Source organism: Pseudocitrobacter sp. 2023LY-00077, assembly GCF_055796175.1.
In genome coordinates, this window is the sequence record NZ_JBSPEI010000002.1 from 230,512 (window position 1) to 287,543 (window position 57,032).

Consider the following 57,032-nt stretch of genomic DNA (forward strand, 5'->3'; position numbering starts at 1 on the left):
ACTGGTACCGAATACAACTTCGGCCATTACATGCTAAACACCTTCAAGTATGTGATCCCGAAAGTAATTCTGACCATTATCTCTTCCACTATCGTGGCCTACGGCTTTGCCCGCTTCGAGATTCCGTGGAAGAAATTCTGGTTTGCCACGCTCATCACCACCATGCTGCTGCCGAGCACCGTACTGCTGATTCCTCAGTACCTGATGTTCCGTGAAATGGGCATGCTGAACAGCTACATGCCGCTGTATCTGCCGCTGGCATTCGCCACGCAGGGGTTCTTCGTCTTCATGCTGATTCAGTTCCTGCGCGGTGTACCGCGTGACATGGAAGAAGCGGCGCAGATTGATGGCTGTAACTCCTTCCAGGTGCTGTGGTACGTGGTGGTGCCGATTCTGAAACCGGCCATTATCTCCGTCGCACTGTTCCAGTTCATGTGGTCCATGAACGACTTTATCGGCCCGCTGATCTACGTCTACAGCGTCGATAAGTACCCGATTGCACTGGCACTGAAAATGTCCATCGACGTCACCGAAGGTGCGCCGTGGAACGAAATTCTGGCAATGGCGAGCATCTCCATTCTGCCATCCATCATTGTGTTCTTCCTGGCTCAACGCTACTTCGTACAGGGCGTGACCAGCAGCGGAATTAAAGGTTAAGAGGGATATATCATGGCTGAAGTGATTTTCAACAAACTGGAAAAAGTGTACTCCAACGGCTTCAAAGCGGTACATGGTATCGACCTTAAAATTGCTGAAGGCGAATTTATGGTGATCGTTGGCCCATCGGGCTGCGCCAAATCCACCACCCTGCGTATGCTGGCCGGGCTGGAAACCATCAGCGGTGGCGAAGTGCGCATCGGCGAGAAAGTGGTGAATAACCTCGCGCCGAAAGAGCGTGGCATTGCGATGGTGTTCCAGAACTACGCGCTTTATCCGCACATGACCGTGCGCGAGAACCTGGCGTTCGGCCTGAAGCTGAGCAAAATGCCGAAAGATCAAATCGACAGGCAGGTCGATGAAGCGGCGAAAATTCTTGAGCTGGATGAACTGCTGGACAGGCTGCCGCGCCAGCTCTCCGGCGGCCAGGCACAGCGTGTGGCCGTAGGCCGCGCGATTGTGAAAAAGCCAGACGTGTTCCTGTTCGATGAACCGCTCTCCAACCTTGACGCCAAACTGCGTGCATCGATGCGCATCCGTATTTCTGACCTGCATAAGCAGTTGAAGAAATCGGGCAAACCGGCGACCACCGTTTACGTCACCCACGATCAGACCGAAGCGATGACCATGGGCGACCGTATCTGCGTCATGAAGCTGGGTCACATCATGCAGGTCGATACGCCGGATAACCTCTACCACAAGCCGAAAAACATGTTCGTCGCGGGCTTTATCGGCGCACCGGAAATGAACATTCGCGCCAGCAAACTGGTGGATAAAGAGGGACACCTCTATCTGACCATCGGTGACGAGTTCCTGCCGCTGAGCAACGTGTTAGAGCAGAAACTGGCGGGCCATAAAAATGAAGATGTGTTCTACGGTATTCGCCCGGAATTCGTGTCGGTGGCGGACGAACCGTTTGCTGAAGGCGGCTGTACCGGCGAGATGGTTCGCGTTGAAAACATGGGCCATGAGTTCTTCGTTTACCTGAAAGTAGCCAACTACGAACTGACGGCACGCATTCCATCGGATGAAGCTAAGCCAATGATTGATAAAGGGCTTAACCGTAAAGTGTACTTTAAGTTTGATATGAATAAGTGTCATATCTTTGACGCAAAAACAGAACAGAACCTCTCTCTTTAATGGAGTATTAAAATGAAAAAAGTGCTTTTAAGCGCAGCAATCTCCACCATTTTGGGGCTGACTGCTTTACCCTCAATGGCAAAAGATGTGGATTTACGTATGTCCTGGTGGGGCGGTAATGGCCGTCACCAGGTCACTCTGAAGGCGCTGGAAGAGTTCCATAAACAGAACCCTGACATCAACGTTAAAGCGGAATATACCGGCTGGGATGGTCACCTCTCCCGTCTGACCACCCAGATTGCGGGCGGTACCGAACCGGATGTGATGCAAACCAACTGGAACTGGTTGCCGATTTTCTCCAAAACGGGCGATGGCTTCTACGACCTGAATAAAATGAAAGATGTCATCGACCTGAGCCAGTTCGATGCCAAAGAGCTGCAAACCACCACGGTGAACGGCAAGCTGAACGGCATTCCGATTTCCGTGACCGCGCGCGTGTTCTACTTCAACGATGAAACGTGGAAAAAAGCCGGCGTGGAGTACCCGAAAACCTGGGACGCGCTGATGGAAGCGGGAAAAACCTTCGAAAGCAAACTGGGTAAGCAGTACTACCCGGTGGTGCTTGAGCATCAGGATACGCTGGCGCTGCTGAACTCGTATATGGTGCAGAAGTACAACACGGCCGCCATTGACGAACAGACCAAAAAACTGGCCTGGAGCAAAGACCAATGGAACGAGTTTTTCCAGATGTACAAAAAGCTCATCGACAGCCACGTGATGCCGGATACCAAGTACTACGCCTCTTTCGGTAAGAGCAACATGTACGAAATGAAACCGTGGATCCAGGGCGAATGGGGTGGAACCTACATGTGGAACTCCACCATCAACAAATATTCCGACAACCTGAAGCCGCCAGCAAAACTGGAGCTGGGTAACTATCCGATGCTGGAAGGCGCAACCGACGCGGGCCTGTTCTTCAAACCGGCGCAGATGCTCTCTATCGGTAAGTCGACGAAAAACCCGGAAGCGGCAGCGAAGTTGATCAACTTCCTGCTGAACAACAAAGAAGCGGTCGATACGCTGGGCCTGGAGCGCGGCGTGCCCCTGAGCAAGGCAGCGGTGAAATTCCTGACCGAAGACGGCATCATCAAAGAGGATGATCCGGCGGTATCCGGCCTGCGTCTGGCGCAGTCTCTGCCGACCAAACTGAGCGTGTCGCCGTACTTTGATGACCCGCAGATCGTCGCCCAGTTCGGCACCACGCTGCAATACATCGATTATGGTCAGAAATCCGTGGAAGAGGCTGCCACAGACTTCCAGCGCCAGGCGGAACGTATTCTGCGTCGCGCCATGCGTTAATCCCCACCGTGTCTCTCAATACCCTGGCGCTTCGGCGGCGGGGTATTTTTTTATCAGGAGCTGATTGATGAAAGGTAAAATCATCCCGCTAAATTTCCGTTCACAGCCGGACCACGAAACGGGGCATGAGGTTATTCGCCTGACGCCGCCGCATATTATTTGTCACCGCAACTACTTCTATCAAAAGTGCTTTACCCGCGATGGCAACAAACTCATTTTTGGCGGTGCGTTTGAAGGGCACTGGAATTACTACCTGCTGGACCTTGAAGCGCAGCACGCTACGCAGTTAACGGACGGCGAAGGCGATAACACCTTCGGCGGCTTCCTTTCCGCAGACGACCAGGCGCTATGGTATGTCAAAAACAGCCGCCAGCTAAGGCGCGTTGATCTCGATTCGCTGGAAGAGCAGGTGATTTACGAAGTCGATGACGCCTGGGTGGCCTATGGAACATGGGTCGCCAACAGCGACTGTACCCAGCTTGTCGGCATCGAAATCAAAAAAAGCGACTGGCAGCCGCTGACCGACTGGGGCAAATTCCGCGATTTCTACTTTACGCAGCCGGAGTGCCGCCTGATCAACATCGACCTGAAAACGGGTGCACAGCGCACTATTTTGCAGGAGAAGCGCTGGCTGGGGCATCCGATTTACCGCCCGTTTGATGATAATACCGTGGCGTTCTGCCACGAAGGCCCACGCGATGCGATCGATGCGCGCATGTGGCTCATCAATGCCGACGGCACTAACCTGCGCAAGGTTCGCCAGCATCAGCCAGGGGAAAGTTTTACCCATGAATTCTGGGTGCCGAATGGCTCCGCGCTTTATTACGTGGCGCATCAGGAGAACGCACCGCAGCGCTATTTATATCGCGCCGATCCGGCAACGCTTGAGAATACGCTGCTGATGGCGATCCCACCCTGCTCTCACCTGATGAGTAATCATGACGGCTCGCTCGTTGTGGGCGACGGTGCGCCGCATAACGGTAGTAACGATCCGTTTATCTGGGTGTTTGATATTCACAGCGGGGAGCAGAAAGCGGTCTGTCAGCATAACAGTAGCTGGAAGGTGCTGGACGGAGACCGCCAGGTGACGCATCCGCACCCTTCGTTTTCACAGGACAATCAATGGGTGCTGTATACATCGGATGTAGAGGGAATGCCGGCGCTGTATTTGGCGAAGGTGTAAACCCTCACCCTAACCCTCTCCCTCAGGGAGAGGGAACCGACTGTGCACAATTGTTACTTCTCGGCCTCCCAGTGGGTATAGCTACTTCTCCCTCTCCCTGTGGGAGAGGGCCGGGGTGAGGGCATCAGCGCGCACTCACCCCAACTGTCCTTCACACCCCAATATCGCGCAGCTTCTCTCCTGCCATCAGTTTGCGTTCGATATGCTCCAGCGTGACATTTTTGGTTTCCGGTATCAGCCAGAACGTGATACCGATAAAGGCAATATTCAGCCCGGTATAGAGCCAGAACGTACCTGCCGCGCCGATGCTGTCGAGCAGTGTCAGGAAGGTCGCGCCGATAATCATATTGGAGACCCAGTTGGTTGTGGTGGAACAGGTAATACCAAAGTCGCGGCATTTCAGCGGCTGAATTTCAGAACACAGGATCCACACCACCGGCGCGGCACTCATCGCATAACCGGCAATGCACATCATGGTCATGCCAACCGACAACCATGAAAGCCCGCTTCCCGCCGTGCCGTTATCGAACTGCATCAGGCAGTAGCCCAGCACCAGCGTACCCAGCGCCATCACGCTAAAACCAATCTTCAGCGCCGGTTTACGCCCGGCTTTATCCACCATAAAGATGGCGATAAAGGTGGCAAACATAAAGGTCAACCCGACGACCAGCGTCGCCAGCATCTGCTGTTCCGTGGTGGTGAAACCCGCCATTTTGAAGATGCGCGGCGCGTAATACATGATGATGTTCATCCCGGTAAACTGCTGCATCGCCTGCAATAGCATACCGAGGAACACCGCGCGGCGTACGTTACGGTTAGCTTTAAACAGCTTCCAGCCGCCCTGCTTCAGCTTCAGGCTTTCGCGAATTTCATTCAGCTCTTCACGCGCTTTTTCAGAGGTATCGCGCAGCATACGCAACACTTCTTCTGCTTCGATATGCCGCCCTTTCTCCGCCAGCCAGCGCGGGCTGTTCGGCAGGAAGACCACCAGTACAATCAGGATCACCGCCGGCAACGCCAGCACGCCAAGCATCGCGCGCCAGTTACCGGTGTAGCTGAATGCGGTATCCGAGAGGAACGCCAGCACAATGCCCAGGGTGACCATCAACTGATACATGCTGATCATCTTACCGCGCACGTTTTCGCTCGCCATTTCAGAGAGATAAAGCGGTGCAGTGTAAGAGGCAATCCCCACCGCGACGCCCAACAGCACACGCGCCGCAATCAGAATTTCCACACTGCTGGCCAGCGCAGAGCCCAGCGACCCCAACACGAACAGTACCGCCGCCGCCATCAGGCTGTATTTACGCCCAAGCCGGAAAGAGAGCCAGCCGTTAAACAGCGCACCCAGCGCCGCGCCGAGCATCATGCTGCTGACCACCCACTCCTGCAAACGGCTGCTCAGGGCAAAGTGGTCAGTGATAAAGGGCAGCGCCCCGGCAATCACCCCAATATCTAAACCAAACAACAGACCGGCAACCGCCGCAGAAACGGAGACAAACAGATTCATTCGCCGCGTATCGCGCAGCGAGCGTGGAGACACAACTGAATCACTATTTAAGGTAACCATCTTTTCCTGCCTGCACTGTATAAAACATTCCCTGAACATACGGGATTTCTATAGAAATACGTCAGGCGGTTCATCGCGTAGATATGGATTAAATAGCTGCACATATCGGTTATGTGATGGACATTACAATTTTAAAATTGGCGCGTATTTCATCAATTATTTTTAATTGTCTGTTTTTAAATAAATTTATTATTAATGATTTCAATATGGAAATAATCACATGGATAAATCAATTTATGCGATATGGATTGATGTGATTAACAGGCAAAAAAAACCCTGCCGCGAAGCAGGGTTCTTACCGCTAACCCGAAATTAGCGAGCCAGCCAACCGCCATCCACCGCGACGGTGTAGCCATTGATGTAATCGGATGCGCTGGAAGCCAGGAAAACAATCGGCCCCATCAGATCGCTCGGCAGACCCCAACGACCTGCCGGGATACGGTCGAGGATCGCCGCACTACGCTCTTCATCCGCACGCAGTTGCTGGGTGTTGTTGGTCGCCATGTAGCCCGGCGCGATAGCGTTAACGTTGATGTTATGTTTCGCCCACTCGTTGGCCATCAGGCGAGTTACGCCCATCACGCCGCTTTTAGATGCGGTGTAAGACGGCACGCGGATCCCGCCCTGGAAGGAGAGCATGGAAGCGATATTGATAATTTTGCCGCCTTTGCCCTGCGCGATGAAGTGTTTCGCCGCCGCCTGAGACATAAAGAACACGCTCTTGATGTTCAGGTTCATCACGTCGTCCCAGTCTTTTTCGCTGAAGTCGATAGCATCTTCACGACGAATCAGACCAGCGTTGTTGACCAGGATATCGATATGGCCGAATTCCGCTACCGCACGATCAAGCAGCGCCGGAATGCCGTCGATGGAACGCAGATCGGCAGTCAGGCTCAGAAAGCGACGACCCAGCGCGGTGACGCGCTCGATGGTCTCAGCCGGCTCAACGATGTTGATACCCACGATGTCGCAGCCCGCTTCCGCGAGGCCAACCGCCATACCCTGGCCCAGGCCGGTATCACAACCGGTGACGACGGCAACTTTACCCTGTAACGAAAATGCATCTAAAATCATGTTAAATTCCTTATTGATTGCGCCTGTTCGCGACAGGCATTATTTCTTTTGCTGCCCGCGACTTAGCGCAGATCCTTAACCGCCACGTGATCCATGTCATCAAAGACCTGGTTCTCGCCAACCATTCCCCAGATGAAGGTATACGCTTTAGTACCCACACCAGAGTGAATAGACCAGCTCGGCGAAATCACTGCCTGTTCGTTATGCATCACGATGTGACGTGTTTCCTGCGGCTGCCCCATCATATGGAACACGCAGGCGTCCTCATCCATATTGAAGTAGAAGTACACTTCCATACGGCGCTCGTGGGTGTGGCACGGCATGGTATTCCACAGATTTCCCGGCGCGAGTTCAGTCAGCCCCATGCTAAGCTGGCAGGTTTCCAGCACATCAGGCACAAAGTATTTATTGATGGTGCGACGGTTGCTGGTGAGGTTATCGCCCAGCGTGACCGGAGAAACGTCATCCGGCGTGACTTTTTTGGTCGGATAAGTGGTGTGGGCCGGTGCGCAGTTATAGTAGAACTTCGCCGGTTTAGCCGTATCGACGCTGGCGAAGACCACTTCTTTTGCCCCTTTCCCGACATACAGCGCGTCGCGGTGGCCGATTTCATAACATTTACCGTCAACGGTAATGGTGCCTGCGCCGCCGATGTTGATAACGCCCAGCTCACGACGCTCCAGGAAGTAGCTCACGCCCAGTTGTTTGCCCACTTCACCGCCCACGGAAACGGTTTTCGCCACCGGCATAATGCCGCCGACAATGATGCGGTCGATATGGCTGTACACCATGGTGTACTCATCCGCGACAAAGACTTGCTCAACGAGAAATTCGTTGCGCAGGCCCTGCGTATCCAGCGTTTTTGCATGTTCACTATGAATGCTTTGTCTTACGTCCACCGAATGCCTCCAGAAAATCTGTTGTTCTTTATTAAGCGACCTGAAACAGGGTTCCGCTTTGTCAATGAGGTCATCTTATCGCTGATGAAATGGGTTTTCAATTACAATTAAAACGTTGTTTCACTTTTTCTGCTTAATATTACTGAAAATGCAAAAGGGATCACGAATATGCCTCCCCTTATCGCCCGTGAAAAAATAAAGTCTTTCTAATTCAGTAAAATAGAAACATTGAGAATTAACTGAAATGTGAGAAATATCCGTCAGAAAACAAAGTTCATTTATGGAGACATCGTGCTGGACAACGTCCTCTGGATTGAATTTACTGCCTTTTCGTACAAAATGCGCTCACCATCACAAACAATGAAACGACGTTTTGATAAATTATCACTACATTTTTAAAACGACATCCACATCGGCCGGTGAGCGTTACGCCACCATTGCTTGAGAAAAAGGAGTGCAACATGGCTAAAGGTATGCGGGTAAAACTGAACTATGAGGTCAGCCGCGATCCAGACACAGGCGCGGAAGTCACCCGCTTAACCCCACCAGAAGTCACCTGTCATCGTAACTACTTCTATCAGAAGTGCTTTTTCAATGATGGCAGCCATCTGCTGTTCGCGGGTGAGTTCGACGGCCACTGGAACTACTACCTGCTGGATGTCGCCAATGCAGAAGCGGTGCAATTAACGGAAGGTGAAGGCGATAACACTTTCGGCGGTTTTCTCTCGCCGGATGACAAATCGCTCTACTACGTGAAAAACGATCGCACCCTGCTGGAAGTGAACCTGAAAACGTTGGTGGAACGGGAAGTGTATCGCGTGCCGGACGAATGGGTCGGCTACGGTACCTGGGTTTCCAACAGCGACTGTACCAAACTGGTGGGCATTGAGATTGCCAAAAGTGACTGGACGCCGCTCAACAGCTGGCAGCTGTTCCACGACTTCTTCCATAAAGGCCCACACTGCCGCCTGCTGCGCGTTGACCTGCAAACCGGTGAAAGCTCAGTTATTCACGAAGAGAAAAACTGGCTCGGCCACCCCATTTACCGCCCGTTCGATGATAATACCGTCGCGTTCTGCCACGAAGGCCCGCACGATCTGGTCGATGCCCGTATGTGGCTGGTAAACGAAGACGGCAGCAACGTGCGCAAAGTCAAAGAGCATGCGGAAGGCGAAAGCTGCACCCATGAATTCTGGGTACCGAACGGTTCGGCGCTGGTGTATGTCTCTTATCTGAAGGGCAAGCAGGGTCGCACTATTTATCGTTACAACCCGGACACCGGCGTCAACGAAGCGCTGATGCAGATGCCGGCCTGTTCGCATCTGATGAGCAACTTCGACGGTACGCTGCTGGTCGGTGATGGATCTGGTACGCCGGTCGATGTGAAAGACACCAGCGGCTACACCATCGACAACGATCCCTATTTATACGGTTTCGACGTGGCGAAAAAAGCGTACTTCCGCATCGCGCGTCATGACACCTCCTGGGCGACGGTGCAAAACAGCCGCCAGGTCACGCATCCGCACCCTTCTTTCCTGCCACACGATGGCGCGGTGCTGTTCAGCTCCGACAAAGACGGGAAACCGGCGCTTTATATCGCCAAACTCCCGGCGCAGCGTGATTTTATTCAGGCCTGAATGGCTGAATATGAAGTATGAGTGAATGAGTATTTGATGTAGTGTTTCTGTAACTGGCCTTGCCCTCCTTTGTGGAGGGCCTTTTTTTTATCTGCCGTTTATATTAGAAATATGATTACAGGAAAAAAAGAAAACAGAAAAACCCGGCTAACTACGCCGGGTTAATAACGAGGTGGAAGAATTAATTAGAAGGTATACGCCACACCGACACGGAAACGCGTCTGGCGATCGTTACGGTCATTCACACCCACGTTACCCACTTCGCCATACGGCGCCCAGTTTTTATCCCAACGGTAAGCCAGCTTAACGTTATATTCCTGAGAATATGGTTTGTTATTATTACGCGCGGTACCTTCGGTGCTGCGCGCATAAACATAGTTCAGCTCGGTACGCCAGTCGCCGAACACATAACCCGCCCAGGCATCGCCACGGTTGACTTTGTCATCATCTTTACCGGCATTAGAAGGATAGCGCGTGTAATCATAACGATAACGCGCGGCGACATAAAAACCACTGTCGAAGCTGTATTGAACACGCAGGTTCGGTTTGTAAATAGAGCGGCTATCATTACTTTCAATATTGAATCCCGGCGTTACCGAGAAATTCTTATTGGCTTTCCACTGCCAGCTAATCGTCTCTTCGTGACCATTACCAATAAAATCCGCATACGGCTTATCGGTATTATCACCACCCGATTTCCATTTTGCTTCGACAGAGAAACCAAAGCCATTTGCAAATCGATGAGAAACAGAAACGCGGTCAGCGTTAGATTTATCTGTTTTACCACCATCAATGAATTCATGACGTAAATCGACAGTTACCGCTGATGCAGCAAAAGATGCTCCACACAATACAGCCAGGGCCAGAGTTTTTTTAAACATTTGCTATCCCTCAATTGAAATCATGTTTCGTTTTTATGGAATTGCATTTTATTTTTTTAACTTATGTGTTTTAGTGATCAGGATCGTAATTATTTGTTTCAAAAAATACGGCACGAAATGGCGTGATCGGCTTCAATAAAAAAATGTCAAAACACCATAAATATGAGATATAAGTCACATGCAATTCATTTTTCACACATAATCCGCTAAAACACATCTTTTAAATAACCGATAAAAATCAATAAGTTATAAATGCAGTAAAAAATAAAATAACCATGGTTATTTTATTTCATCAAATAATAAGGATTTTATTAATGTGCTTTTTATAGAATTAACGCAACGCAAAACATTACAAACGACGACAAAAGTGTAAGCAAAAAGCTTTTCGTTACGTCATTTGTATTAGCGTTAATAGTGAGGGGGATAAAGAGGGATTAACTCAGGGTAATCTTAACGCTACCGGGGATTTTAGTAGCGTTGTAAGAGATTATGCAGCAGGCAAATCACGTTCCACGGCCAGCGCCACGCCCTGACCGCCGCCAATGCACAGCGTCGCCAGGCCTTTTCGGGCATCGCGTTTCATCATTTCGTGAACCAGAGACACCAGAATACGGCAGCCGGAAGCGCCAATAGGGTGACCCAGGGCGATAGCGCCGCCGTTCACATTCACTTTCTGCTCATCCCACTCCAGCATCTTGCCGACAGAAATCGCCTGCGCGGCAAACGCTTCGTTGGCTTCGATAAGATCAACATCGTTCAGTTGCCAGCCCGCACGCTCCAGGCAACGGCGGGTGGCGTACACCGGAGCAATCCCCATCAGCGCGGGATCGACACCGACGCTCGCAAACGCGCGGATGCGCGCCAGGATCGGTAAATTCAGCTCCAGCGCTTTGCTTTCACTCATCATTAACACCGCCGCAGCGCCATCGTTGATCGACGACGCATTCCCGGCGGTGACGGAACCCAGCTGATCGAATGCGGGAGAAAGCCGCGCCAGGCCTTCCGCACTGGGATCGGTTTGCGGCTGTTCATCGGTTTCGACACGCAACGCTTCACCGTTCGGCTGCGCATTCACTACCGGGACGATTTCAGCACGAAAGCGTCCGGAATCAATCGCCTTGCGCGCCTTATGCTGGGAACTTAGCGCCCAGGCATCTTGTTGTTCACGGCTGATGCCATATTCGCGTGCCAGATTCTCCGCCGTCACGCCCATATGATAATCGTTAAACGCGTCCCACAATCCGTCGTGCACCAGGCTATCAATCAGCTGACTGTTACCCAACTGCGCGCCGGTGCGGCTGTCGGTCAGAACATGCGGCGCGCGGCTCATGTTCTCCTGGCCGCCCGCGATCACCACATCCGCTTCACCGCACTGAATAGCCTGCGTCGCCAGATGCAGCGCTTTCAGACCCGAGCCGCAGACGTCATTGATGGTGATGGCTGAAACGGTATTGGGCAGGCCGCCTTTAATCGCCGACTGCCGGGCAGGGTTTTGCCCGGTGCCCGCCGTCAGCACCTGACCAATAATCACTTCATCAATAACATGCGGCTCAATCCCGCTGCGTTCAACCAGCGCGTTGATCACCAGGCTGCCCAGCTCGACAGCCGAATGGCGGGAGAGCGCCCCCTGGAAGCAGCCGATGGGTGTACGGACTGCACCTACGATAACGACATCTTTCATCTCTACCTCAGCGCAAAATAACCCGGCTATAGTAGATGATTGTTATCAACTTTTATCGTAATTGTTTAAAAAAAGTGAGATTTATCACAAAGGTTTTCCGTCAGGCTGACACCTGTTGCAGATACGCTTTGACCCAGCTTCCGGCCGCGCCCGGCGGCGCGCTTTTGTTCCACAGCAAATCGATAGAGACAGCGATCGGCCAGCCGGGAAGCGTCAGCATCGTTAACGGTGCGGAGCAGGAAAACTCCTCCACCAGCGCACAGGGCAGCACGCACCAGCCGAATCCCTGTGCGGCCATACTCATCAACATCAGATAGTTAGGCGCAGACCACACCGGGCCGCGCGCAGGCGTGGGCCGATTTTCAAGATAGGTATTCAGCCGCAGCTCACGCCAGGTATGCAGTTGATCCCACTCGACGCTGGGCTGCGCGGTTAACGGATGATCGAGGGAAACGTAAATAGCCATATGCGTCTGCATCGGCAGGCGAGTATGGCCAATATCGGTAGGATAACTTTCCCGCGCCTCAATCAGCCCCACCTGCGCGCGGCCTTTTTGCAGCAAATCGATAACATCATCGTCCTCACCCACCAGACATTCGAATTCTGTGTGCGGAAAACGCCGATCGAACTGCACCATCAGCTCCTCCAGCACATCCGGGTGGAGCGTATCGGACAATACAAATGCCAGCCGCGCTTCCGTTTCGCTGCTCAGGGCCACCGCCAGTTCATCCAGCCGCTCGCTGGCGGCCAGAATCGCCTGCACGTAACTCAGCACGCGCTGACCTTCGGCCGTCAGTACCGGCTGGCGTGATGTGCGATCGAACAGCGTCACACCGAGATCGGCCTCAAGATTGGCAATGGCGGTACTGATGGTGGACTGGCTTTTTCGTAAGCGCCGCGCGGCAGCGGAAAACGAACCACTGTCGACGGTTTCAACAAATGCGGTAAGGGCTTCGGGAGAATAGCGCATGATCTATCTACTTTATCGATGGAATCTATCTTTTACTTATCATATTTATCCATAAAATGCCCAGCAATACAGAGAACAAATTGAGGTAATATCACCATGCAAAACGACAACCTTCACCGCAGAAAGCTGCCGGAACGCATTTTCCACGCCGTGTGCTTTGAGGGCATCGCCACGGCGATCCTCGCCCCGACCGCCGCGTACCTGATGCAACGTTCGGTGCTCGAAATGGGTGGGTTAACCATCATCCTCGCCACCACGGCGATGGTGTGGAATATCATTTATAACGCCATTTTTGACCGCCTGTGGCCGGTGACGCGCGTCACCCGTACGGCGAAAATCCGCGCCTTCCACGCGTTGGGATTTGAGTGTGGCTTTATTGTGATTGGGGTGAGCATTGTGTCGGCGGTGCTGGGCGTAACCCTGATGCAGGCACTCACGCTGGAGATTGGTTTCTTCCTGTTCTTCCTGCCATACACCATGCTCTATAACTGGGTGTACGACATGCTGCGCGAGCGCGTAATGAAGCGCCGTGTGCAACGGGCGTTGGATTGTGCGCGCTGATGCCCTCACCCCGGCCCTCTCCCACAGGGAGAGGGTGAGTTACGTATGTGCACAATCTGTCCCCTCTCCCTCTGGGAGAGGGTTAGGGTGAGGGATAAAAACACTCAATAGTATTCATAACCACCACGAATCATAATTATGGTAAATTACGCTCCATTTTGTATGTTCCATGGTTATTAAATTCGCATAATGTCTAAAATTTGGTCAAAAGAAGAGACGCTCTGGAGCTTTGCCCTGTACGGCACGGCTGTAGGCGCCGGTACCCTGTTTCTGCCGATCCAGTTGGGATCAGCAGGGGCCGTGGTACTGTTTGTTACCGCGCTGGTCGCGTGGCCGCTGACGTACTGGCCGCATCGCGCCCTGTGCCAGTTTATCCTCTCCTCCAACACCCCTGCGGGTGTCGGGATAACCGGCGCAGTCACCCACTACTATGGCAAAAAAATTGGCAACCTCATCACCGCGCTCTATTTCCTGGCGTTTTTTGTGGTGATTCTGATTTACGCCGTCGCCATCACTAACTCCATTACCGAACAGATAGCCAAGCATATGCCGGTCGATCTGACGGTACGCGTGCTGGTGAGCCTTGGCGTGGTATTGCTGCTGAACGTGATTTTCCTTGCCGGTCGCCAGGCCACCATCAAAGTGATGGGCTTCCTGGTGTTCCCGCTGATCGCCTACTTCCTGTTTTTGTCGATTTACCTGACAGGCAGCTGGCAGCCCGCGCTACTCACCGGGCAAATGGAAGTGACGCCGCACACGCTGCACCAGGTGTGGTTATCCATCCCCGTGATGGTTTTCGCTTTTAGCCATACGCCAATTATCTCTACCTTCGCCATCGACCGCAGAGAGAAATATGGCGAGCTCGCGATGGGTAAATGCAAAAAAATCATGAAGGTCGCGTATCTGATTATCTGCCTGAGCGTGCTGTTCTTTGTCTTCAGCTGCCTGCTCTCCATTCCGGTGGATTACATCAATACCGCCAAAGATCAGGGCGTGACGATTCTGTCAGCGCTGTCGATGATGCCCAACTCGCCAAACTGGCTGTCCGTATCCGGCATTATTGTGGCGATTGTGGCAATGTCGAAATCGTTCCTCGGCACCTACTTTGGCGTGATTGAAGGCGCGAGCGAGATGGTTAAAGCGTCGCTGAATCAGGTTGGCGTGCGCAAAAGCCGTTCGTTTAACCGCATGCTGTCGATTCTGCTGGTCTCCACGCTGACCTTCATCGTCTGCTGCATCAACCCGAACGCTATTTCGATGATCTACGCGATAAGCGGCCCGCTGATTGCCATGATTCTGTTTATCATGCCGACGCTTTCTACGTACCTCATCCCGTCGCTGAAGCCATACCGTTCTATCGGCAGCCTGATTACGCTGATTGTTGGTCTGCTCTGCGTCTCAGTGATGTTCCTCGGATAACACCGATAACGGGCAGCATGAGCTGCCCGCTTTTCCTTGTCTTTTCGACTTATTTATTCGATTCAGCATAAAACGCTAAGGATACTGGCCGTCCGGGTGTATGGTATGCGCTCCAAAAAACATAGGAAATATTTATGGCTCATACCCCTAAACGTACGAAAACAAGTTCATTCCTGGTCAAGATCCCTTGCCCGAAATGCAGTAAAACCGCCGAGCACAGCGCCTCACGCGTCTACAAAAGTAAAAACCTGATTTGCCCATTCTGCAGCACCCTCTTTATCCCTTCTGAAAGTAAAGTTCAGAGCGAATAATCTCTCTATCGGCTCTCTGTGACGTAATTCATCACGTTCCAGGAGAAAGCCCGTGCCTCCCGCACAGCACGCTCGTGTATCGACCTGATGCACATATCCACGCCCGTTGTGCGGGCGGATTAGCGAATACTTAGCGTAAACGTCTATTTCATTCCCGCTAATTAAGAAACATCCTGGCGTAAAAAATATTAAAAATACGTTATCGAAATGGGCCTCAGCCTGCGCTATTGCTGGCTTGGCATATATTTTCGCTTGCGCTACCACAACCCTGTACAATATTGCAGGCTTATCATCATAACTATTGATTCGCGGACGCGCGTTAATGAAATTAGCATTCAACATCATCGACTGGATCGCCCGAGCGCCTGGACTGGGCGAGGCTGACCAGTGGCTGTCATGGGCGCAATCGCCTTATGCCATTGACCCTGCCAGCCCGCAGGCGAAACTGGTTGAATTGCCGATGATGACCGCGCGCCGCCTGAGTTCGGGTAGCAAGCTGGCCGTAGAATGTGGACTTACCCTGCTGCGTCGCCATGCCATTGATGCCGTGCTGTATACCAGTCGCCACGGCGAGCTGGAGCGTAATTACCGTATCCTTAGCGCGCTGGCGAGCGACGAAGCTATTTCACCGACCGATTTCGCAATGTCAGTGCATAACGCGGCGGTTGGAAATCTCACCATCGCCGCAAAGCAGCCGATTGTCTCTTCATCGCTGAGCGCCGGGCGCGACACGTTCCTGCAAGGCTTATGCGAGGTAATGTGCCTGCTACAGGCGGGCCACCAGCGTATTTTAATGGTCGATTTTGACGGTACGCTGCCAGATTTTTACCGTGCCTCATTACCCGCGCAGATGCCTGCCTGGGCCTTTGCGACAGCGCTGGTGATTGAGGCGGGTGACCAGGTTCAGTGCATCACCGAGCCGGGCGGAACGAAAGAAGAGCCCGCGCTGCCGCAAAGCCTGCAATTTTTACAGAATTACCTGGGCCGCACAGCCCATTTCGCCCTTGAAGGCGAACGGTTACGCTGGAGCTGGAGCCGGACATGATCGCCAGGCGCATCAATCACCTTTGGCGATTACTGATGACCGTACTGTGTTTTGCGCTGTTTGGTCTGGGCGGCCTGCTGCTCTCGCTGTGCTGGTTTAACCTGCTGCTGTTGGTCATACGCGATGACGACAAACGCCGTCGCCTGGCGCGCCGCAGTATTTCGGCCAGCTTCCGCGCTTTTTTGGGGTTCGCCAGCGTGACGGGGGTGCTGCGCTATCGCGTGCAGGGTGCTGATATTTTACGTCAGGCGCGCGGTTGCCTGGTGGTGGCAAATCATCCGACGCTAATTGATTATGTGCTGCTGGCCTCGGTGATGCCGGAAACAGACTGTCTGGTAAAGAGCGCACTGTTGAAGAACCCGTTTGTCAGCGGCGTGATCCGCGCAGCAGATTACCTGGTAAACAGCGAGGCAGAACGACTGCTGGCCGAAAGCCAGGCCCGTTTGCAGCGCGGCGACACGCTGGTCATTTTCCCGGAAGGCACGCGTACTCGCCACGGCGAAACCATGACTCTCCAGCGCGGCGCCGCCAATATTGCGGTGCGCTGCGAACGCGACTTACGCCTGGTGAGCATACGCTGTAGCGAGCACCTGCTGGATAAGCAGCGCCCGTGGTATCACGTCCCGGAGACGACGCCGCAGTTTGAGGTTATCGTTCAGGAACGAATCTGTATTAACGACTTTATTACCGCGAATAAGCAAGAACCGGCGCTGGCCGCGCGTGCGCTAAACCGGCATCTTTTACAGAAATTACAATTATTTTGTTAAAACATCATTGTGCAGGAATTAACGATGCAAGAGCTCTATTCTGAGATTAAACATCTCATCATTAACACATTGAATCTGGACGAACTGAGCGTGGACGACATCGATAGCGATGCGGCCCTGTTCGGCGACGGTTTAGGCCTGGATTCTATTGATGCGCTGGAGCTGGGGCTGGCGGTAAAAAACCAGTATGGCATTGTGCTTTCTGCTGAAAATGAAGCGATGCGTCAGCATTTCTATTCGGTGGCGACGCTCGCTGCCTTTATTCAATCCCAACGCGCCTGAGGAGATGCCATCATGACCGACCAAACTGCTGTCTATCAGGAAGTCACTTCCCTGCTGGTAAAACTGTTCGAAGTCGACCCGGCGGCAATCACCCCCGAGGCGCGTCTGTATGAAGATCTTGAACTCGATAGCATTGATGCTGTGGATATGATCGTCCAGTTGCAGAAAAAGACCGGCAAGAAAATTAAGCCGGAAGAGTTCAAAGCCGTGCGCACCGTGCAGGATGTGGTTGACGCCGTCGAGCGCCTGCTGCGGGAAGCCTGATTTTTCGTGCGTTTACCGCTCCTCAAGATAATCACCGCGTGTGTGCTGCTGGCCTGGCCATTTTTGGTCTGGTTTGGCCTGGCGCATAACGGCCTGCAATGGCTGCTGCCCATGCTGGCGGTCGTTCTGCTGCTTCGCCTGCGTCAGGCGCAGGACAACGCCGGGCCGATGCGCCGGGTAATGCAAAGCGTCGCACTAGCCGGGCTGGCGCTCTGTCTTACCAGCGCGCTGCTGGGAACGCATCAGCTGTTGCTCTACTGGCCTGTGGCGGTCAATAGCATCATGCTCGCCTTGTTTGGCAGTTCACTGTTCAGCGCGATGCCGCTGGTTGAACGGCTGGCGCGCCTGCAATATCCGCAACTCTCTGAGCAAGGTGTGCGCTACACGCGGCGCGTGACGCAAATCTGGTGCGGTTTTTTTATTCTCAACGGCAGTGTGGCCCTGATTACCGCGCAGATTGGCGATATGGCACTGTGGAGCTCGTGGAACGGGATGATCGCCTACCTGCTGATGGGCGCGCTGATGGGCGGTGAATGGCTGGTGCGCCGCCGGGTGATGAAGCGAGAAACCGCATGAACGTGCCTCGCCCGTTATCCCGCTGGCTGAGTGCCGAACGCCCCGACAGCACGCCCATCGCCTGGTCAGGCGAGCGCCTCTGGACGCTGGGCCAACTGCGCAACGACGTGGCCGCGCACTGCGCGTGGCTGCAAACGCAGAAGGGCCAGCGCTGGGCGCTGTGTCTGGAAGAGAGCTATCTGTTTCTTGTTGCCCTGCTGGCGACGCTGCATGCCGGAAAAACGCCGGTGTTGCCGGGCCACGCTCGCCCCGCGCTACTTGAGGAACAACGAGCGCTGTTCGACGGCGTCTTAAGCGATGGACCTCTGCGCTGGGATGGCCCTTTACGCATCATCAATACCCACGCCCGTGGCGATGCACAACCGCTTCCCGCGATACCCGATGATGCGGGACTGGAGCTTTTTACCTCCGGCTCTACCGGGCAGCCCAAACGCATTTACAAAAGCCTGGTGGCGCTGGATGCAGAATCCGCCCTTCTGGCCGCGCGCTTTGCCGGGCGACTGGCCGATTGTCGGGTGGTCGCTTCCGTCTCGCCGCAGCATCTCTACGGCCTGACTTTCCGCATTTTTCTGCCGATGTCATTGGGCCTGCCGCTGCATGCCGACATCCTTGCCTGGCCTGAACAACTGGCCGCGCTCGATGCGCAGCAGCGTTATCTGTTCATCAGTAGCCCGGCGTTTCTGAAGCATCTGGATGCGCGGCTGACGGCCCCTGATGTCGCCATGGTGATAACCGCGGGCGGTATGCTGCACTGGCAGGATGCGCAGCACGCGTTTCGCTGGCTAAACGTCTGGCCCGACGAAATTTACGGCAGTAGTGAAACGGGCGTACTTGCGTGGCGGCAACGCAATGCGGAGGAGATCGCCTGGCAGCCCTTCTCCGGCGTGACGTTCACGGCAGAGAGCAACGAGTGGCGCGTGATGTCGCCGCTGATTGCCGAGCCCGCCGGGCTACTGCTGGAAGACGCGCTACGCTTCACTGCGGATAACCACTTTCATCTGCTTGGGCGGCGCGGTCGGGTGGTAAAAATCGCCGAAAAACGGGTCTCGCTGGCGGAAGTCGAACAGCGCGTGTTATCGCTGGAGGGCGTGCGCGATGCCGCAGCCATACTGCTTACACGCGGCACGCGGCAGAGTGTCGGCGTGCTGTTAGTGCTTACTGATGATGCACGCCAGGCCTGGCAGCGCGCGAGCCACAAACGGGAGCAGGCGTGGCGTCAGGCGCTGCGCCCGTGGCTGGAGCCCGTTGCCCTTCCCCGCTTTTGGCGCGTGGTAGATGTTATTCCAGTGAATACAATGAATAAGCGCATCGATGCGCAATTACAGGAGTACTTTCATGACCATGACGCCCGATGAAATTTCCTGCCAGCACACGGGCGCGGGCGAGGCGGAGATTGTCCTGCACCTGCCCGCCACGCTGTTCTGGTTTCAAGGCCACTTTGCCGTCCAGCCGCTACTGCCGGGTGTCGCACAACTGGATTGGGTCATGCACTATGCCAGCCGTTTACTGACGCCTGACTATCGCTTTCACAGTATTCAAAATGTGAAGTTCCAGGCGCCGCTACTGCCGGAAAACCGCATCACCTTAACGCTGACCTGGCAGGCATCGCGCCAGATACTCGCCTTCTGCTATCAGCGCCACGACGGTAACGCGCGCCACACCACCAGCAGCGGGAAAATCCGTTTATGCCGCTAACCTTCACGCCCTGCGTGGTGATCCCCTGCTACAACCACGGCGCGATGATGGCGCGGGTACTGACGCGTCTTGCGCCGTTTGCCCTGCCTATTATCCTCGTCGACGATGGCAGCGACGACGCTACCCGGCGTGAATTATGCACGCTTGCCGACAATCACCCCAGCGTCACGCTCATTCGCCAGCCGCACAATGCGGGGAAAGGCGCGGCGGTGATCCGCGGGCTGGAAGAGGCGGCGCGCGCGGGTTTCAGCCATGCGGTGCAGGTTGATGCCGACGGGCAGCACGCGATTGAAGATATCCCGGCGCTGCTCGCACTTTCGCAGCAACATCCCGAGGCGCTGATCTCGGGTCAGCCGATTTACGATGACTCCATCCCCCGCTCACGCCTGTATGGCCGCTGGATAACCCACGTCTGGGTGTGGATTGAAACCCTGTCATTGCAGCTTAAAGACAGCATGTGCGGTTTTCGCGTTTATCCGGTTACGCCGACGCTGCAACTTGCACAGCGTGTGCCGCTCGGCAAGCGAATGGATTTCGACACCGAAGTGATGGTGCGTCTCTACTGGCAAGGTCATCGCAGCTATTTTCTGCCAACGCGCGTCACCTACCCGCAGGATGGGCTTTCCCATTTCGATGCGTTGAAAGACAACGTACGCATCTCGTGGATGCACACCCGCCTTTTCTTCGGCATGCTGCCGCGTATTCCGTCGCTGCTGTTTCGACGTCGCAATGTGCACTGGGCAGAGCAAAAAGAGGTAAAGGGATTATGGGGCATGCGCCTGATGCTGCATGTGTGGCAACGGCTGGGGCGTGGCGCATTTTCGCTGCTGCTGAAACCGGTGGTCGCAGTGTACTGGCTGATTGCTGCAACAGAACGGCGCGCCTCGCAGCAGTGGCTCGCACGCGTACATCAACAGCAGCCGAACGCCAGGCCGCTGAGCAGCTATCGCCACTTTCTGCGCTTTGGCGAGGCGATGCTTGATAAAGTCGCCAGCTGGCGCGGGGAGCTGCGTTTTGGCCACGAGGTGGTGTTTGCCCCCGGCGCGGAAGCGGCGCTGGCGATGCATGAACCGCGCGGCAAACTGCTGCTGGCGTCGCATCTTGGCGATGTGGAAGCCTGTCGGGCGCTGGCGCAGCGCGAAGAAGGCCGGGTGATCAACGCGCTGGTGTTCAGTGAAAACGCCCAGCGATTTAAGAAGATCATGCAGGAAATGGCGCCGCAGGCCGGGCTGAACCTGATGCCGGTCACCGACATCGGCCCGGATACCGCCATGCTGCTGAAAGAGAAACTGGATCGCGGCGAATGGGTGGCGATCGTCGGCGATCGCATTGCCGTTAACCGTCAGCGCGGCGGCGACTGGCGCGTTATCTGGAGCCGCTTTATGGGCCAGCCCGCGCCGTTCCCGCAGGGGCCGTTTATTCTCGCCGCGCTGCTGCGCTGCCCGACCTTACTGATTTTCGCACTGAAACAGCAGGGCCAATTACACATTCATTGCGAACCGTTCGCCAACCCGTTGCTGCTGCCGCGCGCAGAGCGCCAGGCGGCGCTTCAGCAGGCAGTAGACCGCTATGCACAGCGGCTGGAGCATTATGCGCTTCTGGCGCCGCTGGACTGGTTTAACTTTTTTGATTTCTGGCGGCTGCCCGACGCGGCCAATAAGGAGTAAAGGGTGCTTAACGATCCCCGCTTTACCACTGAGATTGAACTCACCATCCCGTTTCATGACGTCGATGCGATGGGCGTGGTGTGGCACGGCAACTATTTCCGTTATTTCGAAATTGCTCGCGAAGCGCTGCTCAACCAGTTCGACTACGGCTATCGCCAGATGAAAGCGTCAGGCTACGTCTGGCCAGTGGTGGATACGCGCGTCAAATATCGCGATGCCCTGACCTTCGAGCAGCGTATCCGCGTGCGGGCGCATCTGGAAGAGTACGAAAACCGACTGCGCATTGCCTACCAGATTTTCGACGCCGAAAGCGGCAAGCGCACCACCACCGGCTACACCATCCAGGTGGCGGTTGAGGAAGCCAGCAAAGAGATGTGCTTCGTCAGCCCGGCAGTCCTTTTTGAACGCATGGGAGTCGCGCCATGAAATTCCTGCCGCTTATTTGCCTGTTGATTGCGCCGTGGGTGCACGCCGTGACGCTGGACACCCTGCAACAGCGTTTTACCGAACAACCGATCGTGCGCGCCCACTTCGAGCAAACCCGCACCATTAAAACGATGCCGCAGCCGCTGCGTTCCCAGGGCGAGATGCTGATTGCCCGCGACAACGGCTTACTGTGGGATCAGAAAACGCCGTTCCCCATGCAGCTGATGCTTACCGACACCCGCATGGTACAGCAGGTTAACGGCCAGCCGCCGCAGGTGATCACCGCTGAGAATAACCCGCAGATGTTCCAGCTCAATCATCTGCTGCGCGCCTTATTCCAGGCCGACCGCCGCGTGCTGGAACAAAACTTCCGCATCAACCTTCAGGACAAAGGCGATAACCGCTGGGCGCTGCGCCTGACGCCCATTACCTCGCCGCTGGATAAGATTTTTGCCTCTATCGACCTGAGCGGGCAGCAGTTTCTCGAAACGATCCAGTTGAACGATCAACAGGGTGACCGCACCGATATCGCCCTCTCACAACACCGCCTGACGCCAGCCACCCTGACCCATGACGAACAACAACGTTTTAGCGCCCAATAACGCCCGCCGTCCGGCGCTCATCTGGGCTGTTTTTTGCCTGATTCTGCTGGGTACGCTGCTGGCGCTGTTACCCGGTGCGAGGATGAACAGCAGCGTGCTGGCGATGTTACCAAAACAGGCGTTGGGCAACATTCCACCCGCGCTGAACGACGGTTTTATCTCGCGCCTTGATAAGCAAATGATGTGGCTGGTCAGCCCCGGTAAAACGCCCGATCCCCACGTTGCGCAGGCGTGGTTTGAGCAACTAAAAAGCACTCCGGCGCTGGCGCAGGTGAAGGGCCCGATGGATGCCAAAAACCAGCAGGACTGGGGCGTGTTTTACTGGCAGCATCGTAACGGCATGGTAGACAGCGCCACCCGCGCTCGCCTGCAAAACGGCGGCGAGGCGCAGGCGCAGTGGGTCCTCTCGCAGCTCTACTCCGCCTTTTCCGGCGTCAGCGGCAAAGAACTGCAAAACGATCCCTTCATGCTGACGCGCGGTTCGCAACTGGCGTTAATGCAAAGCAGCCAGCGCTTACGCCTGATGGACGGCTGGCTGGCAACGCAGGATCAAGACGGTAACTACTGGTATCTGTTACACGGTGAGCTGCAATGCGACGCGTTTGATATGCAGCAAACCCACCAACTGGTGCAGGAACTGACCGCCGCCGAAGCCCGGCTTAAAACGCGCTTCCCGCAGGCGCAGGTTTTATCGCGCGGCACGGTGCTGTACAGCGATTACGCCAGCCAGCAGGCGAAACGCGATATCTCCACGCTCGGCGCGGCAACGGTATTCGGCGTGCTGCTACTGATTGTGCTGGTGTTCCGCTCGCTGCGTCCGCTGTTGTTGAGCCTGCTCTCCATCGGCATTGGCGCGCTGACGGGTACCACGGTGACGCTGCTGCTGTTTGGCGAACTGCATCTGATGACGCTGGTGATGAGCATGAGCATCATCGGTATCTCTGCCGACTACACGCTCTATTATCTGACCGAACGGATGGTGCACGGCGCGGAAAACTCGCCGTGGCAAAGCCTTGCCAAAGTGCGAAACGCGCTGCTGCTGGCGCTGCTGACCACGGTTGTCGCCTATCTGATTATGATGCTCGCCCCCTTCCCCGGCATTCGCCAGATGGCAATCTTTGCCGCCGTGGGGCTGAGCGCGTCCTGCCTGACGGTGGTGTTCTGGCATCCGTGGCTGTGCCGCGGGCTGCCGGTGCGCCCGGTGCCGATGCTCGGCCTGCTGCTGCGCTGGCTCGCCCTGTGGCGACGCAATAACGCCCTGATTTACGGCCTGCCCGCCGCGCTGACCGTGGTTTCGCTGATCGGCCTTTCCACACTTCACGTTAACGATGATATCGCCCAGTTGCAGGCGCTGCCGCCGCATCTGCTGGAACAGGAAAAGCAGATCACGCAGCTCACCGGGCAGAACGTCGATCAGAAATGGTTTGTGGTCTACGGCGATTCGCCAGAGCAGACGCTGACGCGTATGGAGGCGTTTACCGCGCATCTGGATACCGCTCGCCAGCAAGACTTACTCGCCCGTTATCGCACGATTCCGCTCAATTCACAGGCGCGTCAGGCGCAGGATTTGGCGTTGCTTAATCACGCCGCGCCCGCACTCGGCCAGGCACTGCAACAGGCGGGGCTACCTGACGTGAAACCCGACCTTCGCGCAATGCCGGTGAACGTGTCCGACTGGCTGGCAAGCCCCGTCAGCGAAGGCTGGCGCTTGATGTGGTTGACGCTGCCGCGTGGCGTCAGCGGCGTGCTCATTCCCGTGGACGGCGTGAAAGATAGCGCGGCGTTAAAGGCGTTGGCGGAACAACACACCGGCGTCGCCTGGGTTGACAGAAAACAGAGTTTCGATGCGCTGTTCGGGCTGTACCGCACGGTATTAACGCTGCTGCTCGGTGTGGCGCTGGCGGCTATCGCGATTGGCGCCGTCGTACGAATGGGCTGGCGCAAGGGATTAATCAGTTTGCTTCCTTCATTGCTCTCACTGGGCTGCGGGCTGGCGGCGCTCTCCTTTAGCGGGCACAGCGTCAACCTCTTCTCACTGTTGGCGCTGGTGCTGGTATTGGGTATCGGCATTAACTACACCCTGTTCTTCAGCAACCCGCGCGGCACGCCGCTGACGTCGCTGCTCGCCATCACGCTTGCAATGATGACCACCTTGTTGACGCTGGGCATGCTGGTCTTCAGCAGCACCCAGGCCATTAGCAGTTTTGGGATTGTCCTGGTCTGCGGTATCTTCACTGCCTGGCTACTGTCGCCGCTGGCAATGCCAACGAAAAAAAGAGAAAAACGATGATGATACGCAACGTCTGGCGCGCCCTTGCGCTGGCAACCGCGCTACTGCTTGCGGGCTGTAGCCACGATCATGATGGCACACGCCCCACCGCCTGGCTGCAACCGGGCGCGCGCGTGACGCTGCCTGAAGCGGGCATGACGCCCGCTTTTACGTCGCAGCAGCTTTTGACCGGCACCTTCAACGGCAAAACCCAATCATTAATGGTGATGCTGGATGCCGATGAACACAAAATTACCCTCGCCGGGCTATCGTCGCTGGGGATCCGTCTGTTCCTGCTGACCTATGATGAAAAAGGCCTGCGCACGGAACAAAACATCGTCGTACCGCAATTGCCGCCCGCAAGCCAGGTACTGGCTGATGTGATGCTCAGCTATCTGCCGATTAGCGCGTGGCAGCCGCAGTTGCCGAAAGGCTGGACGCTCACCGACGCAGGCGACAAACGCGCGCTGCGTAACGCCCGTGGCGAAACGGTAACCGAGATAACCTACCTGACGCGTAAAGGCAAACGCGAGCCGGTCAGCATTGAGCAGCACGCCTTCAAATACCACATCACCATTCAATACCTGGATGACTGATATGATTTATATCTCTGCCGTGGGCATGATTAACGCGCTGGGTAACAACGCGCTTGAGGTCGCCGCGAACCTGACGCGCGGCATCGCGCCGGGCATGCGTGCCCGCGCGGGCTGGTTGCAGGGCAATTCACATGCCGTTTTTGGCGGCGTTGAGGCGGAACTGCCCGTCATTTCGGACACCTTTGCCGAACATCACAGCCGCAATAATCAGCTCCTGCTGGCGGCGCTGGCGCAGATCCAGCCGCAGGTGGATGACGCGATTGCCCGCTATGGGCGAGAGCGCGTTGCCGTGGTGATGGGTACCAGCACGTCCGGGCTGGACGAAGGCGATAAACATGTCAGCCAGCAACATCCCCGGTGGCGCTACGCACAGCAGGAACTGGGCGACCCATCGCGATTTCTCAGCCACTGGCTGGCGCTCGACGGCCCGGCATTTACCCTCTCCACCGCCTGTTCATCCAGTGCGCGCGCCATTATTAGCGGTCGCCGTCTGATTGAAGCGGGTTTAGCGGATGTGGCAATTGTGGGCGGCGCGGACACCTTGAGCCGGATGCCGATTAACGGCTTCAACAGCCTGGAGTCGCTCTCAGCCTCACGCTGCCAGCCATTTGGTCGCGATCGCAGCGGCATTACCATCGGAGAAGGCGCGGGGCTGATGCTGCTGACCCGCGAGCCGCAGCCAATCGCGCTGCTGGGCGTCGGCGAATCGAGCGATGCGTGGCATATGTCAGCTCCGCATCCTGAAGGCGAAGGCGCAATTCGCGCAATTCTTCAGGCGCTGAAAGAGGCCAAGCTCGCGCCGCAGGACGTGGGCTACATCAATATGCACGGCACCGCCACGCCGCTGAATGACAAAATTGAATCGCAGGTGGTGAATCATATCTTCGGTGATACGGTTCCCTGTAGCTCCACGAAGCACCTTACCGGGCATACGTTAGGCGCGGCAGGCATCACCGAAGCAGGTATTGCCATGTTGATTTTGCAGCATAACCTGCCGCTGCCACCGCAGGACTTCAGCCAAATGCCCGTCGATGACACATTGCTGCCCTGCGGCCTGCTTCACAATGCCGCGCCGCTGGCGCGCCCGGTGATTCTTTCCAACTCTTTCGCCTTTGGCGGCAACAATACCAGTATTTTGTTAGGACGATGTTCATGAGCCACTACTTACCGCCAGCGGACTATTTGCCGCACGACGCGCCGATGCTACTGCTTGAACAGGTTTCCGCCGTCGGCGAAAACGACGTTCAGTGCCAGGTGTCGGTTAATCCTGCGGGCGTGCTGGCACCGTTTCTTGATGCGTCGGGCAACCTGCCCGGCTGGTACGCGCTGGAGCTGATGGCGCAGACGGTCGGCGTCTGGTCCGGCTGGCACCGTCAGGATGATGGCGAGCAACAACTGACGCTGGGCATGGTCCTCGGCGCGCGTGAACTGGTGTGCGCGGCGGGTTATTTTCCGGCACACGCCACGCTGGATATTCACGCCCACCTGCTGATGCGCGACAGCCGTTTCGGCAGTTTTGAATGCACAATAATGATTAATAACACCGTGGTCGCCACGGGCCGCGTCAACACATTCCAGCCGTCGACCGAAGAGTTAACGTCGCTGTTTCAGCAGGGAGAAAGCGCATGAGTCGTTCCGTTCTGGTTACCGGCGCCAGCAAAGGCATTGGCCGCGCCATCGCCATTCAGCTGGCCGCTGATGGCTTTACCCTTGGTGTTCACTATCATCAGGATGAGCCCGGCGCACGCGAAACGCTGGCTGCCATTGAACTGGCTGGCGGTAAAGGGCGATTGCTGCGCTTTGATGTGGGCGATCGCGCCCAGTGCTTAGCGGTGCTTGAAGAGGATATGGCCGAAAACGGCGCGTGGTACGGCGTGGTGAGCAACGCCGGAATTACCCGTGACGGCGCATTCCCGGCGCTGAGCGAAGAAGACTGGGATTCGGTTATTCACACTAACCTCGACAGCTTCTACAACGTGATTCACCCCTGCATCATGCCCATGATAAGCGCGCGTAAAGGCGGGCGAATTATCACGCTGTCTTCCGTTTCCGGCGTGATGGGTAATCGTGGGCAGGTGAACTACAGCGCCGCCAAAGCGGGGATCATCGGGGCCACCAAAGCATTGGCAATTGAACTCGCAAAGCGCAAAATTACCGTCAACTGTATCGCTCCTGGGTTGATTGACACCGGAATGGTTGCAATGGAAGAGGCCGCGCTGAAAGATGCTATGGCGATGATCCCAATGAAACGCATGGGTCAGGCCGAAGAGGTCGCCGGGCTGGCGAGTTATTTAATGTCGGACATCGCGGGCTACGTCACCCGGCAGGTGATTTCGATCAACGGAGGCATGTTATGACACGTCGTGTCGTGATCACGGGCATGGGCGGCGTCACCGCTTTCGGCGAAAACTGGCAGGACGTATCCCGCGGGCTTCTGAATTATGAAAACGCCGTGCGGCATATGCCGGAGTGGCAGGTCTACGCTGGCCTGCATACCCTACTGGGCGCGCCCATCGATGACTTCACGCTGCCCGCTCACTACACCCGCAAGCGCATCCGCGCCATGGGCCGCGTGTCGTTGCTTTCTACCCGCGCCACTGAACTGGCGCTGGAGCAGGCCGGGCTGATTGACGACCCGGTTCTGACCAATGGCCAGACCGGTATCGCCTATGGTTCATCGACCGGCAGCACCGGCCCGGTGAGCGAATTCGCCACCATGCTGACCGAAAAGCATACCAATAATATTACCGGCACCACTTACGTACAGATGATGCCGCACACCACGGCGGTGAATACCGGGCTGTTCTTCGGCCTGCGCGGGCGGGTCATTCCCACCTCCAGCGCCTGCACTTCCGGAAGCCAGGCGATTGGCTACGCCTGGGAAGCGATTCGCCACGGTTATCAAACCGTGATGGTCGCGGGCGGCGCAGAAGAACTCTGCCCCTCGGAAGCCGCCGTGTTCGATACGCTCTTTGCCACCAGCCAGCGCAACGATCAGCCGAAAACAACGCCCTCACCGTTCGACCAGACGCGTGACGGGCTGGTGATTGGCGAAGGCGCCGGTACGCTGATTCTGGAAGAACTGGAACACGCGAAGGCGCGTGGGGCGACCATCTACGGCGAAATCGTCGGCTTCGCCACCAACTGCGATGCCGCGCATATCACCCAACCGCAGCGCGATACGATGCAAATTTGCATGGAGCAGGCGTTGCAGATGGCGGGTATTGGCGCTCAGCAGATTGGCTATATCTCCGCGCACGGTACGGCCACCGATCGCGGCGATCTGGCGGAAAGCCAGGCGACGGCGGCGATCTTCGGTGATACCACGCCGATCTCCTCGCTGAAAAGTTATTTCGGCCATACGCTGGGAGCCTGCGGCGCGCTGGAGGCGTGGATGAGCTTACAGATGATGCGCGAAGGCTGGTTCGCACCGACCATTAACCTGACACAGCCCGATGAAGCCTGCGGCGCGCTGGATTACATCATGGGCGAAGCGCGTCACATTGACTGCGAATATCTGCAAAGCAATAACTTCGCTTTCGGCGGGATCAACACCTCGCTGGTCATCAAGCGCTGGGCATAAGCATGTATCGCCTGCTGCGCGGAAAGGTATCGGACTACATCGACGCTCAGACTGCGGGACGCGCGCTGCTTGAACGGGCGATCTTCCCCGCCGTGCTGCCAGAGATTATTCGCAACAATAACGGCAAACCCGGCTTTGCTCGTGGGAATCCGCTGTGGTTTAACATCAGCCACAGCGGCGATGACATTGTGCTGCTGCTGAGCGACGAGGGCGAGGTGGGTTGCGATATTGAAGTCATACGCCCGCGTAAAAATAGCCAGCGTATTGTTGAATCGGTATTCAGCCCCGGTGAACAGGCGCAGATTACAGCGGCGGAAGATAAGCTCGTCGCGTTCTGGCAAATCTGGACGCGCAAAGAGGCGATGCTTAAACAGGCAGGCAGCCAGATCTGGCGCATCGCCGATTTCGACAGTTGCTTGCCCACACCGCTGTTTTTAGCCCAACTCCGTTGGTCTGAAAATCGAATCGTGACGCTGTGTACCCCGACGCCCGTTTCAGCGCAGGAAAACGATTTCATTGTTAAATAATAACGTGAATATCACTCTGATAAATAATACACCACTAAAGTATTATCATAATATTCGATGATATATAATACCTAAATTAGATCAAAAATCGATCATATGTATTAATGATGTTGATATATTCCATCAGGAATATGAATTAAAGAAACAAAGCGGAAACATGAAATTTGGTATAATCATTTTTTGTGATAGAGATAACACAAATTTCAATTGTCTATGGATTCGTTTTGCCCGTATAGTGGCTCTCTGTTAGAAGATAGTTACCTTTGCTTACTTTAATTAGCATTATTGTAACTATTGCAATCATTATTATTGAGGCACAGATTATTTTACGCACTCTATTTTCTGAGGCTCGAACGCAGATAACGCTGCATGAACTGATCAAAGAACTCGAAAAACAGAACATCGTTTTCTACGTTCATTTCGTCTCTACCGGGAACGTCAATCTGGTCGATAACGACGGTTGTATTCGTATTATAGAAGGCGAGTACAGCCTCAAACGCGTCAATCTGCGGGCCAATGAAGACCTCATTCGCGCAGCGTCACGCCGCCATTTCGCAGGTGAAATAGGCTATGAAGAGTATTGTTCTCTGGTGGCCAGCGCCGGGGTATATAAGTGGATTGTCGATATAAAACAGATGACGCGAAAATATGTCGGCTTATCTGACAAAGTAATTTTCTGCGAAGAGATAACGCCCGTTATTAGTAATGAACGCGTATGGCGTTATAATTAACCGCGTGATTATCGTAGGGGCAACCACATCCAGAGCCCATGCAAGATAAGCCAAATACCCGCACACGATAACGTAATTAACGAAACCATTTTCATTGAACCTCCCTGGCTCATTTCCATCGCAACTTTCCTTTTTTGCGCCAGACGATAAGGGATAAATATAAAAATCGCCTGATAAAAATGTCATCAGGCGATATTCTATAACAAATAATGCACATCAGGATATACGTAATAATAATTACGCCTGGTTATTTTCTGTTACTTCGACCAACGCAGGTTGAGAAGAATTGGCACTGATTCAGCGCCTTGCATCCTCCAACGTAATCGTGAACCTCGAGAGGAGATGTCGACATCAGCCTGAAGGCAGCATAAATTTCTACACTTACGTGATTTATGATTTCGCCTCATAAAGGCTATCCGCTGGAGAGGGATTATTAACCAATAGCTTTCCGATATCCTTACTCTCTCACTTCTGTCGAACGGAAAATTATGAGTCACGCACAACGCCAACCGGTAAAAACAACCGGGCTGGTTTTTATTCTTATTCTGAGCGCCCTGATGGCGTTTACCTCCCTCTCCACCGATATTTATCTTCCTGCAATGCCCGTCATGGCGAATGAGTTACAGGGCAACGTCGAGCTAACGATTACCGGTTTTTTGGTCGGTTTCTGCATCGCTCAGCTTATTTGGGGGCCGATTAGCGATCATCTTGGCCGTCGCATTCCGCTGGTGATTGGGATGGTGCTGTTTGTCATTGGTTCGATGGGCTGCGCACTGTCTACCGATATTACGCAGATCGTTTTCTGGCGCGTATTCCAGGCGCTGGGGGCCTGTACCGGGCCGATGCTGGCACGTGCGATGATCCGCGATCTCTTCAGCCGTACGCGTGCCGCGCAGATGCTTTCAACCCTGACCATCGTGATGGCGATCGCGCCCATTGTCGGGCCGCTGCTTGGCGGGCAGATGATTAAATTCGCGTCCTGGCATGCCATTTTCTGGCTACTGGCCGTTATCGGCGTACTGATGCTCTGTTCACTCTATTGGCTACCGGAAACATTACCGCCAGAGCGACGCGTAAAAGCCTCTATACGCGGCGCATTCGAAACCTATTACACACTGCTTTCGAATCGTAGCTTTATGCGATTTACCCTAAGCCTGACATTTTATTACGTCGCCGCTTACGCCTTTATTACCGGCTCGCCATTCGTCTATATCAGCTGGTTTCATATTGACCCACAGCACTATGGCTGGCTGTTCGCCATTAATATCGTCGGGGTGATGAGCATGAGCGCAGTGAACCGTCGCCTGGTACAACGCTACCCGCTGGAGACGCTGCTAAAACGCGCAGTCGGCGTTGCTACTCTTGCTGCCCTCGCGCTGGCGATGGGGACAAAACTCAACGTCGGCGGCGTCATACTGATTGTCGCAACGGTGTTTGTTTTCTTCTCGATGAACGGCATCATCGCCGCCACCGCAACAGCCGCTGCGCTGGATAGCGCGCCACACGCAGCAGGTTCCGCATCAGCGCTGATTGGTGCATTGCAGTACGGCAGCGGAATTATCTCCTCGCTGCTTCTGGCGCTGTTCAGCGACGGCACCCCGTGGACAATGGGGTGGATTATTGCGTTGTTTACGTTGCTGAGTGCGGGGATGGTGGTCAGAGTCAGGCTTCCTGTTCATCATCCCTAGTTGGCTCTGTAGCGAAGCATTTCTGCGTCAGTGCTGTCGTGGTTTTAATATGCCCCCTACCCGCCCCTTATGTGAAAGCGGTTCCATAAAATCCGCTTACATCCATTTACATCTAAAACACTAATGCGTATATTTCTCATTCGCATTTTTATACTCATTGATTAACTAAAAAAACAATCCCCGGCGCGGCTATGTACCGCTGTCGGGCAGTCCCGCAAACACACTTAAGGGTTTATCATGTCTTTCACTTATCAGACCCGGGAAACGCGTCGTACGCTCGGATGTTCCCCTTCTTTGCTCGCCCTCTCCGTGGCGATGGCGTTCACGCCTGCGCTGTCATTTGCCGCCGCTGCGAACAGCGATGACACCATTGTGGTGGAAGAGAGCACCACGCCGGGTGACGAAGGTCAGGAACAGGATTACAGTGTTAAAACCACCACCACCGGCACCAAAATGCTGCTGGTGCAGCGCGATATCCCGCAGTCAGTCAGCGTTATCAGCCAGCAGCGAATGAAAGATCAGGAGCTGAACTCGATTGAAGAGGTGCTGGATAACACCACCGGCGTGAGCGTTTCCCGCATCGACAGCCACCGTACTAATATTTTCTCACGCGGTTTCTTCGTCAGTAACTTTGCCTTCGACGATATGCCGACGTTCCTCGACGATCGCTGGAATTTTGGCGACACAGCGGGCGATACGGCGATTTTTGAGAGCATCGAGGTAGTGCGTGGCGCTGCCGGTTTGATGAGTGGCACGGGCAACCCATCGGCGTACGTCAACATGGTGCGTAAGCACGCCGATAGCCGCGAGTTTAAAGGCTCGGCTTCCGCAACCTACGGTAGCTGGGATAAACAACGTTATGTGCTGGATTTACAAGCCCCGCTGACTGAGTCCGGTGACGTGCGTGGCCGCGTGATTGCCGGGTATCAGGACAACGACAGCTGGCTTGAGCGCAACCACTACCGCAAAAAATTCATCACCGGCGTCGTGGATGCCGATATCACGGACTCCACTACCCTCTCACTGGCCTATGACTACCAGGAGAGCGAAGAAGACAGCCCAACCTGGGGCGGTTTCCCTTCCCTGTGGAGCGACGGCAGCCGCACTGATTTCCGCCGTGAATTCAATACCGCCGCTGACTGGACCTACTCCAATGAAGATACGTCGCGCGTATTTGCCAACCTGACCCAGCGTTTCGACAACGGCTGGGAGGCGAAGGTGAACGCCATGCACGCGGAAACCAGTTTTGACAGCCGCTTGATGTATATCGACGGCTTCCCGGATAAAAATACCGGCCTGTACAATAGCGCGCTTTACCAGGGCGCGTGGGGCGGCTGGAACCGTGGCGAGCGCAAACAGGATTCAGTGGACGCCTTTGTGCGCGGGGGCTATGAACTGTTTGGCCGCCAGCACCAGATAATGTTCGGCGGCAGCTACAGCCGTCAGCGCAACAATTACGACAACTCGTATCCGGTCACCGATAACTACGGGTTGATGGATGTCGGCAACATTCACAATTATGACGGCAAACTGGCGTATCCGGAGTGGTCTGACTGGGCACTCTATCAGCGCGATATCATCCGCCAGAAATCACTCTACACCGCGACGCGTCTCTCGCTGGCCGACCCGCTGAACCTGATCCTCGGCGTGCGCTGGACGGAATGGAGCGCTCATTACAATCTGGAGCGCAAACCGGATGAAACCCGCGACAGCAAATTCGATGACGTCACGCCATATGCAGGCCTGGTATATGACATCAATGATGAGTGGTCGGCCTATGCCAGCTACACCTCCATCTTCCAGCCAACCAGCAAGCGTAACGCTAACAGTGAGTTCCTCGATCCAACCACTGGTAAGAGCTATGAAGCGGGCGTGAAAGGTGACTGGTTTAACACCCGCCTGACCGCGACGCTTGCCGTATTCCGTACCGAGCAGGATAAAGTTGCCGTCAGCACCGGGCAGACCATTCCTGGCTCCGGCGGCCAGACGGCGTATAAATCAGTCGATGGTACCGTGAGTAAAGGCGTGGAATTTGAGATTAACGGCGCACTGACCGACCGCTGGCAGCTCACCTTCGGCGCATCCCGCTACATCGCAGAAGACGGTGACGGCGTGGCAGTGAACCCGGAGCAACCACGCACTACGGCGAAACTGTTTACCCGCTATCAGCTACCAATGTTGCCTGAACTGGCAGTCGGCGGTGGCGTACGCTGGCAGAATAAAACCTGGCAGGACATTGCCGGGCCGAACGGTGATACGCGTATTAAACAGGGCGGTTATGCGGTGGTCGATCTCTTCAGCCGCTATCAGGTCACCAAAAACTTTGCCCTTCAGGCCAACCTGAACAACCTGTTCGACAAAGAATATTACGACTATCTGGGCACTTACGGCGTGTACGGCGCACCGCGTAACTTCTCGGTCAGCGGCACCTATAACTTCTGATCTCCCTCAACGGCACCGCCCGGTGCCGTTTTTCCTTCTTCTGAATTTCCGCCGCCAGGTTTGGCGCAATCGCCTTTTTCGACCAGACTTATCACTGTGTTTCTTTTTCAGGATGATTATGAAAAACGTGGCGATTGTCGGCGTCGGCCCGACCGGAATTTACACCTTTCATGCGCTTATTGAGCGCGGCGAACCGCTTGCGATTACGCTCTTCGAGCAGGCTGAAGAAGCGGGCGTCGGCATGCCCTATAACGATGATAATAATGCCACGCTGATGCTGGCCAATATCGCGAGCATTGAGATCCCGCCAATTTTTATCACTTATCTCGAATGGCTGCATCAACAGAGCGACAGCTACCTGGCGCGCTTTGCGATTAAACGTGAATCACTGCATGACCGACAATTTTTGCCGCGCGTGATCCTCGGCGATTATTACCGTGACCGCTTTCTGGCGTTGGTCGAGAAAGCTGAGCGTTTGGGGTTTGGCGTCTCGGTGCGGGAAGCGAGCAGGATTGCTGATATTGAGGCCACCGGGAATGGCGTGCAGCTGTGGATCGACAATCGCAATACCCCGGAACCCTTTGATTATGCGGTGATCGCCACCGGCCATATGTGGCCTGAAGACGATGACTCGCCGCGTGACTTTTACCCCAGCCCGTGGACCGGCCTGATGGATGCGCACATTGCGCCGTGCCGCGTGGGCATTATGGGCGCTTCATTGAGTGGGCTTGATGCTGCTATGGCAGTCGTCTCGCAGCATGGAAAATTTATTGTTGAAGAGGGCAAAACCACGCGCTTCCAGCTTAATGCGCAACGCCAGTCGCTTCAGTTGACGCTAATGTCGCGCAGCGGCATTCTGCCGGAAGCCGATTTTTACTGCCCGCTGCCCTACGAGCCGCTGGCAATCGTGACGGAGCAGGCCATCGAAGCTGAAATTGCTAAAGGCAGTAAGGGTCTGCTGAACAGAGTATTTCAGTTGATCGTCTCCGAACTGGAACAGGCAGATCCGCAGTGGAGTGCGCGGATAGGCTTAAACAGGCTGAATGCCGATACGCTTGCCGACGCCTGGTTTGCCGATCGTAAAAAACACGATCCGTTTTACTGGGCGCAGGACAATCTGGAAGAGGTCGAACGTAATAAGCGCGAGAAACACACGGTGCCCTGGCGCTACACTGTTCTGCGGCTGCATGAAATCGTTGAGGAGATCGTCCCACATCTGAACGAAGAGGACCGTCAACGTTTCAAAAAAGGACTGGCGCGCGTTTTTATCGACAATTATGCCGCTATTCCGTCTGAATCTATCCGCCGCCTGCTGGCGCTACGTGAGGCCGGGCTGATTCATATTCGGGCGCTGGGTAACGACTATGAGATGCAGGCTAACGACGGCCTGACGACCATCACCACCGATGATGCGCGTTATGAGTTTGACGTGTTTATCGACGCCCGTGGTCAGAAGGCGCTGAAAACCAAAGACCTTCCCTTCCCCACGCTTCGCAAACAGCTTTTAGCCTGCGGCGATGACATACCGGATGTCGGTGACGACTATACCTTGCAGGCACCTGATAACGTGCGCGGGCGAATTGCCTTCGGCGCACTGCCGTGGCTAATGCATGACAGACCGTTTGTGCAGGGGCTGGTGGTGTGTGCGGAAATTGGCGCGGCGATGGCGAAAGGCGTGGATAAACAAGCGTCAGGGAAGCGAAAGAAGGTACAGCGAAATGAGTAAAAACGTTGAGTCTGGAGCGGGCGAAGGGAATCGAAACGACGTTTCATTTTTCCATAGCGCGACGGTCAGAGAATCAACATAGTAACTATTATTGATACTTGATTGCGAGATTTTAGAGGATCAGTCTCATGACAATCAAGGGCCAGGAGTATCTTTATCTTTCACCGGATGGGGTATGGCAGTTTCAAATCTACGTTCCTGCTTACATGCGCCACATGTTCGGCGGGAAGCGCCTCTACCGGAAAAGCACTGGTACAAGAGACATTTACAAGGCTCGACACTTCCGCAATCACATGCTGGTAGAGTGGAACAACCTGAAAGAACAGTTCAAGCCGGATACAGAGGACAAACGCATTCAAGTTGCGATCACTTCCCTGCACTCACAGATCCGCAAGAATAAAAACAAACCCCTGATTGAGGAGCGAGCCAGTTCGATTCCCCACCTGTGCCTATTACGGGATGAATACGCAACTGCCTACCGGGATCGGCGTTCATTGTCCACACTGAGCAAATCGGCGCGGGCCGTGGAAGTATTTCTCCAGAGCATCGGGAAAGTTGATATCAGTTTGGATCAGATAGGACGGCGGCTGGTTACGGATTTCATCGAAGAACAGCAGAAACGCGACGTAGCAGGGCAGACGCTGCAAAACTGGTTAACGTCACTGGGAAGCCTCTATGAGTTTGCCAAACGTCGCTACGACGCTATAGCGCCGCTTAATCCGTTTCACGGCATGAACCTCGAAGCACGGCGCACTATTGAGAGCTACCAGCCGTTTGAATGGCATCAACTATCTACCCTGCTCAACGAAGCAGACGAAGAACTACGAGCCGTCATTCTGATCGGTTTGTTCTCTGGTGCAAGGCTGGACGAAATCGCCAGCTTGAAAAAATCAGATGTTGTTATAGTGGAAGGGATACAGACTTTCTTCATTAGCAAATCGAAAACGAAAGCAGGGGTTAGGCACATACCGATCCACGCTTTTCTGATCGGTATGGTAGATTATTATCTGAGTTTGAACACTGGAGATTACCTGTTACCACAGGCTAACAAGATTGAACGCAAAGACGGGAAAAAGGGGCCGTTCTATTCCCAGGCATTCACCCGCTTACGGCGTCGCGTAGTGCCTATGGCTACAGATCGCCAATGCTTTCACAGTTTGAGGGGGCATTTTATCACGTGTCTTGACCGTGCCGGAGTACCCGAACAGCGTATAGGCTACATCACGGGGCACTCTTCCCAAGCCGCAGCCACAGAAGCATTCAAGACATACAGCGCGGGGTGTTCCATGAAAGAATTGTCCGACTATGTGGAAATGGTGGATTATCCAGAGATCATCTTCCCTGAAACGGAAAAAGGGGCGTAAGCCCCTTATTTATAAACAAATTGATTAGATTAATAAGCTATTGTTTATGAATAATACACGCTAATTCTTGCTTTACGAACAAAGCAAGATTAAAATAGTAACAAAAAAGCATCAAAGCCATAACACTAAAACCCCAAAAAAAAACCACCAAATTCAGTAGGTTACACACCTAAATAACAGAAACCATTATTGATTTTTTGTTACAAAGACCACATTATGAATGAACCTATGTAGAAATTTAAGGTGTTTGTTATGGATACTACATTCATTGCTGAACCTATAGTAAGCATTGACGAAAAGTTGTTGGGCGTTGAGCTTCTCACTCGCTTCATTTCCCCAGATGGACGCCCCCTTCATCCTGAGTTCGTAATTTCATCTTGGGATTTAGATAGGAAACGGCTTTTCCTATACGAACAATGCGGAAACATTGCCAGTATGCAAAAGTGGTTCGAACGAAAGAATCTATTTTGTACACTGAACATTGATCAGCAAATGGCTTTTCTGATACGTAATGACTACATACTTAGACAAACTTTCGAATCGATGCCATTCATCAAACTTGAGCTTTCTGAGAATTTCCCAGGTTTAGATAAAGGATTAAAAAGCCCCTTGTTAAAGTCGCTGAGCCAGGGTGTGAATGGGCTGTGGCTCGATGACCTTGGGGCAGGTAATTCGAATGTAGTTAGTTTGATGGAAGGATACTTTGAGGTTGTAAAAGTAGATCGCTGCTTCTTTAATCAGCAGGTGCAGAAACCAACCTTCTACCCGCTGATTGCTTCCATTCAAAAACACTGCGGCAAAGTTATTATCGAAGGGATTGAGAATCGAGAACATTTGGGAATACTGCGTGAGGTGGGGATTTGGGGATTACAGGGGTATCTTTTTAAATCCATCCCATTTGAGAACGTAGATTCGTTGGTATAGCTTGAATAATCTTCCTTGTAAAAGGGGCAAAATGCCCTTATTTATTTCTTAAATTCCGTAGTAACAGTATCAGATTCAGTTTTCTTTGGTGCATTGTTTACTACTTTCTGTTTCACCGTACCACCAACGCTTCTATTACTTTGCGTTTTAGTCGCAATTACATTAACTGTAGCAGTGCTAACAAGTCTGACTTGTTCAAATTCAAGATCGAATTGCATAGCAAATTCAGATTTATAATCGTAACTGATACCAGAGAGAATGACATTCTCATACACTTTGTGCTCTGTCACTAATGTAATAGGCTGACGACTATCAAAGATTTTATCAAGATACTGGATAGCCTGAGAAATACGAGTACCATTGACGCCAGCACTGTATAATAAATCTTTCTCAAGCCTTACCGGAGTTTCGGAAATAATCCCCGATAGCTTGAATGTATTATTCTTAATCTGAACGTGATCGCTCACCTCAGCCCCGCTCTCAACGGGATAGCTTGTAATTTCTGCCTGTCTACGGACTCCCGTGTCCGTCACAGCATCAAACACTATCGCCTGATAGTTTTGAATGTAGCTATCTGAGGACGAATTATATACAGATGCAAGGATGGTGAAGCCGTTTTCACCTTTGGTACGGGTAGCGCTGCTGTTATTACTGTTCTGAGTTGAATTGATTCGGGAAGAATCTCCCCCGATTGTTAAACTTCCTGGTGTTGCCATTTTATTTTATTCCTTATGAAGAGGGGCAATTAGCCCCCCGTCCCTTGTCCAGATGAAACAGCCAGCACCATACGCTGATTGTTATCATTGATACGCTGATCAACGGTAGCATTTAGCATGTTTCCGAATGTCGGATCAGGGGCAATAGTGAGAGAGATCATTCCTTCCGGTAGGTTATTTTGTAATACCACTGGCTGAACCACTGTATTTTTAGCTGGCGGTGTCGCAGTAGCCGCTGCCGATTGTTTCAACATAGAAACAGGAGAATAATCACCGTTAGCGCTCGGTGCGTAGCTGCTAACATCCTGCGCCCCGCTCGTACCGTTCCACCACTCGCGCACCGTATCAAACACATTCGGCTCATGTGTGCCGTCTGCTTTAGGCTGGCTGGCTCCGTAGGCGTTAGCCACTGGATTACTTCCAGGCTGTAACGGTGCTGAGGTAGTGCCGTAATGCTGGCTCACCGCCTCTTTAGTGGTGTTGTCACCGTTCAGGAGATTCAGCCTACCCGTGATCCAGTTGGAGAGTTTCAGCAATCCTACGGCAGCATCCCCCGCCGCTCGTCCGACACCCTCAAAGAAGGGTAAAGCGTCCTGCATGGCTTGTTTCCACTCTTTAACCGTTGCAGGATCGAGAGACTCCATGAAACCTTCGAAGAATGCCAACTTCTGGCTATCGTTAAGAATCTCCATTTCCTGATTGAATTTACGATAGGCTACAAGCTGGTTCTGCTGTTCCTCCGTCAACCACTGACCATTACGCTTGAGCACGTCCACCTGATCAGTTAGTGCCTTACCACCGTTCATAAAGGCTTTGGCGTAAAGCCCGAGATCGTCCCCGAGGTCTTCGAGATTGTGCAAAATTTCCTGTTCACTCAATCCTTTAGATTGCATTGTATTGGTGTATGAAGAGACAAAACCAAACGGATTTTTAGCCCATTCTTTAAGCTGTTCAGGCGTATACCCCATGTTCAAAGCAGTGTTAATGCCTGTTGGTGCTCCTGTCCATTCACCCTGTTTATTACGTTTCGCATTCAGCGCACCGTCTGCGAGTTTCTCGGACACATCTTTTGCAACATCCAAGTTTTTTCTGGCTCCCTGCGTACCGATACCGGAATCAATCCCGTTAGCTTGTGCAAACTGGCCTAACGATTGCAGAAAGTTGTAATCCACACCGCCCAATCTGGCACGTTGCACAATTTCGCTGCGCTCTTCCTGGGCTGTTACAGCATCTTTCCCCCATGAATAAGCACCGTAAGCCGCCGCACCCACACCAGCGCCAGCAAGCGCACCGGTGCCTAAGCCCATCAATCCGCCTGTAATCGCTCCAGAGCCACCTACAGGAGCCGTAGCGCCTCGTTTAGCTGCTTCCCTACGTGAAGCATTGAGCCTGCGATAACCCTGTTGTAAGCGCTTAATCTCGCTGTTTTGACGTGCTAAAGAAATTGTGCCCTGGGAGTACGCCTTAGTTATGCGTGACGCTTGTAGCGCAGCCTGGGTTAGTTCAACGTTGGTAAGATGTTGCATCGATTTAAAGCTGCTGGCGGTGTCGAGCAATTTTAGCTCTGCTCGTTCACGGCGCTGTGCGTTTCTCGCGGCCTCTTTCGCTGCCTGAGCCTCTACACGGGCTTGCGCCTTAGCTGCCCTCGCCTTTTCTCGTTCATCGCTATTACGTGGCTTAGAGGCTTTCTTATTCAGCTTATCTAATTCTCTTTCAGCAGACTTTAGCCCCTGGCTAAATCTCTTCATGTTTATTGTGGGGTCTTTAATACCTTTTGCTTTCTTCTGAATCTGGTCAAAAGCATCAAGGGCTGTCTTCATCGAATTACGATCAACACTAAATGTCACTGTATTTTTTATAACACTTGTAGAAATCTCAAGCATCACCACCACCTTTCTGATCCAAAAAGTGATGAACAGCCTGTTCCACCGTCTCACCACGGAAGATGCGCGCTCTAACGCCCGTGTAAGAAATTTCTAATAGCTCGCAAAGCTGGCTCACCTTGAGCAGTCCTTCTGCATCGTCTGCACTCAGTCGGACGTGTAAACCACGATTTGATTTGAGTATGAGTTCCACCTGTATTTTTCCTCTTGTTCTGGGGGAAACAAAAAAGGGATGCCACCAGAGCCACAATTGCGCTGTGGATTAGTTTGCATCCCTGATTGAAAGCTCTTCTGTTATTTCCAGACGTGAAGAGCTAACGTCTATCGCTTGTTAAGCCGCTTTGATGTGAACAGAGAAGCCCAATCCGTGGTTAACGCTTAACGCGGAATTTTCCGAAATCACGTTCACTACATCGCCACGTTCGCTCTCGTAGCTCCAGCTATAGGTTTCTGCTGGGGTAGCATCCAGAAGTTCAAAGTTGCTTGATGGAGCACCGTAGATGTTCTGGTATACGTTTGAGCCAGCCGAAAATTGCGGGATAGCGATAGCATCAGCATCACCCATTTGCGCTAAGAGCAGCGGATCAGTTACTTTCACTACATCAACGTTACTCCCCGGAATGCTGAAAGTGCTAACTCCTGGCAGTAGGTCACGACGCTGATAAACAACGTTGCTTTCATCCAGTGGGCTGACATAGCGGAAAGCCGCTTCCATCGCAGGACTGAAACGCAGGTCGCTATAGAATCCACCTTTAGCGAAAACGATAATTCTTTCCACTTGTGACGCCATACCTTGAGCCGCTTCGGTAATCTGGCTCACCATGTCATCAATTGCACGTAGTGTGCTGTTGTCTGTAGCAGTGAGATCAAGCGTGGTGTTCATCGGCGCTACGCCGAATAGCTCGCCAAAATCGATCAGCACATCATCAGTTTTCGGCGTATTCACCGTACCGGAGAACAGAGAACGTGCAAGATAGCTCTCACGAGTACGCATAAACGCTACACTGTGCTTGTGAGTGTAATCCGTGAATAAATCGGTGAGGGTTTCTTGTGTGTCCGTGCCAGGCTTGCGCTTGCCCTGAATGTCTGCCGGAGTGATCTGGTCTTCACGCAGGAAATACGGAAGCTCGATCAGCCATTCTTTCCCGTTCTGCCGTGCCGTGGTGTTATGTTCGCTGGAGAACCTTGCAGTAGGCGAATTGAGCAGAGAACGGTTATCCTCAACAAGACGGCTCACCGCCACTTTATGAGAAGAAACGCCCACGCCATCGAACAGCCCCAGCGAGGCAAGCAGATAATTGCGTGTTGGGTTCAGATTGAACAGTGGAGAAAGATCCACGTAGTTTTGACCTAAAATAGCCATGTTATTATTTTCCTTCCTTGATTAACTGGTGAAGAATTCGCGCATCTGGAAGCCTTGAGCAGCCAGAGCAGCTACAGCGGCATCATGTGCGCCATCAGCAGCGGTGAGGTTGTCCGATTTGATGCAGACAAGAGAGCCACGCGCCGGAGAGCGTAGGACGTTGACAGCCTTATTAGAGCCAGCAGTGACAAATTCACTGACCACCACAAAGGCATCAGCGCCGGAGGTGTAGAGAGCGCCTGTAGCGTCCACCACATCGCCGCATTCAACATCAGCAGGAAGAGAGGCAAAAATCTTGCTCTCGATAGAGGCAAAATGGTCAGTTGAATAGCTAACCAGATCCGTTAGTGACAGGCGCTGTGGGAACAGCGTATCAAGATCAATAATCATTTGGTTGAGTCCTTTACTTTGCGTGCGATCAAATCGTCAATGGTTGGCTTTTGTTCTGGTGATTCGTCAGGGAAATACGTTTCCATTGCTTTGATCACGTCGGACACTTCACAACCAGCATACTGCGCCACCATCTCAATCATCTGAGGATTGACGGTAAGCACATCATTTTTATACTTGAGTACACGCGATTTGTTATTAAGTAGAAACATTGTCGTTTCCTTCGCGTTATGTCTGCATGTTTATAACGAAAGCGTTACATGCAGGGTAAAGAGAGGGGCTACCGAAGTAGCCCCAGGAGGAATGCCCTTGTTAGAAAGCATTGGTTAAGGTCATTTTTGATAATTATGATGTTAAACAATGACTTCTAAAAAATGAAGGGCGCAACTGTTACGAATAACAGAGGCAGATCGCCCTTTCATTGCTCCCACTTCAAAACAGAAGCCCTTCTGTCATGGCAAGAAGTGGGAAAGTGGAATCTCGTTATCATCGCTGGAAACAATAATAAGAGAATGCCAGACGTAACAAAGAAACAACTTTGACATTTGTCTGACTGCTTATAATCCCTAAAGGAGGTTATAAGGCGTAAAAAGCAACAATGCTTTCCCGTAAAGAGAGGAGAGCGCGGGGAATTGGTCGCCACTGCCCGACAAAAAGCAGAAACGCCCGCGCATCCTTCGGAACGACAAAGAAGAAAACAACCGTCTAAAGAACATCAACCATTCTTTACGGGAAGACATTGAGGGGAGAGCGCCGCCTATGGGAAACGGCATTCTGGGGAGTGCTCACACTATGGGATAGTGTTTGCAAGTCGTATTGACATACGAGGGAGAGAAACGTGATTCGATACGTTTATAGATACCCTATAAGTCCTATTCTACAACATTTCCGTTACAAAGTCAAGCTATTTATTCATTATAAGTGAATAATTATGCGGATTGGTTTTGTAACAGATCGCTCAGTTCATCCTTACACGCTGCCAGGGACAGCGCCAATTGTGTAACATCCTCTACCAGTGTCTGATCCTCGTGTAGGCTGTCTGTACGCTCCACAGAGAGGATGATCCCTTCCAGTGCTGCCGCTGCAAGGGTGAGCATTTTACCAGCGTCAGAAAGGCTTTCAGGCACGTTCTCAGGGCATGCTTTGTATACGGCGTTCACTGCGTCAAGAAGTGGCATGTGTAGCTGTTCGTGGAATTCGTCCAGGGCATCATCAATTTCATACTTAGTCATTTGTTAGCCGTCCCTTTGTTGCTTTGACGATGTTCAGCGCCACTTGAAACGGCGCTATTTCCGTTGCCAGCACATCGAGGAGGTATTCCACCTTATTAACATCTTGTGCCTGTTCAGCCCATTCAGCTTGCTTAACTAAATCCTGCATGTACTGCATTCGCTCTTGAAAGTATTCTTGTTCTGTTATTTCTGTGATCATTCTGTATAGCTGTCTCCAATGTTAAATAGTTCATCAAAGCCCCTAACTCCCGCCACGGTGTTGTTCATTGCGTTGTATGTTAGGTAGTGGCGTAGTGATGTGAATCCGAGGCATTGCCAGCGGCGAAGTTGGCTATCATCGTAGGTGTAAACTTTGCGCTTGCGAGGGCGGTAAAAAACGCCGCTTGAACATTCGAGGAGATCATTTAACGCGGCCCACTCTTCCACAGAGGGCGGTGTTGAATGAACTTCTGTCACTGTTTCGATAAGCTCCCCTGGGATTTCCTCAAGGGATTTGACGTAAAGGCGTTTTGTTCGTATTTGCGAGGCTTTGCCGATCCGGTTGACATTTTCCCGTTCTATACGGGTGAGGGTGTTCCGTTCCTTTTTACTCATTGCACCTCGTCTTAGTGGTTCGAGGTGATGAAAGCAACGTTGTGATTCACGTCAAAATCATAGTGATTGCTGCGCCTGGTTAGCGTGATCACTTTGGCATCTCGCATCAGGAACAGCCAGTAACGGATTCCGCTTTCCGAGTAGCCCAGGGCAGAAGCCAGGGTTTTGACGCTGGAACGGAATGTTCCATTCTCACGGTGTAGGCTGGAAAGGTGATTGTAAATACGTCTGCAAACGTCATTGCAGCCAAATTGAAAGTTTGTATCTTCGTTCAGTAGATAAAGATTGGTCATAATCCTCCTTGTTAAAATGGTAGATCTTCGAATTCGTCGAAGGTTTCATTCGTTGGTACGGTTAAAATAATCTCACGTCCAAGATGTTTGGTCGCTGTCTGTGAAATTAGTCGGTAGGCTGCTTCCTCATCGCCCATTGTCTCTGTTAGCGCCCATTTCAAAGCGGCATCAATGGGATCGCCATTCGGTTTGCAGATAGCTACACCGCCCCAGGGAAGGTCTGGCTTGTCCTGCTGAGTGGGGATCGTTGGTGTTGGTGCTGGCGGCTCCAGGTATTCTGGAGCATCCCAGACAAACGGAAGATCATCAGAATCAGGAACTGAATGCTCCTCTGCGGCCTTCACTGGCTCAGGGGCTGGCACTTCGTCAGACGCTGCTACAGGCTGCGCTGTCGGCGCTTCTGGCGGGGTAATGTGAGCATCAGTTAGCGGAAGTGCTCGTAATTCCTTATTCCTCCTACTAGGTATTTTAGTTCTCGTAATGAGTCCTATTAATTCCATCTGTTCGATCAGATCGTTTGTTTTTCCACGAGATAAATCACAAACCTTTGCAAGCTCGGATTGCTCTTCATAACAAACACCACCGGATTTCTCCCAGTCTGCTACGTAACAATACAACTTTTGCATCCTGGCGCTGAACTTCACTCTTCCTTTTTCAAGGTGTGGGGAGTAGATAAAAGGGATTTCTTTGAAGTAGTGGGGAATGTTGAGAGTGCGCTCTCTCGTTACACCATCTTTATCGGTGTATTGGTATTTTGGATCTGCCTTAATCTGGGCGAGGGTTTTTGCCATTGTTGTTTGCTCCTGTGTATGCTCAGTAAATTACGAATGCTCTTCATTTGGTTTTCTCCGCTTCTCATTCGTGGGGGGTGGGTTAACGCTGGAACGTAGTTATTACGCGCCAGCCTTCGAGTATTTGACCGCCAGACTTTGGCATTCCTCAAGAAGAAGTGCGCTTACGCTCATTTTTCGGCGCTTTGCTTCTTTGAACAGAATCTGGAATGTGTCATCCGGGATCATTAACGATGTGGACGGCGGTAATTTGGTTTTCTTCTCGATCATACTGGTTTCTCCTTCTGGGTTATTCGTTGGTTGTCGTATCAGCCTGTTCAGCTCTCCACTGATCGTAAAGTTCGATCCCCTTACGTAATCGTTCAGCATGTTCTAAGTAACCTTGACGCTGTGCTGCTGCTCTCTGGCTGTTCATTGCCTTGCGGGTCTTATCACCTGCTTTCAGAGCATCGAAGACAAGCTCTGGATTGAAATACTTAATGTTGGTTCTCCTTGCGTTAGATACACGGAAACACCATCCAGGAAGAACGTTATTAACGTTGCCTGATAGTGCAGTGTGATCTGGATTGTTTGGGTCAGGCTGGATGCCTAAGAAGAGGACGGATGAATGCTTTCATCACCCGACAAAACTTACTATAACATGAAATGATTTCAATGTCAACAGGTAGGTGTTAATTTTTCCCATTACAGATAATAACACACCTTCCCTGTTGCGATCAACCTCTGTCTTCCATCATAAAACGCGCTGTATCGCGCTATAAGAGGTTTGCATACACATGCACTACATCGGTACTCCCTGCGCCGTTTAAATCGCCCTACGGGCTTCCTGTGCGTTCCGGTGTGTCATGGGCCACCCTCTGGCATTTATTCCCGAAACCAATAGCACAACTACAGACGGATAACGGTAGTTATCAGGATGGTAGGTGTTGGTATTGGATTGAGGCTTAGTGAACCGTAGCACGGTGAGCTTTAGCCCTGCTGCTCTACCTTCGAGAATGAGCACGACTACGGACAACAGGACGTAGGAGGGGTTAATTGTCGTTAGGTAGAGTTGGCATGTGGACGATTACACGTAGTGTAGTTGGGTACATGGTTACATACCGCGCACAGCGCAATGGTATTCGCCAACGGCGAAAGCGATCTCTTGCCGATGGCAAATAATCATTCGTGCCTGACGTTCGTCAGAAACGAAGTTTGCACGAGTCCAGAAGGTACAGAGTACGCTTGCGCTTGTTCCATGAGCGGTACGGGGCTGACCGAGGAGCCAACCAAAGGCGAAACAGGTCACTTGCCCGGAGAGTACCGAGCAGGGACAACAGCAAAAGTATTAAAAGATAGTCTTATTAATTAGTAGTCTTATTTAATCTTATAGTGTGCCGTTTCGTTACTTTAAAAGTACCAAAACGTTACTTTCGTTGTGATCTCGAGTACCAAAACGTTACTTTCAGCCCTTCACCCAACGGTAGACCGTCGCCCAGCTCACTCCGAATCGCACATGCAACAATCCTAAGAACAGCCAGAGGCAAATCTTAGATTATTCCTATCAAACCCCTACATTAATAACGTCAAAACCTATCTTAAATGACAGGTAAAGATCCAGGGTAAATGTAAGCTAAAGTAGATTGTTCACTTTCATTGTCAGAATGATCAGTTTAGCCAAACCGTTGTGTAGTGCTGAATACAGCGCCATTTGTCATGAAAACTACTTTGCACCCGTGCCAGATTCGTTGAACGAGCTTTCTAAATTGAAACGCCGCTGATTTTTTCATGCCAAAACCCACCAATTAATTATCTTTCTAATCATTTCGTGGTGAAATCATTTTCAAGTGAATAAACTCTGCATACTCCGTGCATACTGGCAGGTTAGCGCCGCCCTCGCCTAACAACCCCACATTTATCAACCTAAAATCAATGAGATACACAACAACCACACACAAGCATTGGTAGTGTGATGTTCCGGTGTTACCGCTCTGTTTCATGCCGATCTGATGGTTTGGCAACGTCCAAACATCTGTTTAGACTTGCCAACATTATGATTTTGTTAAAGATATTCTGAAATTGTTCGAATTTCAAACAGGAGGCCGTGCTTCTTCGCGCTGAACCCTGAACACAACCGCGCCATTTACCACACACAACACAGATCATTTTCCGATCATTTCTCTTGCAACTTGTTGAAAATGATCATAATATTTATTTAACACGTTTAGATATGTTACCTTAAAGGAGGGTAAATTGAACAGAGCCGTAGTCTTAGATGAACAGCAAGCCAAAGCGATCAGGGAGTGGCTAAACGCTCATAACAAAAGCCTGATAGCTGACGTTACGTTAATGATGCAAGCCGCTGTACTGCGTGTGGGGGATGCCGTCGCGTTACGCTTCGACGAAGTGATCAACGGTGAGTTAGACATAGAAGAACAGAAGACAGGGAAGCGTAAAGCCCTCACCCTCCCTGCTCCAGTGGTGCAGATGATCGCACGTCGCCGTGCTGAGTATCCGCATGATGTGCATGTGTTCAGAAGCCAGCGTAACCGCTCGATGAACAAGCAAGCACCTGTACGACGCGAGGAAGTGAGTAAACAGATCGCAGAAGCCGCTAAAGCTATCGGGATTCATGGCACTGTATCAGCACACAGCTTTCGAAAGGCGGGGGGGAATGCTCTTTTCAAGCGTTCTGGAAATAACCTGGCCCTCGCTATGACCGTGCTCAATCACAGCAACATCACCGACACCAGGCGCTATCTGGACTTAGACAAGCAAGCCGTTAGCCGAGTGATCAATGAAATGGACTTATGAGGGGTAGGCTCAAACACAGCGCACAGTTATTTTGCAGACACTACAAAACCACGAGTATTGCCCCTTCATAACTGCAAACCGTTGCATGTGTCTTTTGGTATTTTGTGTTTCATAACAGTGTGGACAAAATGGAATTTCATCCGATGCTTTCCAATAAACGTCATTTTTGAAGATAAATGTCGATTTATCTTTCAACTGCTCTTCAAGCTGCTTATTTTTCTGTTCAGCGTCGAAAAGCAAACTTTGGGTGGTTATCGCTTCGATCTTGGCGTTAGCAAGTTCCACCATCAGATTAGCCAGCTCAAGTTTGAGCGTAGCATTGTCCAGTTCTTCGCTGTTATTCGCCAACTTTTGAGTGATGCTTACTGCTTTATCTATGATCCCAACTGCCGCCGCAGTACTTGCTAACACACCTGTCATAACCACCCTTACTGTGATGTTAAAGTCTCCTCCAGTTTGGAGGATCATCATCGTAACTAAAACAAACCGGTTCAGCTAACATAAAGCCCCCCCCACATGAGGAGCCATTACCAGCCAGCTAAACACTCTGTATTTATTACAATGTAAATTATTCGTTTGACGTTTAGGTAAAAATAAATACGTTAACCCTTCAATACAATCTCTTAAGTGCCAATCTCAAAGTTGATAATCTTCTGTTCCCAGAAGCCAAAAACAAAAGTTATGGCGGTAGCAAGATTTACCTTCTCATACACTAAGCCATCTATGGTTTCAGGTTTATCTAATTCGAGATGTACTTCGTTAGACTCAGCAAAAACACCTTCCCCAAAAGGAGCATCAAACAAACCGGGGTTATCTTCGGCAATGACTTGGCTTGCTGCCATAGCAATGTGCTCCTTCCTCAATCGAAAATGCTTCGTGGCATTAGCAGCAGCTTTGACAGCTTGGTATAACATTTTATCGCTACCTAAAAGCGAGTTTGTCGGATTCCCATAACCATTCTCACGTACATAATCATCCATGTGATACAGGACTATCGCCGCTATTCGCCCTCTGCGAATGTCCGTTTTATCTTTTAGGAACTCATTGACAGTTGGTTTCACCGTTTTTTCAAAGTAATCAACCACTGGATCTAATGTCATTTAGCACCTCTGGGATTGTAAATTTTTGTCGTGCAGCTCGTCAGAGATTGAGTCATGTCCTCAACTCCGAAAACAATCATCCCCCGGAATTGAAAATGACAAATTCAGGCAAACCTGATGAATGATCGTTATTCATAACCTTATGGACATCTTGAACTTACATCTATCAAAATACTCTTCACATCTTTTTAAGACAATAGCAGCCAATAAGCCCGTTGGTGGTAAGACAACGCGCGGAGCCGTTAGGCGACAACATCAGGGAGTGTCAGACAGTGAAGTTTATCAGGATGACCATGTACCCGAAGGAGCGAGGCCGAACCGCTGGCAGAGCCGGATCTGTAGCTACCGGAGCATCACCACCATAAAACCTGTTTATTCCCTGCAACGTCATCTCGACGTGTGGCATGTGGGAGCATCGGCAAAAAATGCGCTTCACTGTAAGGTTATGAGAAGTGCGATCCGTCGCTGCCTGGTGTAGGCTTTGCGTTCATTGTTGGACTATCGCGGTAAGAACTTGAAACCACCGCCGACGATTGGCTAAACTCTCATTTCACCGAGTAACCATTCGTGACAAGTGTCAAAGTAGTGAACTATGGTAGAACGCCTCAGCATGTTAGTAAGCACTACTGCGTAACATGCTGGCAGAGCAGCATTTTAGAATGCTTGCTCCACAAGGGGAGATTCTGGAGCGGGCGAAGGGAATCGAACCCTCGTATAGAGCTTGGGAAGCTCTCGTTCTACCATTGAACTACGCCCGCTTCGGCGTGTGCGAGGAGCATTATAAACCTTATGCCCTCGCTGGCAAGCCTCATCGCCACTGACTGGCGATAAAATAGTCTTTTAGCACTTAGGCTTACTGCCCTGCGGCGGTAAATAGCGCAATGGATCAATCGCCGTCGCACGGTAGCGGATCTGGAAGTGCAGACGCACGGAATCCGTATCGCTGCTGCCCATGGTGGCAATCTTCTGGCCAATCTTCACGCTTTGCCCGTTGTTCACCAGCAGCGTGTCGTTATGCGCGTAGGCGGTGATGTAATCTTCACTGTGTTTAATCATGATCAGATTACCGTAGCCGCGCAGCTGATTGCCGACGTAAACCACCTTCCCGGCTCCTGCGGCATACACCGGTTGACCACGACTGCCGGAAATATCGATGCCCTTATTACCGCCGTCAGCGGTGGAGTACGGCATGATGACTTTCCCGCTGGTCGGCCAGCGCCAGCAGCGTTGTCCTACCGGCGGCCATGATGCCTGCGGTACGGCGGAGGACGGCGTGACTTTCGCCGTGCTGGTCGATTTTTTACCTAACAGTTTTGAGGAACCGCCGGTTTTAATCTTCTGCCCCACCTCAATGGTGTAAGGCGGCTTGATGCCGTTCAGACGCGCCAGTTCAGCCACGCTGGTGCCCGTTGCGCGAGAGATACGCGACAGCGTGTCGCCGCGTTTTACGGTGTAGACCGAACCGTCATAGCTGCCGGAGCCAGACTTGCTCCCGGAACAGCCCACCAGCACCACGCCGAGGAACAGGCACAGTAATAAACGCATTGGCTGGGTACTCAGGCATCCTGCTAGCAAAACATCGTCCTCGGGTTAGTTCGGTCAGGTCGCCTATGATAGCAGGCTGATGGCGGATGCCAATATCTCAGACAGAAGGATGATTGTTAAAAGGATACCCTTCCGCCACCAAATTCATCACTTCCGGCACCCAGTTTGCGGCGGGCATTTTCACCAGCGCGGGATAGAAAACCTGCGGCGAGGGGAAGACATCTACCACGTGGCAGTGGGGCAAGCGCGCCGCGTCCACTTCCGAGGAGGGCAGCAGCGTGGCGGCAGCCAGCCCTGACTCCAGCCAGTCGAGGATCATGCCCGGCTGCGTGATATGCATAATCACATTCGGATTTACCCCCGCCTTCCTGAACAGATCGATAAGCATCTCGTAAGTGCCGGAGTCTTTCGCCCGATGCAGCAATACCAGCGGAAAGTCAGCCAGCGCCGTGTAGTCGAAAGGATTTGCAGGCGCCTGTGGTAAACATTTTTTGCTGATGACCGCCACCAGCTTGATGGGATCAAAGGAGACAAAATCAAACCCTTCACTGCGATAAGGGCGCTGAATCAGCGCTAAATCAATGGCGCCCTCATTGAGTAGCATCTCCAGATGACTGGAATCAGTGACCGAGATGTTCACCTCAATGTTGGGATTGCGCTCATACAGCGCCAGCAGCAGTGGTTTAAAGTAGGACTGGAAAAGGTGCGTTAAGCCAAGACGAAACTGCGGATGATCTTTTTGCGCGATCTCCATGGTTTCGCGTGCGGTGTCTTCTACCTGGCGCAAAATCTCACAGGCTTTGCGATAGAGGAAAAAACCGGCCTCCGTTGGCTCAATACGATTTCCCCGGCGGATAAAGAGCGGCGTTTGCAGTTCATCTTCCAGCTCCTGGATGCGTTTACTGAGCGGCGGTTGCGCCATGTTCAGTACCTTCGCCGCCTGGCTTATCGAGCCCTGCTCCACTACCCGACAAAAATAGCGTAATCGTTTTAGATCCACCCAACCGTCCCCCTCGCCTGCATCCTGAAGGCTAGTGTACGTCAGGCTTTTAGCCGCCTCACACTTTTTTGATCTACTCAGACGCAGCTAAACGGTATTTGTCCCTTTATCTGTTGGGGATTAGGGTAACCGCAGACAGTTTTACTGCTTACTCACAGGAATAACACAATGAAAAGTAAGGTTCATGACCTACGCTCCGCGCTGGAGCTGTTGAAAACGCTACCAGGCGAATATGTTGAAACCGATACCGAAGTTGACCCGCACGCGGAACTCTCCGGTGTTTACCGCTATGTTGGCGCAGGCGGTACCTGCCAGCGTCCAACGCGTAAGAATGGCCCGGTAATGATGTTCAACAAAATTAAAGGCTTTAACGACATCAGCGTGGCGATCGGTCTGAACGGTTCCCGTAACCGCGTCAGCCACTTCCTGAACTGCCCGCCGGAACGTCTGGGCCATCTGCTGAAAGATTCCGTACAGACGCCCATCGCGCCCGTTCTGACCACCGCGCCTGCCGTGGGTCAGGAAGTAGTTCACCTCGCCACCGACGCCGGTTTCGACCTGCGTACCCTGTTGCCCGCACCAACCAATACCGAAGAAGATGCTGGCCCCTATATCACCATGGGGCTGTGCTACGCCTCAGACCCGGAAACGCACGAATCGGATATCACCATTCACCGTTTATGCGTACAGAGCAAGGATGAGCTCTCCATGTGGCTCACACCGGGCCGTCATATTGATGCGTTCCGCATGAAAGCCGAAGCCGCAGGCAAACCGCTGCCGATTTCTATCAGCATCGGCGTAGACCCGGCGATTGAAATTGCCGCCTGCTTCGAGCCGCCGACCACGCCGCTGGGCTTTGATGAACTGAGCATCGCCGGTTCCCTGCGCGGTCACGCCGTTGAAATGGTGCAGTGTAAAACCATCAACGAGAAAGCGATCGCTCACGCGGAAATCATCATCGAAGGCGAACTGCTGCCAAACGTACGCGTGCGTGAAGACCAGAACACCAACACCGGCAAAGCGATGCCTGAATTCCCGGGCTACACCGGCGAAGCGAAAGAAGCGATTCCGGTGATAAAAGTGAAAGCCGTGACGCACCGTAAAAACCCGATCTGGCGCACCACCGTCGGGCCAGGCGAAGAACACGTAAACATGGCGGGTATCCCGACCGAAGCAAGCATCCTTGATATGGTTGAACGCGCGATGCCGGGTAAATTGCTGAACGTCTTTGCGCATACCGCAGGCGGCGGCAAGCTGCTGGCGGTGATGCAATTTAAAAAATCCGCCGCCGTGGATGAAGGCCGTCAGCGCCAGGCTGCCCTGCTCGCCTTCTCGGCCTTCCCGGAACTGAAACACGTCATTCTGGTGGATGAAGATGTCGATATTTTCGATAGCGATGATGTGCTGTGGGCGATGCAAACGCGCTATCAGGGCGACGTGGACACGGTCACTATTCCAGGAGTACGTTGCCACCCGCTCGATCCGTCTCAGGTTCCGGCATACAGCCCGAGCATTCTGCAACAGGGGATGTCCTGCAAAACGATCTTTGACTGTACCGTACCGTTCCATCTGAAAAGCCACTTTGAACGCTCGAAATTCAAAGAAGTCGATGTGAAACGCTTCCTGCCGGACTTCGAATAAGGGGAACACCGTGGCCACCAAACGCATGATTGTCGGGATTAGCGGCGCCTCCGGGTTCCAGTACGGCGTGAAAGCGCTGGAGCTGTTGCAGAAACTGGACGTTGAGGTTCATCTGGTTGTCTCGAAAGGGGCGGAGAAAACCTGCCAGCTGGAGACGGATTATCGTCTGGAGGATGTCTTCGCCATGGCGGACGTCGTTCACCCGATTGGTAATCTGGGCGCGGCGATTTCCAGCGGATCATTCAAAACGGCGGGGATGATTGTTGCACCCTGCTCAATGAGAACGCTGGGCGCGATTGCCCATTGCCTGACCGATAATCTGCTGACGCGGGCGGCAGACGTGGTGCTCAAAGAGCGCCGCCGTCTGGTGCTGCTGGCGCGGGAAACACCGCTCAACCTTGGTCATATTCGCAATATGGGCGCGGTGACTGAAATGGGCGGCATTATCTTCCCGCCGGTACCTGCACTTTATCAGCGGCCACAAACGGCTGACGAGATCGTTACCCATAGCGTCAGCCGGGCTCTCGATCTGTTTGATTTTGATATTAAAGATCTTCCGCGCTGGGGCGAAGGATCTCTTAGCCACACTGAATAACTCTATCAGGACACTTCCATGTTAATTGGACCATACGTGAACGGCGCTGCGGTGATCGTCGGCGGCCTGTTCGGATCGGTCATCGGGACGCATATTCCCGATCGCGTTAAAACTGCGCTCCCCCTGACCTTCGGGCTTTGCTCAGTAGGCCTTGGCATCAATCTGGTCATCAAGGTGAAATTCATGCCCGCCGTGGTGCTGGCGATGGTTATCGGCGCGGTGATCGGCGAGATGTTTTTCCTCGAAAAACAGATTGGTAAAGCCGCTGGCAGCACACGCGGCCTGATCAACCGTATCTTCCCGCCGGTTCAGGGGTTAACGCACGACGAGTTTACCGAGAAGTTTGTCGCGATTCTGGTGCTCTTCTGCGCCAGCGGTACCGGGATTTTCGGTGCAATGCATGAAGGGATGACCGGTGACCCGTCGATTCTCTACATTAAAACCGTGCTGGATCTCTTCACCGCGGCGATTTTCGCCACCATGCTGGGTTTCTCGGTGATGACTATCGGCCTGCCGCTGATTGCCGTCCAGGTCGCGCTGGCAGTGCTGGCGGTGCATATTCTGCATCTGATCACGCCAGATATGATGGCCGACTTCTCTTGTGCAGGCGGGTTGATTATGGTCGCCACCGGGCTGCGCATCTGTAATATCAAAGCATTCCCCGTCGCCAATATGCTGCCGGGCTTGATTCTGGTTATGCCCATTTCCGCACTGTGGGCCAGTTTGTTTGCCTGATAATCGTCTGGGCCTCGCATATCATAATGAGTGTAATTAAATCATTATGATATGCGAGGATGACCTCTCCCTCCGCGCTCTCTTCTTCCAGACCGTCGCATTTTTAAGCACATCACATTTTTATCACCCTTTATCCCTCATTTCCGCTTCTGGCGTAAATCTTGCCTGTGTTCATTGTTCGCTTAAAAGCAGGAATAACCACAGGGGGCAAATATGGAAGCGCGGGAAGCGACCGGAACCGGTGAATCATGTCTGCGCGTAGATGCTATCGCCAAAGTCACCGGGCGAGCACGGTATACCGATGACTACGTCATGGCGGGCATGTGTTATGCGAAATATGTTCGCAGTCCTATCGCACATGGATATGCCAACAGTATCAATAGTGATGAAGCCAGGAATCTACCAGGCGTACTGGCCATTTTTACCTGGGAGGATGTACCCGACCTCCCGTTTGCGACGGCAGGGCATGCCTGGTCACTTGAAGAAGGCAAGCGAGATGTTGCCGATCGTCGGCTGCTCACACGCCACGTACGCCACCACGGTGATGCCGTGGCGATTGTTGTAGCCAGAGATGAATTGACCGCCGAGAAAGCTGCACAGCGGGTCAAAGTCGACTGGCAACCACTGCCCGTTATTACCACCCCGGAAGCCGCGCTGGCGGCTGATGCCGTTGAAATTCATCCTGGCGGCAATTTGCTTCGGCAAGGGGAAATGAGTACCGGCAATGTGGAACAGGAAATTGAAGCCGCTGATCACTCCATTGACGGGTATTTTCAGACTCCCGTCATCCAGCATTGCCATATGGAAAGCGTCACTTCATTTGCCTGGATGGAAGATGATTCACGCATTTCAATCGTCTCCAGCACGCAAATCCCCCATATTGTCCGCCGCGTTGTCGGGCAAGCGCTTGGGATCCCATGGTCATGCGTGCGTGTGATCAAACCCTTCGTCGGCGGCGGATTCGGTAATAAACAGGATGTACTGGAAGAGCCGATGGCGGCATTCCTGACCAGTAAGCTGGGAGGGATTCCGGTAAAAGTGTCGCTGAGCCGTGAAGAGTGTTTTCTGGCCTCCCGTACCCGCCATGCGTTCACCATAAACGGGCAATTGGGGTTAAACCAGGACGGTACGCTGAAGGGCTATCGCCTTGATGTCCTGTCTAACACCGGCGCCTACGCGTCACACGGGCACTCTATTGCCTCTGCGGGCGGAAACAAAGTGGCCTATCTCTATCCACGTAGCGCCTACGCCTATCGTTCAACCACCTGCTACACCAACCTTCCTTCCGCCGGCGCAATGCGTGGATATGGCGCGCCTCAGGTTATTTTTGCGGTGGAATCGCTGCTTGATGACGCGGCAACTGCGCTGGGGCTCGATCCCGTCGAGGTTCGACTAAAAAATGCGGCTCGCGAAGGGGATAAAAATCCGTTGACGGGCAAAACGATTTACAGCGCGGGGCTTCCTGAATGCCTGCAAAAAGGCCGCGAGTTATTTGAATGGGATAAACGGCGCGCAGAGTGTCAGGAGCAATTGGGGAACATTCGACGCGGAGTCGGGGTTGCCTGCTTCAGCTATACCTCAAACACCTGGCCCGTGGGCGTGGAAATCTCAGGCGTGCGTTTGCTGATGAATCAGGATGGTACCATCAACGTGCAAAGTGGCGCGACGGAAATAGGCCAGGGTGCGGATACCGTGTTTGCACAGATGGTCGCGGAAACTGTCGGGGTACCTGTCAGCATGGTACATGTCATTTCCACCCAGGATACGGACATTACGCCCTTTGACCCCGGCGCATTCGCCTCACGTCAAAGCTATGTCGTCGCCCCCGCAATCCGTAAAGCCGCTGAACAGCTCAGAGACAAAATTCTCGCCAGCGCGGCGGTCATATTGCATCAACTTTCCAGC

Annotated in this window: 59 protein-coding genes and 1 tRNA gene (2 of these 60 only partly in view); 36 read left to right on the forward strand and 24 right to left on the reverse strand. The window is 52.9% G+C overall.

Going from position 1 to position 57,032, the window contains the following annotated elements; translation table 11 throughout:
• From ACWWFX_RS03490 to ACWWFX_RS03505, 4 genes are all read left to right on the forward strand, one after another.
• Window positions 1–657, forward strand: the 3' portion of a protein-coding gene (locus ACWWFX_RS03490) for a carbohydrate ABC transporter permease (protein ID WP_276224509.1). It extends 246 nt beyond the left edge of the window; only the last 657 of its 903 coding nucleotides appear in the window; its start codon lies off the left edge, out of view; it ends in the stop codon at window positions 655–657.
• Between the two features lie 12 nt (window positions 658–669).
• Window positions 670–1,797, forward strand: coding sequence for an ABC transporter ATP-binding protein (locus tag ACWWFX_RS03495; protein WP_276224511.1), 1,128 nt, complete (start codon window positions 670–672; stop codon window positions 1,795–1,797).
• Between the two features lie 12 nt (window positions 1,798–1,809).
• Window positions 1,810–3,096, forward strand: coding sequence for an ABC transporter substrate-binding protein (locus ACWWFX_RS03500; RefSeq protein ID WP_276224513.1), 1,287 nt, complete (start codon window positions 1,810–1,812; stop codon window positions 3,094–3,096).
• 67 nt (window positions 3,097–3,163) lie between these two features.
• The gene (locus tag ACWWFX_RS03505; protein WP_473223225.1) at window positions 3,164–4,279 is read left to right on the forward strand and encodes an oligogalacturonate lyase family protein; all 1,116 of its coding nucleotides are present in this window, start codon (window positions 3,164–3,166) and stop codon (window positions 4,277–4,279) included.
• Window positions 4,280–4,430: 151 nt separating this feature from the next.
• On the opposite strand, the gene araE is transcribed toward ACWWFX_RS03505, so the two are convergent.
• From araE to kduI, 3 genes are all read right to left on the reverse strand, one after another.
• Entirely contained in the window at window positions 4,431–5,849 is a 1,419-nt protein-coding gene (gene araE / locus ACWWFX_RS03510; protein ID WP_456146339.1) for an arabinose-proton symporter AraE, read from the reverse strand.
• Between the two features lie 312 nt (window positions 5,850–6,161).
• A complete protein-coding gene (kduD, locus tag ACWWFX_RS03515; protein WP_015963173.1) occupies window positions 6,162–6,923 on the reverse strand; it encodes a 2-dehydro-3-deoxy-D-gluconate 5-dehydrogenase KduD in 762 nt (253 codons plus the stop codon).
• A gap of 62 nt (window positions 6,924–6,985) precedes the next feature.
• Window positions 6,986–7,822 (reverse strand): 5-dehydro-4-deoxy-D-glucuronate isomerase, encoded by an 837-nt coding sequence (gene kduI, locus ACWWFX_RS03520; RefSeq protein ID WP_108475934.1) that lies wholly within the window; start codon window positions 7,820–7,822, stop codon window positions 6,986–6,988.
• Window positions 7,823–8,283: 461 nt separating this feature from the next.
• On the opposite strand from kduI, the gene ACWWFX_RS03525 reads away from it, so the two are divergent.
• Complete coding sequence (locus tag ACWWFX_RS03525; RefSeq protein ID WP_015963171.1) at window positions 8,284–9,459, forward strand: oligogalacturonate lyase family protein; 1,176 nt, start codon at window positions 8,284–8,286, stop codon at window positions 9,457–9,459.
• Between the two features lie 185 nt (window positions 9,460–9,644).
• On the opposite strand, the gene ACWWFX_RS03530 is transcribed toward ACWWFX_RS03525, so the two are convergent.
• The 3 genes from ACWWFX_RS03530 to ACWWFX_RS03540 form a co-directional block, all read right to left on the reverse strand.
• On the reverse strand, window positions 9,645–10,340 hold the full coding sequence (locus ACWWFX_RS03530; protein WP_231826343.1) for an oligogalacturonate-specific porin KdgM family protein: 696 nt from the start codon (window positions 10,338–10,340) through the stop codon (window positions 9,645–9,647).
• A 487-nt stretch (window positions 10,341–10,827) separates the two neighbouring features.
• Entirely contained in the window at window positions 10,828–12,021 is a 1,194-nt protein-coding gene (locus tag ACWWFX_RS03535) for an acetyl-CoA C-acetyltransferase (RefSeq protein WP_276224564.1), read from the reverse strand.
• Between the two features lie 100 nt (window positions 12,022–12,121).
• The gene (locus ACWWFX_RS03540; protein ID WP_276224563.1) at window positions 12,122–12,991 is read right to left on the reverse strand and encodes a LysR family transcriptional regulator; all 870 of its coding nucleotides are present in this window, start codon (window positions 12,989–12,991) and stop codon (window positions 12,122–12,124) included.
• Window positions 12,992–13,087: 96 nt separating this feature from the next.
• Here ACWWFX_RS03540 and ACWWFX_RS03545 point away from each other — a divergent pair, with 96 nt between their 5' ends.
• From ACWWFX_RS03545 to ACWWFX_RS03555, 3 genes are all read left to right on the forward strand, one after another.
• Window positions 13,088–13,552: a multidrug/biocide efflux PACE transporter gene (locus tag ACWWFX_RS03545; RefSeq protein WP_473223226.1), complete on the forward strand. Its 465-nt coding sequence runs from the start codon at window positions 13,088–13,090 to the stop codon at window positions 13,550–13,552.
• 189 nt (window positions 13,553–13,741) lie between these two features.
• On the forward strand, window positions 13,742–14,971 hold the full coding sequence (locus ACWWFX_RS03550; protein WP_276224561.1) for an amino acid permease: 1,230 nt from the start codon (window positions 13,742–13,744) through the stop codon (window positions 14,969–14,971).
• A gap of 134 nt (window positions 14,972–15,105) precedes the next feature.
• Complete coding sequence (locus ACWWFX_RS03555) at window positions 15,106–15,282, forward strand: YnfU family zinc-binding protein (protein WP_276224560.1); 177 nt, start codon at window positions 15,106–15,108, stop codon at window positions 15,280–15,282.
• Here the strand turns inward: ACWWFX_RS03555 and ACWWFX_RS03560 are convergent.
• Window positions 15,196–15,627: a hypothetical protein gene (locus tag ACWWFX_RS03560; protein ID WP_473223306.1), complete on the reverse strand. Its 432-nt coding sequence runs from the start codon at window positions 15,625–15,627 to the stop codon at window positions 15,196–15,198. The two genes, ACWWFX_RS03555 and ACWWFX_RS03560, sit on opposite strands and share 87 nt — an antisense overlap.
• Between ACWWFX_RS03560 and ACWWFX_RS03565 the strand changes: the two genes are divergently transcribed.
• The 23 genes from ACWWFX_RS03565 (at window position 15,605) to ACWWFX_RS03675 (ending at window position 38,456) form a co-directional block, all read left to right on the forward strand.
• Window positions 15,605–16,327, forward strand: a complete 723-nt coding sequence (locus ACWWFX_RS03565) for a beta-ketoacyl synthase chain length factor (protein WP_473223227.1) — start codon at window positions 15,605–15,607, stop codon at window positions 16,325–16,327. The genes ACWWFX_RS03560 and ACWWFX_RS03565 overlap by 23 nt on opposite strands.
• Entirely contained in the window at window positions 16,324–17,094 is a 771-nt protein-coding gene (locus tag ACWWFX_RS03570; RefSeq protein ID WP_276224558.1) for a lysophospholipid acyltransferase family protein, read from the forward strand. The genes ACWWFX_RS03565 and ACWWFX_RS03570 overlap by 4 nt, the downstream gene beginning before the upstream one ends.
• Before the next feature lie 24 nt (window positions 17,095–17,118).
• Complete coding sequence (locus tag ACWWFX_RS03575; RefSeq protein ID WP_456146343.1) at window positions 17,119–17,376, forward strand: phosphopantetheine-binding protein; 258 nt, start codon at window positions 17,119–17,121, stop codon at window positions 17,374–17,376.
• Window positions 17,377–17,388: 12 nt separating this feature from the next.
• A complete protein-coding gene (locus ACWWFX_RS03580) occupies window positions 17,389–17,640 on the forward strand; it encodes an acyl carrier protein (protein WP_015963162.1) in 252 nt (83 codons plus the stop codon).
• 6 nt (window positions 17,641–17,646) lie between these two features.
• On the forward strand, window positions 17,647–18,216 hold the full coding sequence (locus ACWWFX_RS03585) for a COG4648 family protein (protein WP_473223228.1): 570 nt from the start codon (window positions 17,647–17,649) through the stop codon (window positions 18,214–18,216).
• Window positions 18,213–19,571 (forward strand): class I adenylate-forming enzyme family protein, encoded by a 1,359-nt coding sequence (locus ACWWFX_RS03590; RefSeq protein ID WP_473223301.1) that lies wholly within the window; start codon window positions 18,213–18,215, stop codon window positions 19,569–19,571. Before ACWWFX_RS03585 ends, ACWWFX_RS03590 begins: the two co-directional genes overlap by 4 nt.
• Window positions 19,558–19,911, forward strand: coding sequence for an ApeI family dehydratase (locus ACWWFX_RS03595; protein WP_473223302.1), 354 nt, complete (start codon window positions 19,558–19,560; stop codon window positions 19,909–19,911). The genes ACWWFX_RS03590 and ACWWFX_RS03595 overlap by 14 nt, the downstream gene beginning before the upstream one ends.
• Window positions 19,902–21,578: a glycosyltransferase family 2 protein gene (locus ACWWFX_RS03600; protein ID WP_473223229.1), complete on the forward strand. Its 1,677-nt coding sequence runs from the start codon at window positions 19,902–19,904 to the stop codon at window positions 21,576–21,578. Before ACWWFX_RS03595 ends, ACWWFX_RS03600 begins: the two co-directional genes overlap by 10 nt.
• 3 nt (window positions 21,579–21,581) lie before the next feature.
• Window positions 21,582–22,004, forward strand: coding sequence for an acyl-CoA thioesterase (locus ACWWFX_RS03605; RefSeq protein WP_473223230.1), 423 nt, complete (start codon window positions 21,582–21,584; stop codon window positions 22,002–22,004).
• The gene (locus tag ACWWFX_RS03610) at window positions 22,001–22,606 is read left to right on the forward strand and encodes an outer membrane lipoprotein carrier protein LolA (RefSeq protein WP_473223231.1); all 606 of its coding nucleotides are present in this window, start codon (window positions 22,001–22,003) and stop codon (window positions 22,604–22,606) included. Before ACWWFX_RS03605 ends, ACWWFX_RS03610 begins: the two co-directional genes overlap by 4 nt.
• On the forward strand, window positions 22,575–24,896 hold the full coding sequence (locus tag ACWWFX_RS03615; protein WP_473223232.1) for an MMPL family transporter: 2,322 nt from the start codon (window positions 22,575–22,577) through the stop codon (window positions 24,894–24,896). Before ACWWFX_RS03610 ends, ACWWFX_RS03615 begins: the two co-directional genes overlap by 32 nt.
• Window positions 24,893–25,471, forward strand: a complete 579-nt coding sequence (locus ACWWFX_RS03620) for a DUF3261 domain-containing protein (RefSeq protein ID WP_473223233.1) — start codon at window positions 24,893–24,895, stop codon at window positions 25,469–25,471. The genes ACWWFX_RS03615 and ACWWFX_RS03620 overlap by 4 nt, the downstream gene beginning before the upstream one ends.
• 1 nt (window position 25,472) lies before the next feature.
• A complete protein-coding gene (locus ACWWFX_RS03625; RefSeq protein ID WP_473223234.1) occupies window positions 25,473–26,627 on the forward strand; it encodes a beta-ketoacyl-[acyl-carrier-protein] synthase family protein in 1,155 nt (384 codons plus the stop codon).
• A complete protein-coding gene (locus tag ACWWFX_RS03630) occupies window positions 26,624–27,100 on the forward strand; it encodes a hotdog family protein (protein WP_276224552.1) in 477 nt (158 codons plus the stop codon). Before ACWWFX_RS03625 ends, ACWWFX_RS03630 begins: the two co-directional genes overlap by 4 nt.
• Window positions 27,097–27,828, forward strand: a complete 732-nt coding sequence (locus ACWWFX_RS03635; RefSeq protein WP_276224550.1) for a 3-ketoacyl-ACP reductase FabG2 — start codon at window positions 27,097–27,099, stop codon at window positions 27,826–27,828. Before ACWWFX_RS03630 ends, ACWWFX_RS03635 begins: the two co-directional genes overlap by 4 nt.
• The gene (locus ACWWFX_RS03640; RefSeq protein WP_473223235.1) at window positions 27,825–29,054 is read left to right on the forward strand and encodes a beta-ketoacyl-ACP synthase; all 1,230 of its coding nucleotides are present in this window, start codon (window positions 27,825–27,827) and stop codon (window positions 29,052–29,054) included. The genes ACWWFX_RS03635 and ACWWFX_RS03640 overlap by 4 nt, the downstream gene beginning before the upstream one ends.
• A 2-nt stretch (window positions 29,055–29,056) precedes the next feature.
• A complete protein-coding gene (acpT, locus tag ACWWFX_RS03645; RefSeq protein WP_473223236.1) occupies window positions 29,057–29,581 on the forward strand; it encodes a 4'-phosphopantetheinyl transferase AcpT in 525 nt (174 codons plus the stop codon).
• Between the two features lie 263 nt (window positions 29,582–29,844).
• Complete coding sequence (locus ACWWFX_RS03650; protein WP_149463321.1) at window positions 29,845–30,312, forward strand: DUF1398 family protein; 468 nt, start codon at window positions 29,845–29,847, stop codon at window positions 30,310–30,312.
• A gap of 488 nt (window positions 30,313–30,800) precedes the next feature.
• Window positions 30,801–32,000, forward strand: a complete 1,200-nt coding sequence (locus ACWWFX_RS03655; RefSeq protein ID WP_473223237.1) for a multidrug effflux MFS transporter — start codon at window positions 30,801–30,803, stop codon at window positions 31,998–32,000.
• 237 nt (window positions 32,001–32,237) lie between these two features.
• On the forward strand, window positions 32,238–34,442 hold the full coding sequence (fhuE, locus tag ACWWFX_RS03660) for a ferric-rhodotorulic acid/ferric-coprogen receptor FhuE (RefSeq protein ID WP_473223238.1): 2,205 nt from the start codon (window positions 32,238–32,240) through the stop codon (window positions 34,440–34,442).
• A 118-nt stretch (window positions 34,443–34,560) separates the two neighbouring features.
• Entirely contained in the window at window positions 34,561–36,168 is a 1,608-nt protein-coding gene (locus tag ACWWFX_RS03665) for an FAD-NAD(P)-binding protein (protein WP_473223239.1), read from the forward strand.
• A gap of 128 nt (window positions 36,169–36,296) precedes the next feature.
• Window positions 36,297–37,532 (forward strand): tyrosine-type recombinase/integrase, encoded by a 1,236-nt coding sequence (locus tag ACWWFX_RS03670; RefSeq protein ID WP_108454391.1) that lies wholly within the window; start codon window positions 36,297–36,299, stop codon window positions 37,530–37,532.
• 252 nt (window positions 37,533–37,784) lie between these two features.
• Window positions 37,785–38,456, forward strand: coding sequence for an EAL domain-containing protein (locus ACWWFX_RS03675; RefSeq protein ID WP_048994720.1), 672 nt, complete (start codon window positions 37,785–37,787; stop codon window positions 38,454–38,456).
• A gap of 41 nt (window positions 38,457–38,497) precedes the next feature.
• On the opposite strand, the gene ACWWFX_RS03680 is transcribed toward ACWWFX_RS03675, so the two are convergent.
• The 12 genes from ACWWFX_RS03680 to ACWWFX_RS03735 all read right to left on the reverse strand — a co-directional run bounded on the left by ACWWFX_RS03680 (window position 38,498) and on the right by ACWWFX_RS03735 (window position 45,988).
• The gene (locus ACWWFX_RS03680) at window positions 38,498–39,172 is read right to left on the reverse strand and encodes a phage baseplate protein (RefSeq protein ID WP_473223240.1); all 675 of its coding nucleotides are present in this window, start codon (window positions 39,170–39,172) and stop codon (window positions 38,498–38,500) included.
• A gap of 29 nt (window positions 39,173–39,201) precedes the next feature.
• Window positions 39,202–41,055: a hypothetical protein gene (locus ACWWFX_RS03685; protein ID WP_473223241.1), complete on the reverse strand. Its 1,854-nt coding sequence runs from the start codon at window positions 41,053–41,055 to the stop codon at window positions 39,202–39,204.
• Window positions 41,048–41,248, reverse strand: a complete 201-nt coding sequence (locus ACWWFX_RS03690; protein WP_003846423.1) for a hypothetical protein — start codon at window positions 41,246–41,248, stop codon at window positions 41,048–41,050. The genes ACWWFX_RS03685 and ACWWFX_RS03690 overlap by 8 nt, the downstream gene beginning before the upstream one ends.
• A gap of 138 nt (window positions 41,249–41,386) precedes the next feature.
• Entirely contained in the window at window positions 41,387–42,418 is a 1,032-nt protein-coding gene (locus ACWWFX_RS03695) for a major capsid protein (protein WP_473223242.1), read from the reverse strand.
• A gap of 21 nt (window positions 42,419–42,439) precedes the next feature.
• Complete coding sequence (locus tag ACWWFX_RS03700; protein ID WP_003846419.1) at window positions 42,440–42,808, reverse strand: hypothetical protein; 369 nt, start codon at window positions 42,806–42,808, stop codon at window positions 42,440–42,442.
• A complete protein-coding gene (locus ACWWFX_RS03705; protein WP_003846417.1) occupies window positions 42,805–43,020 on the reverse strand; it encodes a hypothetical protein in 216 nt (71 codons plus the stop codon). Before ACWWFX_RS03705 ends, ACWWFX_RS03700 begins: the two co-directional genes overlap by 4 nt.
• Before the next feature lie 717 nt (window positions 43,021–43,737).
• Window positions 43,738–44,040 (reverse strand): hypothetical protein, encoded by a 303-nt coding sequence (locus tag ACWWFX_RS03710; RefSeq protein WP_003846414.1) that lies wholly within the window; start codon window positions 44,038–44,040, stop codon window positions 43,738–43,740.
• Window positions 44,033–44,239 carry a hypothetical protein gene (locus tag ACWWFX_RS03715; RefSeq protein ID WP_044700783.1) on the reverse strand — a complete coding sequence of 69 codons (207 nt, stop codon included), beginning with the start codon at window positions 44,237–44,239 and terminating at the stop codon, window positions 44,033–44,035. Before ACWWFX_RS03715 ends, ACWWFX_RS03710 begins: the two co-directional genes overlap by 8 nt.
• Window positions 44,236–44,634: a hypothetical protein gene (locus ACWWFX_RS03720; RefSeq protein ID WP_003846410.1), complete on the reverse strand. Its 399-nt coding sequence runs from the start codon at window positions 44,632–44,634 to the stop codon at window positions 44,236–44,238. Before ACWWFX_RS03720 ends, ACWWFX_RS03715 begins: the two co-directional genes overlap by 4 nt.
• Window positions 44,635–44,645: 11 nt before the next feature.
• Window positions 44,646–44,927 (reverse strand): hypothetical protein, encoded by a 282-nt coding sequence (locus ACWWFX_RS03725; protein ID WP_044700784.1) that lies wholly within the window; start codon window positions 44,925–44,927, stop codon window positions 44,646–44,648.
• Between the two features lie 11 nt (window positions 44,928–44,938).
• Window positions 44,939–45,718: a MarR family transcriptional regulator gene (locus tag ACWWFX_RS03730; RefSeq protein ID WP_392503091.1), complete on the reverse strand. Its 780-nt coding sequence runs from the start codon at window positions 45,716–45,718 to the stop codon at window positions 44,939–44,941.
• 102 nt (window positions 45,719–45,820) lie between these two features.
• Window positions 45,821–45,988 carry a hypothetical protein gene (locus ACWWFX_RS03735; protein ID WP_162934427.1) on the reverse strand — a complete coding sequence of 56 codons (168 nt, stop codon included), beginning with the start codon at window positions 45,986–45,988 and terminating at the stop codon, window positions 45,821–45,823.
• 1,962 nt (window positions 45,989–47,950) lie between these two features.
• On the opposite strand from ACWWFX_RS03735, the gene ACWWFX_RS03740 reads away from it, so the two are divergent.
• The gene (locus ACWWFX_RS03740) at window positions 47,951–48,511 is read left to right on the forward strand and encodes a tyrosine-type recombinase/integrase (RefSeq protein WP_227410400.1); all 561 of its coding nucleotides are present in this window, start codon (window positions 47,951–47,953) and stop codon (window positions 48,509–48,511) included.
• 9 nt (window positions 48,512–48,520) lie between these two features.
• On the opposite strand, the gene ACWWFX_RS03745 is transcribed toward ACWWFX_RS03740, so the two are convergent.
• From ACWWFX_RS03745 to ACWWFX_RS03765, 5 genes are all read right to left on the reverse strand, one after another.
• A complete protein-coding gene (locus ACWWFX_RS03745; RefSeq protein WP_473223243.1) occupies window positions 48,521–48,931 on the reverse strand; it encodes a hypothetical protein in 411 nt (136 codons plus the stop codon).
• A 203-nt stretch (window positions 48,932–49,134) separates the two neighbouring features.
• Entirely contained in the window at window positions 49,135–49,611 is a 477-nt protein-coding gene (locus ACWWFX_RS03750; RefSeq protein ID WP_473223244.1) for a hypothetical protein, read from the reverse strand.
• A 684-nt stretch (window positions 49,612–50,295) separates the two neighbouring features.
• Window positions 50,296–50,369: transfer RNA gene (locus tag ACWWFX_RS03755), tRNA-Gly, on the reverse strand.
• 82 nt (window positions 50,370–50,451) lie between these two features.
• The gene (gene actS / locus ACWWFX_RS03760) at window positions 50,452–51,156 is read right to left on the reverse strand and encodes an amidase activator ActS (protein ID WP_442961954.1); all 705 of its coding nucleotides are present in this window, start codon (window positions 51,154–51,156) and stop codon (window positions 50,452–50,454) included.
• Window positions 51,157–51,253: 97 nt separating this feature from the next.
• Window positions 51,254–52,156, reverse strand: coding sequence for a LysR family transcriptional regulator (locus tag ACWWFX_RS03765; protein ID WP_473223245.1), 903 nt, complete (start codon window positions 52,154–52,156; stop codon window positions 51,254–51,256).
• A 168-nt stretch (window positions 52,157–52,324) separates the two neighbouring features.
• Between ACWWFX_RS03765 and ACWWFX_RS03770 the strand changes: the two genes are divergently transcribed.
• The 4 genes from ACWWFX_RS03770 to xdhA all read left to right on the forward strand — a co-directional run.
• Window positions 52,325–53,797 (forward strand): UbiD family decarboxylase, encoded by a 1,473-nt coding sequence (locus ACWWFX_RS03770; RefSeq protein ID WP_276224535.1) that lies wholly within the window; start codon window positions 52,325–52,327, stop codon window positions 53,795–53,797.
• A gap of 25 nt (window positions 53,798–53,822) precedes the next feature.
• On the forward strand, window positions 53,823–54,392 hold the full coding sequence (locus tag ACWWFX_RS03775; RefSeq protein WP_473223303.1) for a UbiX family flavin prenyltransferase: 570 nt from the start codon (window positions 53,823–53,825) through the stop codon (window positions 54,390–54,392).
• 18 nt (window positions 54,393–54,410) lie between these two features.
• Window positions 54,411–55,127, forward strand: coding sequence for a DUF554 domain-containing protein (locus ACWWFX_RS03780; protein ID WP_231826321.1), 717 nt, complete (start codon window positions 54,411–54,413; stop codon window positions 55,125–55,127).
• A gap of 213 nt (window positions 55,128–55,340) precedes the next feature.
• A protein-coding gene (gene xdhA, locus ACWWFX_RS03785; RefSeq protein WP_473223246.1) for a xanthine dehydrogenase molybdenum-binding subunit XdhA crosses the window boundary here: on the forward strand, window positions 55,341–57,032 show its 5' portion. The gene runs 612 nt beyond the window's last position; only the first 1,692 of its 2,304 coding nucleotides appear in the window; its start codon is at window positions 55,341–55,343; its stop codon lies off the right edge, out of view.

Coding starts and splice junctions, on each gene's coding strand:
- ACWWFX_RS03495 (WP_276224511.1), top strand. CDS start 670: ATGGCTGAAGTGATTTTCAACAAACTGGAAAAAGTGTACTCCAACGGC.
- ACWWFX_RS03610 (WP_473223231.1), top strand. CDS start 22,001: ATGAAATTCCTGCCGCTTATTTGCCTGTTGATTGCGCCGTGGGTGCAC.
- ACWWFX_RS03780 (WP_231826321.1), top strand. CDS start 54,411: ATGTTAATTGGACCATACGTGAACGGCGCTGCGGTGATCGTCGGCGGC.
- ACWWFX_RS03670 (WP_108454391.1), top strand. CDS start 36,297: ATGACAATCAAGGGCCAGGAGTATCTTTATCTTTCACCGGATGGGGTA.
- ACWWFX_RS03620 (WP_473223233.1), top strand. CDS start 24,893: ATGATGATACGCAACGTCTGGCGCGCCCTTGCGCTGGCAACCGCGCTA.
- acpT (WP_473223236.1), top strand. CDS start 29,057: ATGTATCGCCTGCTGCGCGGAAAGGTATCGGACTACATCGACGCTCAG.
- ACWWFX_RS03580 (WP_015963162.1), top strand. CDS start 17,389: ATGACCGACCAAACTGCTGTCTATCAGGAAGTCACTTCCCTGCTGGTA.
- ACWWFX_RS03500 (WP_276224513.1), top strand. CDS start 1,810: ATGAAAAAAGTGCTTTTAAGCGCAGCAATCTCCACCATTTTGGGGCTG.
- ACWWFX_RS03530 (WP_231826343.1), bottom strand. CDS start 10,340: ATGTTTAAAAAAACTCTGGCCCTGGCTGTATTGTGTGGAGCATCTTTT.
- ACWWFX_RS03655 (WP_473223237.1), top strand. CDS start 30,801: ATGAGTCACGCACAACGCCAACCGGTAAAAACAACCGGGCTGGTTTTT.
- ACWWFX_RS03720 (WP_003846410.1), bottom strand. CDS start 44,634: ATGAGTAAAAAGGAACGGAACACCCTCACCCGTATAGAACGGGAAAAT.
- ACWWFX_RS03600 (WP_473223229.1), top strand. CDS start 19,902: ATGCCGCTAACCTTCACGCCCTGCGTGGTGATCCCCTGCTACAACCAC.
- ACWWFX_RS03595 (WP_473223302.1), top strand. CDS start 19,558: ATGACGCCCGATGAAATTTCCTGCCAGCACACGGGCGCGGGCGAGGCG.
- ACWWFX_RS03675 (WP_048994720.1), top strand. CDS start 37,785: ATGGATACTACATTCATTGCTGAACCTATAGTAAGCATTGACGAAAAG.
- ACWWFX_RS03540 (WP_276224563.1), bottom strand. CDS start 12,991: ATGCGCTATTCTCCCGAAGCCCTTACCGCATTTGTTGAAACCGTCGAC.
- ACWWFX_RS03715 (WP_044700783.1), bottom strand. CDS start 44,239: ATGATCACAGAAATAACAGAACAAGAATACTTTCAAGAGCGAATGCAG.
- ACWWFX_RS03560 (WP_473223306.1), bottom strand. CDS start 15,627: ATGATGTTGAATGCTAATTTCATTAACGCGCGTCCGCGAATCAATAGT.
- ACWWFX_RS03570 (WP_276224558.1), top strand. CDS start 16,324: ATGATCGCCAGGCGCATCAATCACCTTTGGCGATTACTGATGACCGTA.
- ACWWFX_RS03750 (WP_473223244.1), bottom strand. CDS start 49,611: ATGACATTAGATCCAGTGGTTGATTACTTTGAAAAAACGGTGAAACCA.
- ACWWFX_RS03505 (WP_473223225.1), top strand. CDS start 3,164: ATGAAAGGTAAAATCATCCCGCTAAATTTCCGTTCACAGCCGGACCAC.
- actS (WP_442961954.1), bottom strand. CDS start 51,156: ATGCGTTTATTACTGTGCCTGTTCCTCGGCGTGGTGCTGGTGGGCTGT.
- ACWWFX_RS03630 (WP_276224552.1), top strand. CDS start 26,624: ATGAGCCACTACTTACCGCCAGCGGACTATTTGCCGCACGACGCGCCG.
- ACWWFX_RS03695 (WP_473223242.1), bottom strand. CDS start 42,418: ATGGCTATTTTAGGTCAAAACTACGTGGATCTTTCTCCACTGTTCAAT.
- ACWWFX_RS03565 (WP_473223227.1), top strand. CDS start 15,605: ATGAAATTAGCATTCAACATCATCGACTGGATCGCCCGAGCGCCTGGA.
- ACWWFX_RS03615 (WP_473223232.1), top strand. CDS start 22,575: ATGACGAACAACAACGTTTTAGCGCCCAATAACGCCCGCCGTCCGGCG.
- ACWWFX_RS03550 (WP_276224561.1), top strand. CDS start 13,742: ATGTCTAAAATTTGGTCAAAAGAAGAGACGCTCTGGAGCTTTGCCCTG.
- araE (WP_456146339.1), bottom strand. CDS start 5,849: ATGGTTACCTTAAATAGTGATTCAGTTGTGTCTCCACGCTCGCTGCGC.
- ACWWFX_RS03665 (WP_473223239.1), top strand. CDS start 34,561: ATGAAAAACGTGGCGATTGTCGGCGTCGGCCCGACCGGAATTTACACC.
- ACWWFX_RS03730 (WP_392503091.1), bottom strand. CDS start 45,718: ATGGCAAAAACCCTCGCCCAGATTAAGGCAGATCCAAAATACCAATAC.
- ACWWFX_RS03680 (WP_473223240.1), bottom strand. CDS start 39,172: ATGGCAACACCAGGAAGTTTAACAATCGGGGGAGATTCTTCCCGAATC.
- ACWWFX_RS03535 (WP_276224564.1), bottom strand. CDS start 12,021: ATGAAAGATGTCGTTATCGTAGGTGCAGTCCGTACACCCATCGGCTGC.
- ACWWFX_RS03705 (WP_003846417.1), bottom strand. CDS start 43,020: ATGTTTCTACTTAATAACAAATCGCGTGTACTCAAGTATAAAAATGAT.
- ACWWFX_RS03735 (WP_162934427.1), bottom strand. CDS start 45,988: ATGATCGAGAAGAAAACCAAATTACCGCCGTCCACATCGTTAATGATC.
- ACWWFX_RS03685 (WP_473223241.1), bottom strand. CDS start 41,055: ATGCTTGAGATTTCTACAAGTGTTATAAAAAATACAGTGACATTTAGT.
- ACWWFX_RS03775 (WP_473223303.1), top strand. CDS start 53,823: ATGATTGTCGGGATTAGCGGCGCCTCCGGGTTCCAGTACGGCGTGAAA.
- ACWWFX_RS03590 (WP_473223301.1), top strand. CDS start 18,213: ATGAACGTGCCTCGCCCGTTATCCCGCTGGCTGAGTGCCGAACGCCCC.
- kduD (WP_015963173.1), bottom strand. CDS start 6,923: ATGATTTTAGATGCATTTTCGTTACAGGGTAAAGTTGCCGTCGTCACC.
- ACWWFX_RS03625 (WP_473223234.1), top strand. CDS start 25,473: ATGATTTATATCTCTGCCGTGGGCATGATTAACGCGCTGGGTAACAAC.
- ACWWFX_RS03545 (WP_473223226.1), top strand. CDS start 13,088: ATGCAAAACGACAACCTTCACCGCAGAAAGCTGCCGGAACGCATTTTC.
- ACWWFX_RS03575 (WP_456146343.1), top strand. CDS start 17,119: ATGCAAGAGCTCTATTCTGAGATTAAACATCTCATCATTAACACATTG.
- ACWWFX_RS03710 (WP_003846414.1), bottom strand. CDS start 44,040: ATGACTAAGTATGAAATTGATGATGCCCTGGACGAATTCCACGAACAG.
- ACWWFX_RS03640 (WP_473223235.1), top strand. CDS start 27,825: ATGACACGTCGTGTCGTGATCACGGGCATGGGCGGCGTCACCGCTTTC.
- ACWWFX_RS03555 (WP_276224560.1), top strand. CDS start 15,106: ATGGCTCATACCCCTAAACGTACGAAAACAAGTTCATTCCTGGTCAAG.
- ACWWFX_RS03725 (WP_044700784.1), bottom strand. CDS start 44,927: ATGACCAATCTTTATCTACTGAACGAAGATACAAACTTTCAATTTGGC.
- ACWWFX_RS03770 (WP_276224535.1), top strand. CDS start 52,325: ATGAAAAGTAAGGTTCATGACCTACGCTCCGCGCTGGAGCTGTTGAAA.
- fhuE (WP_473223238.1), top strand. CDS start 32,238: ATGTCTTTCACTTATCAGACCCGGGAAACGCGTCGTACGCTCGGATGT.
- ACWWFX_RS03745 (WP_473223243.1), bottom strand. CDS start 48,931: ATGACAGGTGTGTTAGCAAGTACTGCGGCGGCAGTTGGGATCATAGAT.
- ACWWFX_RS03525 (WP_015963171.1), top strand. CDS start 8,284: ATGGCTAAAGGTATGCGGGTAAAACTGAACTATGAGGTCAGCCGCGAT.
- ACWWFX_RS03635 (WP_276224550.1), top strand. CDS start 27,097: ATGAGTCGTTCCGTTCTGGTTACCGGCGCCAGCAAAGGCATTGGCCGC.
- ACWWFX_RS03700 (WP_003846419.1), bottom strand. CDS start 42,808: ATGATTATTGATCTTGATACGCTGTTCCCACAGCGCCTGTCACTAACG.